The sequence below is a fragment of the Actinoallomurus acanthiterrae genome, assembly GCF_054775715.1.
On the sequence record NZ_BAAHCO010000001.1, the window covers coordinates 7,023,288 to 7,080,958 of the forward strand.

A 57,671-nucleotide genomic window follows, 5' to 3' on the forward strand; every position below is an offset into this window, starting at 1 on the left:
GGAGACGCGCAGGGCCTCGTCACGGCCCATCAGCTCCTCGCCCAGGAAACGGCGCAGGAACTCCTCCAGGCTCCAGCCCTCTGCCTTGGCGGTGGCGACCAGCTCTGCCGCGACCGGTCCGACGTACTTCATCTTCAGCCGGGTGATCGATTCGACCACGTCATCGGCCAGCTGCGCCAGCTGCCGCCCCGCCGCCCTGCCGGCGCCCGGTTCCGGGCGGGGACGCGGGGTGAGCAGGTCGGCCGCGGTCGCCGTGGTGGTCTTGGGCCTGGTCGCTGTCTGAGTTGCCATGAGCAGGACGTCCTTGCGGGAAAGCCCGGAATGACAGAGGTGATGACGGCCGGATCAGCGCCAATTGCTGATCGCAGCGCAGCGTGCAACGGGCAGGCAAGATTTCCGGGATCTGGCCGTACTACTTGCTGGTGGAGACGATTCCGGGGAGCGCGGCCCAGCCGCCGGCGCCGGGCTGGGCGGAGTACTCCTCATCCACCCACATGCCCTGATCGGCTTGCCGGGTGCGGACGACGTGGTCACAGAGGGCGGGCAGATCGCCTTCGGCGAACCGGCCCCAGATCGCGGCCATGCCAAGTGCTTCCTCGACGACATCTCTGCCGACCGCGTCGGCGAGCTCGACCGCCCGCGCCATCTTCGCCTGGATCCGGGTGGCCCCGGACGCGGCGGCTTCGACCAGCCACTGCTTGGCGCCCTCGCCGAGTCCGCAGAACGCCTCCTCGGCGTCGTTCACCCAATGCCATCATTCTCGATCATTCTTCATCCAATGATGGCCACGGCATGCTTTCGATTGGAAGGATCGATTGTGGCGACAGCCGTTCGATTCCATTCAAAGACCCATTCGAAAGGATGTGATTGCTGGGCGAATCTTGCCCGAATGGTTTTGTTGTAGCAAGATCGACAAACGGGCCCGTTGCGCCCGGTCTTCGCTGGTCCGAACGCGCCGCAGACAGCGCATGTCTGCTGCAGCGGGGGCCGGCAGCTCTCGCAGAGCGCTTTCCCTCCGGGAAGCCGGACCGTCGGTGCCCTCGATCGTCCGCAGCCTGAGCACGCAGGTGACACCGTTGGATCAGCCGAACACAGCGCCCACAGCTGCGTGAAGCCTGCCGTGTCTCGGCAGTCGGCCATCATGTTGACCAGGCTGGCCCCGGGGAAGGCCGCGGTGACCAGCCATTGCAGAGAGGGCCGGATGAGGTCGGCGCTGATTGCGACCCGCAGCGTCCGGTAGAACGCGTCATGCTTCCACCGCGGCCCGTGGCCGTGGTCAATCAGCCATCCGACCGCGGTCTTCCGCCACGCCCGACCGTCAACGTCGGATCCGCGACGGGTGCTACCTCGATTTCGGCCCGAAACCGCTCTTCATCCCACCGAAAACTGGCCGACCTCATCAAGCAGCTCACCACTGCCCCGAATCCGAGCCGCGTCGTCCCCAATGACACTCAAGCCACCTGTCCTGCCACGGGGCGTCCAAGCGGGGGACGACCGGCCAGCCGCGCCGGCGCCCAAGCCGCCCACGGCTCATCCACCGCAGCACCTCACGCCACCACTCCCGGCCCGAGACACGCGCCACCTGTGCGGCCCGCCCGGCCAGGAGCACGGCCGCGTTGCGGGCGTCTTCGGTGTCGGTCATGCCCGCCAGTATGCGCGCACAAGAACGGCCGACGGGCTAAAAGGTTCAACAAGCGCCCGTCCACGCCGGGGTCACGGCGCGCGGCTGGCACTGCAGCTCCGCGAAGATCTTCGCAGCCTGTGCGGTGGCGGCCATCTCCCGGGCGCGGGACTCGGTGCCGATGGTGTCGCGCCGTTGATTCCGGCGGTTCAGCTGACTGGTCGCCACGGTGATGCCGGTGCCCGTCAGGGTGGTGAAGATGGGACTTAACGTCTGGACGATCGAAGACATGGCCCGGACGGTATAGGACCGCAGCCGGAGGCGCCAGCGGTTCGTCCGGACCGGACCGCGCGGCGGTCAGCACGGGAGCGCAATCACCTGGAGGACGTGATCAGCTCCTCTGACGCCGTTGACGGGCGCTGTGGTCCGACAGCCGCCGGCCGACGGCGGGCGGCAGATCGCCTACGGTCGCGGCGAGTTCGTCGCCGGCCACGAGAGTCCTGCGGGCAGTCGCACCGCGTCCGGTCCGTTGGACCGCCGACCGGACGACCCAACAGCTCATCCCGCACAGCCCGGCTACGGCTGCTGGACCGGACCCTCGGTAATCGACCAGTCGGACCACGATGAACGGTCAAGCCGGCGAGAACCGGTATCGGGATGACGGCCAGGTCGACACGGCCCGCAGCTACGTGTTGAGCTCGGCGCGAATCCCGCAAGCGGCGGCGTACCACGGCACGGGCCGCGTCACAGCACCGGCCGGCACGGCCACGCGCCGAGTGACGGGTGACGCGGTGACCGATCCATCTGTTAGTGCCCGAACGGTGCCTGACAACGCTCTGTCGGCGGCGCGGTCGGTATCGCGGACGGCTTGCAGACGTTTTCCGCCTGCAGGTATGCGGCTCGCCGAAGGCGAGTCGCTGACGCCGTCCTGTTCGCCGCACTCCTCGATGGTGAGCTGGTCCATGTCCAGCACGGCGTCGGGCGCATTCCCGAGGGTGGTCACTTTCGGAGATCGGCGAGGCGGCGACGCGGCGGATCCGCGCCGCCCTCGCCCGGCTGGACGGTCAGGACGGGGTGTAGTCGGCGTGGGGGATGGCGCGTTCCCACAGCATCTCGAACATGCCGACGATGGGGAGGATCTTGCGGGGGTCGGCGACGTACTCCATTCGGCCGGTGTCGGTGCCGTCGCCGGCGGTGAAGTTGTAGGCGATGAGGCGTTGGTCGTACATGAAGAAGTCGGCGACGGGGTGCGGCAGGTCGTAGGCGAGGTGGCGGGGCAGCCAGCGCAGTTCCTCGCCGGCTTTGAGGTTGCCGTAGCTGATGGCGTGTTCCCAGCGGATGTAGTCGCTGACCGGCTCGGACACGATTCGCAGGCGACGGAACCGGACGCCGCGGGCCACCGCAGCGCCGACCAGGTCGATCCAGCCGTCCCACGTGTAGGCGGTGTCGCCGTCGGTCTGCCATTTCACGAACGCTGGGTCGGTGGCGTCGTAGGTGTCACGGGCCTCCAGGTGCACGACGGACCGTTCGGTTGCGGCCAGCAGATCTTCGAAGGCCGGTTCACCCGGTCCGGTCTGACCTGGTTCGTAAGTGCCGGTGGAAGTCTCCAGCAGGCTTGGCTTCAGGTTCGCCGGGGTCCAGATCGCGACCTCGTCATCGGCGATCGAGGTCTGCCGGGACAGCTCGGTGAGGGTGCCGGGGTCGGTGACCCGCCGGCCTGCGGGCCCTCAGCCCGGGTGGAAAAACCCGGTGCGATCACCTTGAACAGCGCGGTGACGATCTTCGTCGCCAGCTTGGCGGAGCGCTCTCTCGAGCTTCCCATCGTTCCTCCGCATGACCCGGCGGACTCACCGGTTTGACGCACGCCAGGGCATATCAGCGCGGCGTATCAGTGCGCCGCCGGCCACGGCGATGCGATTCTCCCCGACTTGCACAAGGGCTTCGCCGGGGCACTGTCACGCCGAGGTTTTTCGACGGACCGGAACCATCCATGTCCTCACCGAAATCGTGAGTTACCGCTCCAAAACTGTCCTGCGAGCCGAGGCGTCCGGAACGTAACAGCGCTCCAGGCTCACTGACTGTTGAGGTCGGCTAGAAGAGTGGTCAGACGGTCTTCTTCGCTGGCGCGTTCTCGACGGTGACGCATGGCCGTGGCGGCGAGGTCGGGGTCCCATGGCGTTTCGGGTACGTCTTCGGGGGCGAAGCGCTCGCCTTCGGCTGGTGTGTTGAGGTAGTCGGTGGCGGTGATACGCCAGGGGGATCCGGCGGGTCCGGCGTGCCGAAGTGTGGTGATGGCGCCCCGGAGGCCGCCGGGCTCGAAGTCGGAGGACACTGCGATGCGCCATCCGGCCGCTGCGGCTTCGGTGATGATTCGGGTGGCGGCGACGCTTGGTGTGCCGGCTCGGCAGAGTGTTGCTGCCTGGATGCGATGGGAGGCGATCGTGGTGAGAATGCTGATGCCCTCGACCACCCACAGGGTGTTTCGTGGCGGTGCTGCCTTGGCGATGAGTGGTTCGGTGTGGTTGCTGGCGATGATGCCGAGGGTCAGGACAGCGGGTTCGCCGGCGTCTTGGTAGGCGGCGGCCACGGCTGCGGCGGGGTGGTCGGGGTTGAGCGGGAGTCGCCATCCGGCGACTTGGCTGGAGACCGGATCGACCCAGACGCCGACGGCCGCCCAGGCGTCTCGGACGGCGGTGGTGTTCGCGGGTGGTGCGTGTTCGGCGATGGCGGCGGCGAGTCGAGCGCCGAGGCGGCCGAGATTGGTGCCGGGGTCCAGGCCGTGGGTTTTGCGGATGGTCTGCGCAGCGAGGACGGACAGTGGAACGCCGTTGGCGGGTAGAGCGGTGGCCAGGCAGCAGAGTTCGTCGACGAGTGCGGTGCGTGCTGCGATCGTCGGGGCCGTCGCGGCGATCAGGCGTGGCGCGGCTGTGTTGGCCCAGGCCTTGGCGGTCGGCGGGACCGCATCGATGAGCCGGGTGATCGATTGTGTGGTGAGGCGGTCAGCTTGTGTAAGCCAGGTTCGTAGCGCTGCTTGAGCGTCGGGGCGGGGTTCGACGTAGATGAGGCGGCCGAGCCTCGTTCGGGCGTTTGAGAAGTCGAGTTCGTAGAGCAGGCGGAATAGTCCGGACTCTGCTGCCGCGTTGGCGATAGTGCGGGCATGTCGGCCGCGGCGTGGATTTCCGGTTCCGATGAGCCATCGTAGGTCACGCTCGCAGAGCCCGAAGGTGCTGGTGACGGTGACCGGCGGGGGTGCGGGACGTCGCACCCAGGCGTGGTCGTAGCGGAGCCGGCCTCGCTGGTCGATGCGGTCGCGGGTTCCCCCGGTCGGATCGGGCCGTTGGTCGATGGCTGCGTAGGCCGCCAACAGGGGGTTCAGGCCGTCGACGGAGATGGCGTGTGCTTCAGTCCGCATGGTCTTGCGATCGTCGGTGGGCGGCCTGTGCCTCGGCAGCGCGGTTGTAGACAGTGAGCAATGACGACCATCCGGGTCCGCGTCCGTCGGTCAGGACATCGGCGAGCGGGATGAGTGTTTCCTGGCGGCCGCCGTCGATGTCGCCGGCGAACATGTAGGTCGGTTCGTTGAGCAGGTCGGTGGTGGACTGATAGCGCAGGAGGAGGACTTCGGAGCAGCGGGCGAAGGCTTCGTGCTGGATGTCGTCTTGGACGGTGGCCAGGACGGTGATGCCGGTTTCCTCGGCCGCGCGGCGTAGCGCGTCGAGGACACGTTCGCGGTGGGCTTCACCGAGGCCGTCCCCGAGTTCGTCGAGGATCAGCAGCCGGCCGATGGGATCGTCGTTGGCCAGCAGGGCGGCGAGGACCAGTTGGATCGTGGCCAGTTTGTACTGGGCGGTGTTGGCCTGTTCGTGGTAGGGGACGTGTTCGGGTTGGCCGTTGTCCGGTGGCCGGCGTGCCCAGCGGGGTGTGGCCTGCAGGATCCAGCCGCAGTTGGTGGGCTGGTTGTCCTCGGGCACGTCCAGGCTGGGTGGGGTGATCTCGAAGCCGAGTTCGCCACCGCAACCGCCGTCGCGGTATCGGATTTCGTTGAACCGCTGGGAGACCCGGGTGAACAGTCCGCGAACCTGGTGTTCGAGGCTGCGTTGCAGGTTGCGGAGGTGAGCGTCGGTGGCGTGTACCTCGTCGTATGCGGCGTCGTATTCGCGTTGCAGACGCGTGTGCTCGCTTTGGGCGCGTTCGAGTGCCGAGCGCAGTGCTTGTGCCTGGCGTTCGACGGCGCCGCGAAGGGCCGCGATCGCGGCGTCGAGTGCTCCGACTTCACGTTCTTCACTGTCGCGGGCGCGTCGGAGATCGACGTTGGCGGCTTGTTCGTGATAGCGCTTCAGCGCCGTGCGGGTGTGGGTATCGAGACTGGCGTCAGCGCCGTCGACGCGCGCGCGGGTGTGCTCGTTTCGACCGGCAGTGACGGTGACGGTGACGCCGAGGTATGCCTCCAGCCGGGTCATGATGTCGCGGTGGCTGCTCATGCCGCCGATCGCCGCGAGCACCTCGTTTGTGCGGTTCTGAATCGCGGTGGTCACGTCGGCGGGCAGTTCGAGCGGATGTTTGCTGGTGAGCGTGTTGGCCAGCAGCGTGTCTGTCGGTGGGGCGCAGGCGTCGAGGTGCCCGGCCCAGGCTGCCAGCAGGAACCTTTCGGCCGAGCTGAGGATGTCTGCACGCTCTTTCTTCCGCTGGCAAAGCTGGCTTTCGCAGGTGGCGAGGTGATCGGCGACCTCGGCCTGGCGTTCGCGCAGTCCACGTTGCTCGGCGCGGGCTTCGCGGTGGGCCGCGTCGGCACGTTCGACCTCTTCCTCCAACGGAGCCAGCCTGTCGGTGACCGTTGCGATCTGGCTTCGAAGCTCATCTCGGCGCTGGTCGAGGTCGGCCCGTCGTTGCTCGGCGTGGGCGGTGGCGAGTTCGTCTTCGATTCTCAATGAGGTTTGTCAAGTGATGATCGAGCTATGCGGCCTGGGCGGCCGGAGGACTCTGCTCGTAGCAGCGGCGATCTCGGATGAGTGCCCACAGGACGTTGACGCGCCGTCTGGCGAGGGCCAGGACGGCTTGGGTGTGGAGCTTGCCTTCGGTGCGCTTGCGGTCGTAGAAGGTCCGGGATTCGGCGTTGAAGCGGATGCTCACCAGCGCGGATGTGTAGAACACCCGATTGAGGGCGCGGTTGTAGCGGCGGGGTCGGTGAAGGTTGCCGTGGATACGGCCCGAATCGCGGGGCACCGGGGCCAGGCCGGCGTAGGCGGCCAGGTGGTCGGCGGAGGCGTAGGCGGTCAGGTCGCCTCCGGTGGCGGCGAGGAACTCGGCGCCGAGCAACACGCCGATGCCAGGCATGCTGATGATCACCTCGGCCAGTTCGTGGCGGCGAAACCGGTCCTCGATCAGCAGGTCGATGTGCTTGATCTGCTCATTGAGGGCCATCACCCCCTTCGCCAGGTCGGCCACCAGCATGGCGGCCAACTGCTCGCCCGGCAGGGTGGTGGTCTGGGATCTGGCGGCCTGCACCGCACGGGCGGCCAGGTCGGCGGTACCCCGCCGGGCGCCATGGTCGCTCAGCCAGCGCTCCAGCTCCGCGGCACCAGCCGCGCGGATCGCCGCAGGGGTCTGGAAGCCGGTGAGCAGGACCAGCGGGCCCTTGTTCGTCACGTCCAGGGCGCGCTCCAGCGCCGGGCAGAGGGCCAACAGCTGCTCGCGCAGCCGGTTGACCATCCGGGTGCGGTCGGCGACCAGGTCGGCGCGGCGGGCGGTCAGCATCCGCATCTCGACGATGAGTTCGTCATCGACCCGCAGCGGGGCCAGGCCGCGGCGCATGCGGGCCTGGTCGGCGATGATCGCAGCGTCGCGGGCATCGGTCTTGCCTGCCCCGCGGTAGCCGCCGGCGGCAGCGTTGACCATGGTGGAAGAGATGTAGAGGACCTGCTGCCCGTGAGCGATCAGCAGCGCCAGGACCAGGGCCGCGCCGCCGGTGGTCATATCCACGGCCCAAGTCACCTCATCGGCCAGGCCGAGCACTTGCGTGATCAGCTCGCCCAGCGTGGTCTCGTCGTTGGCCACGCGCCGCGACAGCAGCCGCTGCCCGTCTGCGTCGATGACCACCACGTGGTGGTGTCCCTTGCCGATATCGATCCCGGCCCATGCCCGCCTCAACATCGCCTCCCAGCGCGTTTGTCCTGGTCTTCCCGCAGACGACCTCGCCGGCTCATCCCTACACAGCGACGTGTTCGCAGTTCTCAATCAGCGGCCGAGTCGTCGCGGGGTGCCGGGCGGCCAATCGAGGGAAGCCACAGACGGCAGATGCCTGACAGCCACACCCGGCACCCCTGGGTGCTCGAACCCTACGACTGGCCCGAGCGGCCCGAGAAAGAAGGTAGGGAATGCCTGATGTTTTTGTCGCGCGCGGGCGGCCTGGCCGTCGGCTTGCTGCCTGGCTGCGACCGCAGCGTCCCACTCAGCTGACGCGGCGGCTTCCCGCGCGCTGTGGCCGACGGTGGGCTGGTCGAACCCGCCGATGACGGTGACCCGGCCACGGATCGTGGCAGCGTCGTCGGTGAGCTGGCCTTCTGCCGCGATCCAGTCGAGTAGGCCCGCGGCGCCGCCGGGCCGGCGAGCACACCGGCCGGGATTGGCCCTGACCCTGATACCAGCAGGGTGCCAGGCAGGCCGGACACCGCTGCGATCGCGTCCGATTCATGGTCTGGGTCAACACAGATAGCGCCCGCGAAGGGTTCCAGCAAGGGTTCGAACAACGCGCGGGCGTGGTCAGCCAGCTCGACGCCGTCATGAAGAAGCTCCCAGGCGATTCCGGCGTCTGTGAGCCGTTCGCCCGCAAGGCCGGCGGTGCCATGCCGGACGGCGTCAAGGTGTTCGGCTGCGGCGCGTTCCCGCTCCGCGGCGATCCGCGCGTTCATAGCGGCCTGCTCGAGGTCGGTGCGCGCTTGATCGAGTTCGGCGGCGACGAGTGCGGCTGGTCGTCCGGACCAGAGTGTGGCTGCCCGCGCCGCGGTGGCCCGGTCTCTTTCGATGACCTCAAGATCGATATGGAGCTGGTGGGATTTGTCGGCGACCGGCTTCCGCGCCGCTCGCGCGGCCTCCAGCTCGCCTGCTGTGCGGGCCGCGGTGCGAGCGATGACCGTGTCGTCCAAGGCGGCGAGACGGTCGGTGATCTCCGCGACGCGGTTGGCGGCGAGCTTGACCGCGTCGTCGGCGGCCGTGCGTGCGTCCCGGAGCTCGGCGATGCTGCCCAGGATCTGCCGGACGGTGTCGGCGACGTACCGGTCGCGGGCGTGTCCGGCCTTGTCGAGCAACTTGAGTCGAGCGTCGATGGCTTCGACCTCGCGGGTGAAGGTTGCAACGGAGTCGGCGGCCTTGCCAACCTCCAGTTCCTTGGCCTTGAGCAGGCGGGAGAGACGAAAGAAGTCGACGCGCTGGGTGGTTTCGTTGTCCAGGAGCTGACGCATCCCGGCGAGGTCGACTAGGGCGTGTTTCCTGGATCTTGAGCGGCTCGTCCTGTATGTCCTGATGTGTGCTTGATCGACATGACCTTTCCGATGAGGAATGGGAGTGGCTGGAGCCACTGCTGCCATCCAACCCGGGCCGTGGCGGCCGGTGGGCCGACCACCGTCGCACGATCAACGGGGTGTTCTGGCGGACCCGGACCGGCTGCCCCTGGCGGGACCTGCCCACCCAGTACGGCAAGTGGCAGACCGTCTACAAGCGGCATCGCCGCTGGTCACGCGACGGAACGTGGGCGAGGGCGCTGGATCGGCTGCGCGCCGGGTGCGACGAGGCCGAAGGCAAGGACTGGACGGTGTCGGCCGATTCCACCATCGCCCGCGCCCACCAGCACGCCGCCGGAGCACCGCACACTCCGGCCAAGGACGACCCGGCCCGCGACCACCGCGCGGGGGGCGGCATCGAATCACAAGAATCCCGGCAAGAACCGTGAGGGGCTGGGGCGCTCGAGAGGCGGCCTGACCACCAAAATTCACCTGGTCGCCGACCGGCGCTGCCGTCCGATCACCAAGCTGACCACCCCGGGCCAGTACGGCGACTCCCCGCGGTTCATCCCGCTGATGGATGCGATCCGCATCCCGCGCCGAGGCTTGGGCCGGCCACGCAAGCGGCCTGCACGTGCCATGGCCGACAAGGCGTACTCCTCCAAGGCCAACCGCGCCTACCTGCGCGAACACAAGATCCAGGCAGTCATCCCGATCAAGGAGGACCAGAAGGCCAACCGGCTCAAGCGCGGCTCGTCCGGCGGTCGTCCGCCCAACTTCGACGCCGAACGTTACAAGGAGCGCAACACCGTCGAGCGCTGCGTCAACAAGCTGCGGCAGTTCCGCGCCGTGGCCACGCGCTTCGACAAGCGGGAGGTCATCTACCAGGGCACGATCGACGTCGCGTCCATCAAGATCTGGCTCCGCGATCCCGTCCAATGATCCACGAAACACGGCCTAGCTGGCCTGCGATCTGTTCGGGCGTCAGTTGTGAGACGTCCGAGCCCAGCAGTGTGGTCCGCTGCTCGCTGCGTCCACCGCGGGTCGAGACATAGGACAAGCAGCTGACCCCCGGCCCGAACAGTTCGCGCACGTAACGTTGCGGCCCCCACTTGGGTCCCCGCAGCGTGGACCACACCCGCTTGGCGTCGGCGAGCCGCTCGGCCTGGGTGTCGCCGCAGGCCAGCCGTACGCCGGGAGCGACCGCGACCTCGAATGCGGGATCGTCGTGCCGCCGGATCCGCACCCACACCGTTACCGGTTCACCGGTATCGGCGCCGTTGCCGGAGGGTTCGGGGCGCGTGCCGGCGAACACTGCGGCGATGAATCCGACGTCTGCGCGGACGTGAGCTCCGGCTGGTGTGTTGGGTGGGTTGAACAACAGTTCGGCGGCGTGTCCGGAGAATTGGGGCGAGTCCTGCCGCCAGCCGGGGTCGCCGTGGATCAGGCTGAGCGCAGCCTCGAATGTCGTTTTCGACGATTCGTTGGAGTCGATCGGGCCTTGACCGGTGACGGCGATGAACCCGCCTGCGGTCAGGAACACCGGGTCCGAGGTCAGGCGTCCGATGTCGATGGTTTGCAGGCAGGTGATCCGGCGACGGCCCACGACCCCCCGAACCGCAGGAAGCCGCCGGGTCATGACGACGTCTCCGGCTGCTGCCGCCGGTGTTGCAAGGCAACGGCCACCGGGTCTTCGGGGGCGGCGAGCATGAACAGGTCCTCCTCGATGCGATGCCGCTGCGCGGGGGTGAGGCGGTCGAAGACCGGTCCCGGTTTGATCCCGGCAGCGCGACCGTTGATCAACACGTGCGCATCGTGCAAGCGGTTGACGGTCTCGCGTACGACGGTCTTGCCCAGTCGACGGTTGTGATGCAGTTCGGACAGTTTCACTGGCGTTGCCGCCGACCACCGCAGCGGCCGGCGCCCCTTGACGGTCGGCATCGCCACCGACCGCAACAACACCAACGCGACCACGGCGCGACCTGCCGGGTCCAGCACGCCGAGGCCCTCGGCCGCGAGCCGCTCGGCGATGTCATCGGCGTAGCCGCTGCTGTACCCCACGACGGCACCGCCGCCGTCGTGGTGTTCGACCACGGCCCCGCCTACAGCGTCGAGTTGTGCGTCCACCACCAAGCGCAGGTCTGGGTGGGTCAGCACGGGCAGGACCGCCGCCGGAACCAGGCCTGGGCTCTGGTCGAGTACCGCCACCGCATACGTCACGGCGGCGAGTTCGGCCTGGGAGAGATAGCTCAGGCTCATCGCGGCCACCCCCGCTGCTCGGCGGCCCGATCGACCACGGCCATGAGCTCACCCACCCACGGCCCCGACCACAGGGCAGCGGCCGGCCCAGGCGGACCGGCACACCGCGCTCAGCGGATACCGGATCAGCCCCATCCTCGCCGAGCTGAGCCAGCCGCCAGCCGTGCAGCTTGTTCAATGCTCCCTTGACGTGCGCCTCGGTTTGCTTGCCAAGCCGAGGCGCTCCCAGCACGGTGAGGACATCGTCCACGGTCGCAGCGACGCCCGGGTACGGGTGCGTGGGGTTCGACGGTGTCGATCGCGTGGCCACCAGCAGCGCCAGCAGCGTCTTGGCTTGGCCCTCCGACAACCGCGACAGCGCCAAACCGGCCAGGTCCGCGCCGTGCAGTTGCAGGTCCTCGGCGACAGACAGGAGCACCGTGCCCTCCACCTCGACGAGCCGCCACAAACGAGGCTCAAGGACTCCCAGCACGGCGCTCTCGCCGGGAAGCGCCTCTCGGCGTGCGCGAGCACGCGCCGCCGTCAGCCGGACATCGTTGCGGTTCATTCGGCCGTCCATTTCAGCGGATCCGCAGAGTCAGTTTCTGGAGCTGCTGTCGCGGCGGTGGAGAACTCCGACCGGACCGGTGCGACACGACGCAACCGCAGCGGGTGGCGAATAACGACCTCCGCCGCGGGCTCAACAAGCGGTGGATCTCCGACATCGCCGGCGACCGGCATCGACTCGTCTCGCGAAAGCGCGATGACGTCAGCCAAGAGCTTCGCGGCATGCGGCCAACTCGTGCCCTGAGACGTGAGGTCCACCTCGTCAGCGTCTGCGAGTATCCCCGCCGCCCACCCCCGGCGTACTTCCATACGCTGCTCCGCGCGCTGCCGCCGATCAGCGATCACGGCCCGCGGGTCGCAGTCCGGATCAGGCAGGGGCGGTTCCGGGACCGTTCGTGCACGAGGTACCGGATCCAGCACTGTGGCCGCCTGAGCCAGATCGGTCAGGTGCACCAGTGGCACCAGGCACTCCACCGGAACCGTCGCAGCCACCGTCGCCAGCTGGTCGAGATCGGCATGGACCGCAGCGTCTCGATAGCTCTCATAGCCGGCCAAACTCAACACGCCCTCACCGGTGGCCGCCGTCTCCACCAGCCGATCGGTGAGCTGCTCAGTGGCAGCCACGAAACGCTGGCCCGCGGCGAGCAAACGATTCGCGTCATGGAAGAGACGCCCGTACGGACTGCCGTCGCGGTTGATCGCCCGGCACACCCGCTCGATCTGGATCATCTGCCGCCCTGTCGATGATCCCGTCCGGGCACCCACCAGTTCCTCATAGGTGCCCGCGATCACCGCGGCCTCCATCCGCTGAGCGTAAGCATGCAGCAAGGTCGACAACCTCACGATCAGGACCGCGACCTCGTTCACGCTCGGCGCGCGACCACCGGTGCCCTCGCTGAACGCAGACTCCAACCGGTCTGCAGCGGCCACCAGAATGCTGTGCAACTCCTCGGCACCGTTATCTTGGCCCAGCCGCGTAAGTATTTCAGCGGCCAGCAATGCCATCGGATCGGGAAAGTACCGGACTTGATACTTCTTGTCCCGATGCAGTTGTTGCAGGGCACCCGCCTTGGTCAGCATGTTGAAACGGGAATCGAATCGCTCGTCATCGGGGTCGATGCCGGCCCTGCCGGCGATCTCCGAGCGGGTCAGCCCTACGCCGTCGGCCGATTCGGCGGCCATCAGGATGGCCTCGGCCATCTCAAGGTCAGCCGGGTCATCCGTCACGCCGTCCATGCGTTTCAGGACCGGCGCGAGCAGTACCCGATAGGTCTGCAGCAACCCGTCAGCCATCTGCATCTCCCCCACGCATCCGACCCACCCACAGTGAGTTCTCGCCAGCAGGTCTGTACCCACCGCTGCATTTGACCTGCGTGACTAAACGGAGGCTGTAACGGCGGCAGGCGAAGCTTTTCCGAAGTGCCGGGCAGCGGCCCAGCAGCGCAATGCCGCCGAGCATCGCCACAACGTTTCACGACACCGCCCGCTGGCAACGCTGGCGGCGCCCATCGCGGTCAGAGCACTCAGAAATGCAGGCACAGTGAACGTCGCCGCGAATCACCATTTCTGTAGATCCACGGCACGGGCCACCGTTTTCCATGACATTCCCTTGGTATGGGCGAACGGAGCGCTGCATTCCACGGGTACGCGAACGAATCGCTGCTGAATGATTCGGTATCGACGCGGCTACAGAGCCCGGAGGGTCCATCTGCTACGGCAGACCAGAACCGATCAAAAGGAAGGGATAACGTCGGGCAACTGGGCAGCACCCGGCAGTTGATCGAGGATGCCGGTGATACGAGCGATATCGTCGTGCGCACTGGACATCGCGCTGCGGCCGGCTTGGACACCGGTCCGCAGAGCGCACATCGACCATGCGATGCCAAGAGCGTGATCGGCCACCATGAACACCGGGTCCGGTTCGGTGGCCGCAGCGTCGAACCGGGCGGCCGCTTCGTCGAAGAGCGTCATCCGCGTCCGGGCAATACGCCCCTCCAGCGTTGCCAGCACGTCCCGCGTCGTCTCTGGCGCACCGACCAGGCCGCCGGCCCGCAGTTCATACCGGCGTGTCGTGCGAATGACCCGATCGGCTTCAGAATCCCCGGGGTCGGTCTGGTCGAATGCGGCGTCTTCGGCCGCGTACAACAGCCTCTCGGCCACGCCGTACAGGGCGTTGGCCAGCCGTAGCCCGGTGACCTGCTCCTCACCTGGCCGTTCGATCCGTTCGGCCTGTTCGGCCGCCTCGCCAAAACCGAGCGCATGAAGTGCCGCAGCCAGCCGGTCTGTCCTCACCTCAACAGCCATGCCGCGACCGTATGTTCGCCTCATCAGGGCACCGTCAGCTCCGGATAAGGCGCTTTCGGCACACGGCTGCGGTACGCACCACCGCGACGGCGACAAGCATCCCGACACGCGGTAGCGGTCCCGTCCCCGGTATGTGGGCGAGTCCCGCAATCGGCGTGGTCGCGGGTCAGGCGAGCGGGGCGCTCGCCCACCCGGATTCCTAGGGCTTCGCGCAGCGGCGAGGCCGGTATCAACGCGACGCCGCGTTCCGGGACCTCAGCGCCCGGCCCGGGGCCGGCGCTCGACCGTACGGTGACCCGAGTGAGGCGGCTTGGCGTGTCTCGGCCTCCGGGCCGCCCAGGCGGACAAGGAGCGTCCTGGCCGAGAGCTGCCAGCCTCCGTTGCCCGGCCACCCGTTCTCGGGCGGTGAGCCGGCCGCTTCCCGGAGGCGCTCGGCCGTACGAAGGTCAGGGCGGGCTTCGCGGCCACGGGGCCGACGGCGGCCAGGGCCTCGGCGCGCATGCCGACAGTCCAATCCCGCATCGCGGTGGACGGCCGAAGCCGCATCTGAGGCCGGAGCCGAGTCCGCGAGCTGGCCTCACTGTGTCTGGATAAGCCCGTCGTTGAGTCGGCGGCTGAGTGCGGTGTTGCGTCGTGCACCGGTGCGTTCAACAGCCATCTGCAGTGCGTGATGCGGGCCGACGATGACGATGGCGTGTTCGGCGCGCGTGATCGCGGTGTAGAGCAGGCGCCGGCGGAGCATCAGGCCGCCGGCGGCTGTGCTGAGGGGGATGACGACCCAGGGGTATTGGCTGCCTTGGGAGCAGTGGATGGTGATCGCGTAGGCGTGGAGGAGTTCGTCGAGTTCGTCGTGGTCGTAGCTGGTCGTCTCGCCGTCGTCGGTGAGGATCTCGATGCGCTGTTCGTCTTGGATCAGGCGGGTGATGGTGGCGGAGGCGCCGTTGAACACTCCGGCGGTCCCCGGCGTCCTGATCGCTCCCTAACGCTCACCTGATCGATCGGCTCTAGCCTCCTCCAGATTCCGGCTTGAGGTGAGCAAATGCCAGCACAGGTGGAAACGGTCGGACAACGGATCGCGCTGCTACGCCAAACGGACAGGATGACACAGGAGGCCCTGGCCGACCGGGTATGCAGCGCAGCCGATGTGGCTCGGTTCGAGTCCGGGCAGGCGGAGCCGCCTGAGCGTCTGCTGCGCGAGTTCGCTGTCCGGCTCAGCTGTCCTATTTCTTATCTGAGGAACGGGGTCCCGCTAGGCGACGAACGCCGTATCGAGGCGACGTTCACCGTCGCGGAGCAGGTGCTGCGGCGGGTTGACGCATCAGCGGCCCTGCAGCGCTACACCGAGTTGCGAACCAACCCGGCCACGGTGCTGCTGGGCCGCCGGGTCGATGCCGAGATCGGGGTGGCGCTCGCGCGGGAGCAGGACCGCGACTACACGGTGGCGGAGGCGCTGTTCCGTCACGCCGCGGCCCAGCTTTGGGCCGGAGATGGGCGATGGGTGACGTGCCGTGCGGCGATGATCCGTTGCCAGCGTCTAGCCGGTGATCTCGCCGGTGCCGAGAATATGGTGCGGACTTCGATCCTGCCTGCAATGGATCTCGATGATGAGCCGATCGAGCTCGCTAACACACTGTTTTCCGCTGAAAGGCTCACCGTCTACGCTGATCGCGGCAACCCCACCGCCACTCGACGCGAAGCCGCAGTGCTAGCCAGTGGAGTCGGCACGCTCCGGCACGAGGTCCGGTTCGAGGTCTACCGCAACCTCGCCTACGCTGCGACACGGACCGGTGACTCTGACATGGTCCTCCAATGGGTCTCGCAGGCATACAGCACCGGTTCTGCCTATGGCCTGCAGCCTGCAGCGCGCCTCGTCGCCGACTGCATCGACTTGTTGCAGGCCATCCCACAACCAGAAGCATCTGCCGCAGCCCTGGCTGATTTCCGCCGCCAAGTCACAACCAGACAGGTGCCTCCGAACAAATCAGCGCGCCGTCTCGGCCAGCTGATGCGAGCACAGCTGAGAATCGGTGCGCTCGACACCGCGCTGCAACACTGCGATGCGCTCCTCGATGAGGCGATCGGTGCCTCACCGTGGTCCCGCCTCGAGGTTGTGAATGCTTACGGCGAGGTGCTAGCCGCTGTGGGTCTTCGGTCCGAGGAGGCCGCTGTCGCCATGCGTGAAGCATCGGACCTGTTGCAAGGCGTGCCCTTCATCAAGGCCAGCGGCCTCGATTCGCCGAAAGTGCAACGGTCGGAGAGCTTCGTGAGGAAGGCACCTTGGCTGGGCCGGGCGCTTTTCGACGGTTTCCGGAGGCGAGGGTCAGGTAGCCGTGCGGTGGAACGTTCGTCTTACAGACCGCCACGCGAACCGCCGACCGAAGGGGGACGCCGACGTGGCCTGTGACCAGCGGTCCTCATGGCCGTTCGCCCAGCACGACCGCGATCATCGGGTCCTCAACGGCATCGCGCCTTGGCCTCCTTCGCAGATCCGCCGCCGAGGGGCCGCTGTTTCGCTACGGCGTCTCACGGCCGGCCGACTGCTGGCGATCGATCACCTGAGGTCTTTTCTGACCCCGTCTGTCTGAAGGGCTGGTGGTCCACGACGGCGGCGTCCTGGCCGACACCAACGTCGCTGGCATCCGTTTGCAGACCTTTGAGCTGTCGGCGATGTGACTTGTTCCCCCGGGACGTGGTCCCCGGGCGGGTGTCAGCCTCCCGGGGCCGGCGGATCGCCGCATGCGTTTGACAACCTCACCGCCGGTACGACGATCTCCATGAAGCCAGCGGCCACCTGGCCTGACAAGGTCGGGACTGTCCCCCGGTCGCCACCTTCCCCAGGTGGCAACCCCTGGGACCCGCCCCGAGCTACACGTTACGCCGATCGCCGCGGCCTGTGGTCCTGCTGCGAGGGAGCGTGTAGGGCTGTGGATGGCCGTCCCGCAGGGAACGTTGCGCGATTAGCGGCGCAATCTCACGGTTGAAGTAGTCCGGGAATGGCTCGGCCAGTTCCCAGAGCGTTGCGAGCTCCCGTGTCGTCTGCCGGATGATGTCTGGATCGGCGATCCGCCGGGCGCCACAGGCCTTCCAGTCGGCGTCGTATTGAACATGATAGACAGCGTGTTCATCCACAAGAATCTCAGGAAGAGGACGTTGATGCTCGAGGTGGCGCACACGTTCGGCTTCTAGCGTACGAATCTCGATGCCTTCCTGCGCCAAGACAACAAACCACTGCATTTCCCACATCAGATACTCTGAGACGGGTCGTTCAACAATACGTAGGCGCCGGAGCACGCTCCCCTGTTGGCTGTATTGTTCCGCTTCCGCGCGGGCGGCCAGCCGATCGCTCTCGAAGGCGGCGCGAACGCTTTGCCAGTCACGGCGAAGGTAGGCCTGCCAGGCGGGGTCATCGTCGGGTTCACAGAAGTATTGAGATCGTTCCAGCTTCCAGATCGGCTGCGTCAGTCGCTTCGCATCGCCATGTCGCATCGCATGGTAGGAGGCAGCATCGAGTAGGTCGCCCGGCGCATCTCGTATATCTAGAAGTATCCGAAATTGTCCGGCGCTTTGGCCTGCGTCTTCGCCTGCTCTCATCGTCTCCACCCATCGCGTGAATCTATGTGCCAGTGTATTCGCCGATGCACCTCTACGCCGATGCGGCTTCCCTCCAACCGCCCTCTGGGCGCCACCGGCAGCAGCGTGGCGCGTACGGTGATCCAGGCTTCGAAAAATCGAACCACTGGTTCGTTAGCGATCCGTCAGCAGGATGTTCTCTCGCTACGCCCATCATCGCAGAGTTTGCCCATTCTCCTGCGATCGCGAACGCACTCCGCGATTGAGGCGATAGAGCGTGAGTTCATTCGGGTCAGAAACTGATCCGTTGGGATGCAATTTCGGATCCTCACCGATCGCTGAGCCGTTGCTGATCGCCTACCTCTAGCGTGTAGCACAAACAGGAGGCGAACGTGAGTGAACCGCAGACAGTCGGAGAACGAATCAAACTCATACGTGCCGAACGCCGCATGAGCGCAGCCGAACTGGTTAAGGGCACCCGGTGGACGGCTAAGTACGTACTGAGGGTCGAGGGAGGAAAACATAGTCCCTCCGCCCAGGCCCTCCGCCTTTTTGCGACCAGGCTTTCCCTCGATGTGCGTTACCTCGCCGTCGGCCTGTCCACGAGTAAGAGGACAGGGTTGCTTGTTGGCGCGCGCTGTGCAGACATGTCCCTAGGAAGAGGTGAACCCAGGCAAGCCCTCCAGCAGTTCGCCGCACTTCTGGGTGATCCCGCGCTCCTCCTCCTGCCGGCCAAATGGCACGAGGTCGCCTTCGGGTACGCCCGCGCCCTTGAAGAGACAGGGCACCTTCATACGGCACTCGTCAGCCTGGAATCCTTGCGAGGTCGCCTCGAACCAGACGACAAGCTCGGGGCGTACGTGCGAGCGGCGCGGTCTCGCTGCCATCGCATGGAAGGCCATCTCCATCACGCCGCTGCGGTCGCCGACGCCGCGTTGAGCGCTTTGGCTGACCGTCCGGTCAATGAGAACACCAACGAGGCCCATGTGATCATAGGGATCGAGCAGCTCGCCGCCTATGCGGCAATGGGTGAGCATCGGCGTTCGAGACGATTGACCGTCGAGTTGCTTGCGCGGCTGACTCCAGACCTGGATCCCTCCCTGCGGTCTGCCGCCTTCGAGGCCGCCGCGCAGGCGGCAACGATCCGAGGAGATGTCGAGGCGGCCCGCAACTGGACGGGCCGAGCCGAGGAACTGGTCGATGCCGCAAGGCCGCTTCCCCAGGTTCGGCGGCTCAGCCTGTATGGGAGTCTCCAGCAAGCCGGCGACGATGACACGATCGCACACGTCATGGCCGCACATGACGCGATACTGACGCGACGGGGCCTTCCTCCGGGTACGGTCACCACGACGCTCATCCACCGCGTACGGGCACACCTACATTCGGACGACCTCGATGAAGCGCTCGCGACGTCTGCACACCTGATGGACGCCGTATCGGGCACTGCGCCTGCTGCGGTTCAAGGTCAAGCCCTCGCCGCCGTCGGTGAGGTCCTTGCGGCCGATGGGGAACTGAAACGCGCGGCCTCGGTGCTGACCGACGCCGCAAGCCTGCTGCAGGCTGCCGGGCTGAGCGACGAAGCCCGGGAGATCACCCAGCGGCGGTCCTCGTTGCTTACCGATCCAGTCGACGTGGTCAGAACGGCTATGTCCGCAACGTTCACCGCTATCGAGTGGGGCGTTCAACCACGGGAGTCTGCGATCTATGCTCTTCCGCAGCTTGCGGGACTGAATACGCCGCTGTCGATACGACAACAAGAGAGTCGTTAGCGCAGCCGCCGAATCAGGCGGCTTCCTTTACAAAGTATGGTTCAGCAATACACTGTCACGCTCACCCGAATCTCCCTGACACCTCTCTAATCGGGTTCGCATCCGACGGCTGCGACATTTGAGTTAGCACCGGCATCCTGTGGTGGACAGCCTTCTGTCAGATATGCGCTGACCGTCCGCTTTCAATGTGCCGATCGCCGCCTGCTAGCGTCGATTCGGCACCTAAAGGAGGTTGTGATGCTTCGAGAGCCACACACCGTTGGCGAGCGGATTTATACATTGCGGCGGGCGCGTGGGCTTCACTGGTCGACGCTCGGCAGTTCGCTATATATGGCGGCCGTGGAAAGCAACCTCCGCGTTCCATCTCCCGCGACCATACGGGGATTCGCCGCCGTCTTGCGATGCCCTCCGCGGTATCTCACCGATGGCGTCCCCGTGAAAGCGCAGGCGGCTCTGGGTGTTCAGGTCGCCGCAGTGAGCGCGGCTGTCGCCTGGGACAGGCGCGACCCGGCACTGCGGCGCGCGGAGGCGCTCTTGGCCGACCCCGGTTTGATGCTGCTGCCGAATCTGTACGACAGGCTGGTGCTCGTGCACGCGCGCGCGCTCGAAGAGTCCGGGCGCTTCGGCACTGCGATCGCTCAACTTCAAAAGCTCACCGAACGGACCATTCCGAGTGAGAATTTGTGGACCCCGGCTGCCGCTGCGCTTGTCCGCTGTTACCGGCGGGACGGTGCTCCGGCCACGGCCATCGCGGTGGCGCGTGACGCCTTGCGGGCATGCGGGGCCGCGGCCGGCGAGCAGGTGGCCGTCCGGGCCGAACTCCTGTGTGCGCATGCTGCATTGGGCGACCACGCGATGGCTTCGCAGATCCTTGATGACGTCCTGGCCCGCGCGATGACGTCGGCTCCGCCCGAGATCAAGTACGTGACCTTCTCCGCCGCAGCGTACGCGGCGGCACAGGCTGATGACCTCACCGAGACACGACGATGGGCCGGCCGTGCCTACGCTGTCGCGTCGCAACACCATCTGGCCCCGGCGCATCGCCTGGCCACTCAATACGCCAACCTGCTGTTGCAGGCCGAGGACGGCACCGGTCACGCCGACGCCACAGCAGCGCTCGTCCGGCTCGTTCCCCAGGCCGAAGTGGAGCCCGCCTTGTCGACGGCCCGGTGGGTGCTGTCCGTACGTGCCCATCTTGCGAAGGGGGATGTTGCCCGCGCACTGCGCACGTGCGACGCCCTGCTGGCCGCGGCGGCTAATGCTCCATCCTCCGTCACTGGACACGCTCTCGCCGAGGTCGGCAAGGTACTGGTGGCGAACGGCGAGGTCGACGCCGGCATCACCGCATTGCGGGACGGCGCACAGCTTCTTGAGGCATTCGGGCTGCTGCGGCCGGCCGCGCACGCCTGGGCGGAAGCAGCCGTATGGTCTGCTGCTACCAACGACACCGCAACGGCATCTCGGACAGCGGAGCGAGCATGGTCCTTGATCCCCGTTGTGCCGTATACCGCCCCCGCGCCCGCTCGTCCGAACACTTCGGTCTCTCATCGACAGCGCCTCTAGGAACCGCCCGCGACAACGGCCCGTACGCGGCATATTCAATGCGTACAACCGATCAGACGAAACGCTCGGCGTACATCGGTGGTCGACAATAGCTTCGCCTCCCTTCTGGCGCGCTCCGTCTAAGGATCATTACGACAGGTCCAAGATTATTCCTTACCCTCAGCTGAGTCGCTGCTGATCGGCGTCGTCTATTTTCTGGGTGACACGGAGGCACCCGATGATAGACCAAACGTATACGAACGGGAAACGCGTACGCCTTCTTCGCCTGGTTCATGGATATACCCGGGACCACCTTGGCGGTGACACCAGGTCGACGAGCAGCACCTCTTCCGGCAAATCCGACTGGATTGCCCCGTCCGAGGAAGGCATCACGGAACTACTTCTCGCACTGGGCTGCAATCCATCATATCTACAAAAAGGAATTCCACAGACGAGGGTCACGCCGCTGCGTCTGCGGCTAGAATCGGCCGATTCCCTATTGCTCGATGGTCAGATATCGCAGGCACTGGGCATCCTGCGGAACGCGTTGACCGATCCCGCCCTTGTTCTCTTGCCAGTGCTTTACGATCGCACGGCTTTCGGCTTCGCCCGCGGGTTGGAAGCTGACGGCAGATACCGCCAGGCGCTCAGCCACCTCGATCGGCTGGTAACCCGGTTACCATCGTCTGACCCCCTCTGGGCTCATGCCCACGCCGCCAGGTCCCGCTGCCATCGCCTGGACGGGGATGCCCCCGCAGCTCTCGCGATCGCCAATGAGGCACTGCGGCGGATGTTCGCCACCGAAGCGACCGGCGGGGACGCGGTCCTGGCAATCGAACAACTCGCCGCGTACACCGCGCTTGGCGAGCACGAAAGAGCGCTTCGGCTGTCACGGAACCTGCTCCGCCGTCTGGACATCGAAGGCGATCCCACAGTCCGCTCACGGGGCTACCGCGCCGCCGCGTACGCGGCCGCGGCGTTCGGAGATGGAGATTCAGTCCGAACCTTGACCCGGCGGGCGTTGGCGATCGAATCGCCTCACTCACTGGTGCCAGCGACCTTCATCGATGGCCCGACAGCTTCGACGCGGCGAACGCTCGCCGGCGCTGGGAATCGCATTATCGATCCGCCAGGCCAGGAGCCGACACGGCGGCATGCGTCTGGAGACGCTGCCGGGGAGTTGATGCTTCAGGTTCGCGGGCTGATCGACGCAGGGGAGGTGGAGAAAGCACGGGCCAGCGCAAGGAGACTGATGGGAAGCCTCGCCGGAGCTTCGCCCGGAGTCGAAGGTCGAGATCTGGCGCTGGCCGGAGAAGCATTCGCTTCGGCCGGTGATCACGTTCCGGCTTTCACCGCGCTGAAGCGAGCTGCTGGATGCCTGACCCGAGCAGAGCTCTACTCCGAGGCCGCGCTTGCTTGGTGGCGGGTGTCCTGTTCGTTGGTCGCACTCGGCAATCGGGAGGTGGCCCGCAGCACGATGATGGCCGCCTTTGCCATCGCCCACCGTGAGAGGAGATCTCCGGCACCGTACGCCGAGCCGAATCGATCCCCGTCCAGTGCACTACGGTCGCGCTTCCGCGCTCGTTGACTGGTTCCGCCACGCCACGGCCAAATCCCCAAATCGGACGTGCTGGCGCTTCGCGATTGCCAAGGCCGACATCGCCGCCCACCCCGCGGTACGCGCTCTGCCGGTCCTGGGGCGAATCGGGCTTCAACTGCTCCGGAAGCCGAACCCGGCACGGCGGATCCAGGCCCCTGTTTCAGCGCACCGCCTGGCACGATCCGGCATGGCCACTGGCCCGAGACTGGCGGATCCTGGTGACGCCGCACACCGGTCTTCGTGAGTGTTTCGCTGGTCATGCGGGGTATGAGCCGACACCGGCGGTCTTGTGGCATCGCGATGGCTGAGGTTTCCTCCCGCCGCCGTACCGGGAAGCCTCTAGTGATGCGCACGTCGATTCGACTGAAGCTTGAGCAAGGGAATATCGACGGCGCTGTGCATTACCGCCTGTCTGTCGTAGCCAGTTAGGTCGGCCTTGCCGCCGCCTCACAGGTGCGATGTGTGCTGCTGTCAGCTATGGCTCAGCACGCCGGGTAACGAGTAATGCTACATTGATCCGAACCGTTTACTCAGAAACCCTTGGGGGGGACATGGCACAGCAGGTCATCAAACGACTTATCGACGATCTAGACGGCACCGACGCCGAAGAGACTCTTCCGTTCTCTATCGACGGTGTCTCCTACGAGATCGATCTCAGCAGCGACAACGCAAAGAAGTTGCGCGACTCTCTGTCGCCGTTCGTGGAGCACGCGCGGAGGGCCGGCGTGGGACGCCGCCGCCGCAGCCGTGCCGCCTCGAGCCGCGAGCGCAGCGCGGACATCCGTGCGTGGGCGAAGGCGCGTGGCATCAAGGTCAACGAGCGCGGCCGTATCCCGGCGACTGTCGTCGAAGAATACGAACGCGCCAACTGACGGCTCACCGAGCCACTGCAATCTCGAGCGACCAGTCATATGGTCGGGCAAGCCGGATGGCGGTTCAGGGCCGAGGCTCATGGTGCGGTCGACGGCGGACGATCGTCGTCGGCCGCAGCTGGAGAATGGAGCGCCGCGCTGGCGTCGTTGCGGCGGTCGTTCAAGCCGTTTCAGGCCGACAGTCGTACGGTCAACGATCTGACGGTTGCGCCCGAGACGCGTGCCTGCTGATGCCCGCAGGTATCAGAGACGCCGTTGCCGGCCCTGGTCGGAGGGCTCCTCGTCCGGCGAGGTATAGCGGACGGCGTCATCTCCGTTGCGGTGTCTTCTTCCGGCGGCGTCCTGACTCGGCGGAGATGAGATTTGTGTGTTGCTGGCTTCGGCCTGGAGCAGAGGCGGCAGGGCTGTCGGCTCCTGGGCGTAGAACATCTGAAGTGTTTTCGCGGTGACGAACAGTCCATGTATGTCGTGGGCGGTTGCCTGTACTACGTGTGTGTCGGTGATCTTGCGGGCGCCCCGGAGGTCACCATTGTCGTCGTAGATGACCTCGTACATGATCTGAGAGCCGATGATGACGGTCTCCGGCAGGGGCGTGCCCTGTTCTAGGTGGCGAATGCTGCCTGCGTCGAGGATGTGGATTTGTTCGCCGGCCTCTGCTCGCAATCGAATGTAGTAGAGCTCCCATTGCAGGTAGGGCGTGTAAGGCTTGTCCACGATCCGCAGGCGCCGCAGTTCGACGTCGGGATAGCTCAGCACGGGGTCTTGGATGTCGTCTCGGCGTCCGTCGATGAGCCGTATGGCCTCGCGCCAGTCCCCGGCATCGAGTGCGCGCCAGCTTGGGTCTTCCGGTTCACGGAACGCCTGACGTCTTTCGAGTTTGAGAACACTGCCGCCAAAGTCGTTGAAGTGTCTCGAGAAGTCGGCGAGGTAGTCCTCGACGGACAACGCGTCACCGGGAACGTCTCGAAGTCGTTCGATCATGACAGCTCCGATGCGGGCATTGGGGCGATCCTTGACACCAAGCCACGATATTCGCGTGGCGACCGGCTGCCCGATGCGATGAGCGTCCACGGGCAGATACCGCTGAAGCATGCCTGGCCAGGATCAGGGATGCGTGTGGCAACCATGAAACCAGGCCGCGATCGGCCATGACACCATCGCGCCGTGATGCCCTCCGATGCACGATCATGCGGGCACGCCAGCGATGAGCGGGCACGGCGACGCCTATCGGTGAGCATCGCCGAGGTGCGCTTCGGCGCATGACCCAACGCATCGCTTACCCTCCGCTGATCGCTGTTCTTTAGAGTGCGCGTCCTTCGGACGGAGCACCGCCGGGACAGGCAACTGCCGCGGTGTTTGGTCTGCACGATGTCCGTCCAGGTGGCACTACAGGTGCGGGGGTCTGCGTGGGCACGTCGGCATCGAGGGTATGGAGATTGGAGCGGATTGAGCGCTCATCTGATGGTCGTTGCGGGTTATCTTTCTCTGCCCACTCCGGCTCACAAGCTGGCGCTGATGAAGATTTGTGATTCAGCTGACGACAGGAACCGATTGGGCTTCCCGGGCCTGGACGCGGTGCGTATCTGGGCTGACGTCAAGAAATCTCGCGGCTTGCAGATCATCAAGGATCTCCAAGAGTTGGGATTGCTGATGCAGGTCGAAAAAGCGCGCCGGGGAAGGCGGGCAGTTTTCAAGGTGTTCCCCGAGCCTGGCGATGAGGTGTTCTCCGTTGCGGGCAAGGCCGGGCTGCCGTGCCCAGGAGGCGATCGGTTCCGCGGCGTACCCGCGATTCCCCAGTCCGACCAGGAGATCGCCGCTTTGATATGCGCCATCGATGCGAAACGCTGGCCAGGTGCGGCAGACCCTTCCGAGTCCCGGCGCCCGACTGCCGCAGCGGGAACGGATGGGTCCAGCCCACCGGACCCTGACAGCGTGGGTCCACCACAGCGGACCCTGGATTCTGGGTCCGATGGATCGGACCCATCACCGGGCTTTGGGTCCAACGGCGGTGACCGAAAGGGTCCGATCGGACCGGTCAATGGGTCCGGCAGGCCGGACCCCTTCGGTTCCTTCCTTCCGTCAAACACAACTTCGGTACCCCTAGGCCCCGACACTGCCGCCGCGGACTCCGTCTCATCTCGACCCGGCAGGCCGAGCCCGCACGGCACCGACTCCGGTCAACAGCCGCGGACGGCGCACCCGCGCGAGCCCGATGGTCACTCCGAGCGGGGTCGGGGCCAGCGATCTGCGGACGCTCTGGCCCGGCAAGTCGCTGACGACTGGTGGAGCTACCTGACCCGGAAGGGAACACCCCTCTCAACTGCTCCCGGCAGCAGACAATTTTTGGCGTTCGCTGCGCTTATCCGCGAACGCATTGAGTCGGGGTATTCCATCGATGAGCTCAAACGGGCCGTCCACAGCCTGTATGAGCGGTACAGCATGCAGATCCCCTCAGCGCAGTCACTTGACCGGGAGCTGACGGCTGCGCGTCGCGGTGTAGGAACTGGACGGCGAGGAACCGGGATCGCGGCAGAAACAGACCACGGCGCGGCGGGTCGACTGGCTGAGGTGTTCGAGGATGACTCCTGACCCTGATGACCTTTCACCGGAACAGCGGGATCTTCGCGATCGCCTGTGCGCGCAGGCCGGATTTGCCGGCTGGGCCGATCTGCTCGCGCAGATCGAGGCAGCGCAGGCAGCCGGAATGAACGAGCTCACCGAACGCCTGCAACGGCTGAAGGGGTTCGTAGAAATCGATCTTCGCCGGATGGCCGATCGCCCTGAACGCTGGTCGGCCGTACCCGGACGGCAGCAGGACGAGCGTGAAGCGTCCGGACCTCCGCAGCGACCGGGCGCTATCGAGGAGGGAGTCAGGCTCGACGCGCTCATCGCGGGACTCAGTCCCCGCCTCCGTGATCGGATCGACCAAGAGCGCCGCGCGCTCGGGGACCTGTCTGCCGTTGAACGCCAGGCGTTCTGGAAGCAGATCGATGAGGAGGCACAAGCCGCGCAGGCGGCCGAACGCGTCGCGAATCGCCGGCGCCGCTACGTCGAAAGCCGGCCGCCGGACTACGCCGAAGCCTGTTACGAGCGCCTGTTGCCGCAGCAGAACCCGGCCGCCAAGGGATCGCTCTGGCTGCGGTCCGCACACACGATGGCATTGATCATGGGTCCGAGCGGTCACGGAAAGAGCTACCTCGCGTATGCGATCAGCAACCACGCCGCCGAGGAGGGCATGTGGGTCGAAGCCTGGTACGTGCCCGAGCTGATGCAGGTGCTGGCGTCACCCGATGGACATGAGCGCAACGACGAGGTTCGCGCTCAGCGCCGCACACGCGTCTTCTCCGCGGTCCGCGAGTGCGAACTGCTGATCCTGGACGAACTCGGTGCCGAGACCGCGAGCGGCTACCGCGCCGATGAGTGGACCAGACACCTCATGACCATCCTCAAGCATCGCTGCGACGACTCCCGGCTCCGCACGGTCGTCGTAGCGGAGTCCACCAACCGCCGGCAGGCAACCGACCCACTGAAGCAATACGGCGCACGGATCATCACCCGCCTCCACCAAGACTGCGTCGGGATCTGGATCGAAGGTGAATGTCTGCGCACAGGAGCGCGCTGGGCACCGTTTTAGCATCCACCGTATGCTCCCAGGCTTCTGTGAATCCATCACAAAGCACAAACGCCTGCCCGCGAAGCATCCATATTTCTGTACGCCTCTCAGTCCCGCGCACGGCGAGCACCGGCTCCTGACGTTCCGCTAACGCGCCGCTGATGCGGATCCTCTACGTTCTCGCACCGAAGCACACCGCCTTCACTCATCTTTTGTGAAGGCCGAGCCTTCGGAGGTTAAATGAGACTGAGGATCGTTCTCGCGTCCGCGCCGATCACAGCGGCCATCATCATCGGCACCACGACTGCTCACGCCGACCCGATCCCCGTACAGCGCACGGTCATCGCTCCGAATTCGGGCGTGCACGCCACCGTCCGATGCGACGACTTCTGCGCATGGGCCCGCCCGAACTTCCGTGGCCTCTCCTACGACTTCCCTCCGGGGCGGCATACGTGTTGGATCCTGCACCCCAACATCCGCTCCGCGGAAAACCACACAGGGCACACCGTGCACTTCTTCCGGTATCACCGCTGTAGCGGCAGCACGTTCGCGATCCGGAACGGTTACCACACCGCTCGAACGCCGTGGCCAGTCGGAGCGATCGCCGTCTACTAGGAACCTCGCGCCCGGCCGGTGGGCTTCGCCGGCCGGGCGTACCTATGGTCTGACTTCGCGAGATGGCCGTGGAATCCCGACGGAGTTGCCAACGTCGATTAGAGGGTGTCAGGGACGATGACTGATCAGAAGGTCCTTGCTTCTTTGATCACGCGTGTCCGGCTACAGCGAGGGATAATTCTAAGGAAGGATACGATACAAAGCTCCACCGAACACTTGCCCCGAACAACATATCGCGAGGCAGAGAGAGGATGGTGGTATCCGAGCGAGAAAACACTAGATTCCATTCAAGACATCCTCCGTTTCTCGCCAATCGAGCGAATGACGATCCGTGCCGTGTGGGCCGCCGCCCGGGTCATGCCAGAATCGACTGTTCCTCAGATGCCATCACTGGGGTGGCTGGTTCGACAAACGCGACTCGTCAAAGGTATGACTCAAGAAGATCTGGCGGGTAACGACTTCAATCGCAAGTTCATCTCCTCATTGGAACTCGGCCTTTCCGAATTCGATGACAGAAGCTTCAAAATTATCGCGGACCGACTCGGAATCAGCTACGACGAACGAGAGTACTTTAGGAGTATTCTTCATACTTTCCCTCGAACGCAGCTGGCCGCACGGTCCGCAGATTCAATCGTGACGCCAGGTGATCGGATGCGAAGCCTCCGCGTGGGGCGGGGCATGAGACAGCTAGATCTCGCGGCTGCTTCGGGTTTGAGTAAAGGATATCTCGCCCAAGTGGAGACGGGAAGACGAGGAATAGGAAAGGATACCGCCCGGCTGCTTGCGAACGCTCTAGGATGCCACCCAAGCCATCTATCCGACGGCCCGGACAGGAAAGAGCTAGCAAGAATCACTATCACGAAAGAGCGCGCGGATCGATCCTTCTCCCACGGCGAGTTCCAGGCGGCGTTGGCGAACTACCAGATAGTGACCGCCGACTCTAACGTAGAACTGATTCCTCGCATTTACGCCGATGTTACTTACGCCATCGCGCAATGCCTCGAAGCATTCGGCGAGTTCAAAGCTGCGATTTCAGGGCTTTTGAACCTGCGTCGCCGCATCTCTACGCGTGACGAACACTGGTCCGGTACTGAGGCGTTGCTTGCGCGCTGCTACCGTCGACTGGGGAACCTCAGCAAGGCCGAGCTCGTCGTTCAGGCGGCGCAAAAGGTCGCCGCCCGACACAATACGCCACCCATTGATGCCACCCTTTTGCGCATCGAGTCAATCTCGGTCCGTGCTGAGCGCGGCGAGTCGAGCGCCGCCATGCGGATGGCCCGGCAGGTGGTGAATGATCTCGATCAGATGCGATCACCCCAAAGACGTGTGACAGGCCTTTCACGGTTGGCGGAGATAGCTCTCCGGTGCGGCGATGTGACTGGCGCTGTTGCTTTCGCGAGCGAAGCCTACGTCATTGGTAATGCCTATGTGACGGCATCCCCCGCCCATCTCACGCTCGAATTCACCGGCACGCTACGCCGCACAGGCAACAAGGATGCCCTAGAAAGCGCTTTGATCATTCTTGGCTCAGAATCGCTGTTCGGCCACGCCATCCCACCAGAATCGACGATCCGCCGGCTCACCCTCCTTACGGAGATCAACACCGCTCTTGGGCGCCCCGCAGAAGGACTCCGATACCAGGAGTCCTTGATCCTCGAACTCGATGGCGCATCGATAATTCTTCGCGTTAGAGCATTTACCGCGCTCGGCCAAGCTCATCTTGCCAACGGAGAGTCGATTGCTGCGGGGCACTTCCTCAAAGCCGCATCAGCACTTGTGAACCGGAAAGGTCTACGTGCACCGAACCACAGCACACGTGAGAAGATCGAGCCTCAGACAGCGCCGAGACGGGCACCCTCCCCGACGACGTACCTCACCCCCGTCAATGAGAATCACAACCGAGCGGGCAATACGCTCCGTCGACGATGACCGCCGATCCGGACTTATTCCACGACACCACGCCCGGTATCCACTGCGAGATTTTTCCACTTGCCCGACGACCTGCAAGCCAGCGCCGATTCACCTAAGATGTCCCTATGCCCGTAAAACCGCTCAAAAGCGTCGTCGCACTCACCATCTTTGCCCTTCTCGCCGGATGCGGCGGAAACGGACTGGGCCAGCTGATTGGGGTCTGGTCCTCCGAGGACGAGACACTCACCGTCTTCAAAGACGGTAAAATGTCGGTCACCGGCGACTACTCCTCTTGCGCCGGCACGGCCAAGCGAGATAGCCACGGCTACCGAATGGACTTCGACTGCGGCGTTAAGAAGGGTATCGCGACAGCCAAGCTCAAGGATCGCCAGACGCTACAGGTCACTATCGGAGATAAAACCACCATGTTCAGGAAGCGTCAGAGCTGACACGGCCGCACGCGTCGGCGGACCCGCCAGGACTCTCGAACCATGTCAGCGTCTCCTGATCCAGGACCAGGGGCCGGGTGCCATCCCTGGATCCGAGTTCACGCCGCCGTCTCCCCTGTTTCCTGGCGTCCTGGTTATCCGGCAACAGCCCTCGACTCTGTCGCCTGCTCAGCAGCGACGGTCACGGTGCCGTCCCGGCCCGGCAACCACAACCAGAGCCGTCTCCCGCGCGCGGCCGACCCCCGCCCGGACGCTGCCACCAGCGCGCGCCGGCCCCGCAGATGCCCGTGCCCGTCCCCGAGGCCGAACCATTCGTTCTGCTCGACCCACAGTCGCAGCTGCGCGGACTCCCATGGTCCGTTGACCACAAGCGCGCACCCGTTCCGCCGAGCCAGCGTCGGCAGCCGCCGTGCAGTCTGGGGACTCGGCGGCCCCGGCGGTCGCACCAACACCAGCGCACAGGCGTCCGTAAGCGCGGCAACCACATCAGCCCACCGCGACCCGGGTTCGTCGACGAGCAGAACCCGCTCCGGATCCAGGCCGCCGGCTTCGCCGCCCATCGCCGCGGCGGCGTGAACATTGATCTCGGGAATCCCAACGATCGCGCACAAGCGGTCGCCGAGTCCGGCGGTCAACGCCAAAGCCAAGGTGACAGAGCCGACCACGCTCGTCACCGAACCCGGTCTGAGGCCACCACCGGGCACCAGGTCGCGGAGCCCCGGCAGCACGGGGACCAACGCAAGGTCCGCGAACGGAGACACGCCTTGAACAACCTGAGGCACCTCCATACTCGAACAATAATTCGATACCGTCCGCTGCGCGAGCCAGGCCCAGCCCATCAGGGCCGCGATGTACGCACAGCGATAGTCAGCGAATCCCGATCCACGCTGGCTGCCGGGCATCGAAGCCCGTGGGCTCCGGCAGGCCATCGGCGTGGCTCGGCTCAGGCACCCCGGGCGGCTGCGATCGCCTCGCCCACGTCGGTGATCTTGGGGCACTCTGCCAAGGGCCATCACCGTGCGCAGTCGTTCTCTGGGGTGGTGTGGTGGGCCGCGGCTTGGGCGTCAGTGATCCGGACCTGGCATGCCTGCGCTACGTCCGTCCAGGAGGCGCCGCTGGCGAGTAGTTGCCGTACTGCTGCCCGCAGGGCCTCATCGTAGGTGCGGCGCTGCTCGGCGAGCAGGTCCAGTTCCGCCGATTCCGGTTTCAGCTGCACGGCCGGGGGCTGGTCGGTTCCGTGCAGCAGCGCGAGCGCGTCGCGAGCGGTGGTCTGTAGTTCTCGCAGGCTCCGGCCACAGACGATGATGGTGTCCTCACCGGGCCGGGTAATCCACATCCGGTCCTGCCGGATGACCGGCAGGGTCACAGCCACGTCGCCGGTCGTACGGCTGCCGGTGCCCTGGTCGGTCGCGGCCTGGTCGCGGCGGCTGGTCACCGGACGACGTCCTGCAGAAGCGTGATGACCTGATCGGCGACCGCCGCGGGCAGCTCGCCGCGTGGCAGCACGAGTTGACGGCCGCCGGCGTCGTACAGCACGTGCGCGCCGGACTCACGCACCGGGGTGAGCGTGATCCCGTGCTCGGCGGCGGCCGCGTGCACGCGCCCCCAACCGGGCCGGCGCTGCTCGTGCATCCGCGCGGTCACCTGTTGCGCCTGGTACCACTCCTCCAGCGGAACGATCGCCGGATGCGCCTGGGTACGTGACCACACCCATTGGCAGATCGGGGTGGCTCGCTCGTGGTCGGCGCGGCGCCGCCGGCCGAACACCTGGTAGCCGGTGTATTTGGGTTGGTCGATCATTCTGCGCACCTGCCGCCCGCACCACATCGCCTGTCCCTCGGCCAGCGGGTGCCGGTCCAGATCGGCAGCGAGGGTCTGCCCGATACGGCTGTCGCCGAGTTCATGCTCGTTGCGGAGCTCGAACACCAGCTGCACGGTGGCGACGCGGCGTTCATCGGGGTGCAACGCCAGCCGTTGTTTGGGACGGCCGGCGCCGAACCGGTTTGCCGCCGGTGGCGCATCCGGATCAACCACGGCGATGAAGCCGTAGCACGGCTGCCCGTGCCGGTACCCGTCGGCCGCGTGCTGGCGCTGACCGCGCATGGACATCTCCAGCAGTTCGTACCGGAAGATCTCCGCGTTGACCTGTGCCGATCGTCGCGCTTGTAGGAGGCCGCTGCTCGTCCCGCCGCCGCGCGGTTCGTTCGCGCACTCCAGCAACACGCCCCGGGTCTGGAGGTGGTGCTCGACTTGGAGGCTGGGCAGCATGTCGCGCGCGACACGGCTGATGCGCTCGCACACCACACGGTCGAACTCGGCGCCGCGCTCCACCGCCTCCAGCAGTTCGCGCAGCCCGCCGTCGCGCGGGACCGGCACGCCGAGCCGGGCATAGTCCTCGTCGCTGCCTTGGCTCCGCTCGACCAACCCGAGCATCCCCGACTCCACGTCCCAGAAGTAGGCGGCAAACTCCTCGCCCAGTGCCAGCAACCTGGATGCCTCGGCGACCTGCCCGGCGATCGACGCGCGGGGGTCCTGGTTGTCCTTGGTCGAGCAGCGGCCAAGAAACGCGGTGCGGCCCGGACGCTCGGCCGGGGCAGTTTGCTGGAAGCCAGGCAGATCGCTGAGATCGATGGGGGCTTCGAACATCAGGGGTTGTCCTTCGCTCTGGGGTGCTCAAAGGAGCCCTTGTCAAAGGGCTTCACCCCCACATGTGTGGGGAGGGCATCCCCGCGAGCGCGGGGCCAACAGTGCAGGCATTCGCCACGTGTACCCCACGCGGTGCGCGCGGGGCCTGATCAAGCCGAACGCCCGTCACCTTGCCACGCGCGAGCACCGCGCCGCAACAGGTCCGCTAGAACGAGCAGGTGCGGCCGCCGCCAGTGCGAAGCTCGCGTCCGGTGTCCAACGCCACCGCGGTCGCCGCGTTGAACCACCAGGAGCCCCCGGTCCCTCCTCACCGGTGCCGAAGACGGCAGTGACATCCTCGCCGTCGCGGGGTTCCCGCGCATCACCGTCCTCGTCCCGACACCGCGTAGGAGTCGGATTCGGGATTGCTCGGGAGGTGAACATCTCCCGGTCAGTGTCGGTCAGCGCGGTCTCCTGCCGGACCGGGTTGACGCCTGCGGTGGTGATCGCGACCGGGTACCGCGGGCGGTCCGCCCAACGCTGAACCTCCCGCCCGGATGGGGTTCAGCAGGGTGCCGGCCTTGTCGCTGGCATCGGCCTGGTGACGTTCGAGGAGTTCGACTTCGACCACCAGCGCTCCCTCAAACGCGAGGCCATCACCCACCTGGGCACCCTGGACTTCGTCACCGCCAAAGAGAACGTGGTGTTCCTCGGGCCGCCCGGCACCGGCAAGACCCACCTGTCCATCGGCCTGGGCATCCGTGCTTGCCAGGCCAGCCACCAGGTGGCGTTCGCCACCGCCGCCGGATGGGTCAACCGCCTCGCCGAAGCCCACCACGCCGGCCGCCTCCAAGACGAACTGATCAAGCTCGGGCGGATCCCGCTGCTCATCGTCGATGAGGTCGGCTAATCCCCGCCACACAACCCCGGGCTGGGTAATCGTCATTGTACTGACAAACGGCGTTGAGCGGAGCCCCAAAGCGAAAATCTGTCGTCATTAGCTTCAAAGATCGACCACCACCGGTCGTGCATTTTGCGTCGCAGTCGTCTCGCGAACTCGCGGAAATCCCGGGCGCTACCGCGCCCAACCCAAACACTCAGCTAACGCCCCCCTGACCCGCTCAGCATATTCTGCGCCAGCCGAAGGGAGGGCACATGGCAAGACAAGAGACGGTAGGAGCCCGCATAAAGGAATTGAGGCGCCGGCGTTCGATGACCCAATACCAACTCGCCAAACGTCTGCGAGATCCGGTTAGCGACAGCTACATTGCCCTCATCGAACTGGGCCGACGAAATCCCACGCCGGGAGTACTCACACAAATCGCCAAAGCTCTCGGGACGGATGATATCTATCTGAAGGCAGGGGTCAGCATCGAGATCGCCGAACGCCTGAGACGATCGATCACGCAGGCGTCGGAGGCATTGAATCAAGGATGGATAGAGCGCGCATTCGATCATATCAACACCGCTCTGTCGATCCCTTCCATCGCGCAACTACCGAGCATCGACGACTACGCGGCGATCGTCCACGCTCGAGTCTTGGAGGACATGGGTCGCTTCGATCAAGCCGTAGAACGCCTACGCCCGTTGGTGACAGCAACCCGTGTTGGTGAAACCGTCTGGACGGAGGCATATGCAGCACTGGCACGCTGCCATCGCCGCAACGGCGATCCGTATAGAGCCGAGGTGATTGTTCAGGACGCCTTGAGAGCTTTGCCTAAACCCCGTCCCGGTGCGCGGAACAACGCCTATGTGGTTATCGCCACCGAACTGATCGCCACACGCACCGCTCAGTCCAATCACACAGGTGCCGAACGCGTGGCGAACGACCTCATCAGCCGCATCGAGGATGAATCCCCCCCTCGCCTGCAGTATGTCGTGTATTGGCACGCCGCTCAAGCGGCTGCACGTCGAGGCGATGGCAGCAGCGCCGTCAGGTTCGCTGATACAGCCGTAAACATTGCCGCCTCCGCACGATTCGCCACTGATGTGCAACTGGCCAACGACTACGCAAGCCTCGTCTTGAGTGTCGGCGACGAGTCCGCCATCGAGCGGGCGCTTAACCGACTCCTCGACCTCGAGGCCAACGAAAGCGTGCCGTCAAGCATCAAGGGCACGTCCATCGCCCTTCTCGTTCGCTGTCATGTGGCCCTGGGCAACACACAGGCCGTCCACGAAAACGTTGCGTATATAGAGCAGTGGATCAGCCACGCTCCGGACGCAGCCCGCGGCCAAGCACTCGTCGCCTACGGTAAGGCTTTCGCTGATATCGATGAACTCGGAAAAGCAATAGAGTTGATCAAAGATGCGGCCGCCCTGCTCGATAAATGCGGTTATCGAGATGATGCTGCATTGGCCTGGACGGCGTTGGCGGCGGTATATCAGCGCAGCAGCGCCTCAATAGTACGAGGGCATGTCGTTTCTGCTCTTAGAAGAGCCCTGAACAGTGCGGGGATCGGTCCTGTTAACGCGAGCGCCGTTCCGTACGAAGCGCCGGCCTACCACTTCACCGCAGGAGTCGATATAGCAGATCTCATGAATCGTCACACCAGTCGCGGCCACGAGTAGCCAGGAGAGATTCGAGCAAACAAGGACCAGCGTTCCATATGACGCAAGCGGGTCTCACGCGAAATCTGCAGACATGCAATGGCCCTTCAAATTACCTGCGAGCCGAAAAAGAGAACCGAAGATGAAAGAACATGTCGTCGAGGCCACTCGGGAAGATGAGTTGAACTCAACAATCCGGAGTCTACACGCGGGCTCATTGGCGGAGCCCACGCTGGTTGAGGTCGAGGGCCGACCGGCGGCTGTACTGCTCCCCTTGGAGCTCTATCTCGCAGTCGCCGACCGATTGGACGACACGCTGACCGCACGGGATATCGCTGATCGCGTCGCTACAGGCGGTGTCATATACGGGACCATAGCCGATCTCGCGAGCGCCGCCGGCATTGAAAAATTCAAGAGCAATACATCGGAAGATTGATCGCGACCACACTCATCAGGAGAAACCATGGGCGAGGACAATGCGGTCTTCGCTGTCGCTTATTCGACAGAGGTTGCGAAGGACATACGCGAACTCCCGACCAAACGCCTGCAGCTAATAGCACTATACGGAATTGAAGGCCTGATCGCCCGTAGACTTAAAGGGACGATCTTGGGAGAAAATCCATCAAGCCCGGGACTAGGGGGGGCCCGAAGCCTGCGCTTCGATAACCGTCCCGAGCTGGTGCGATACCGCATTGTTTATCGCGAGGTCTTCAATGTCTTCCATATCATCGCCCTCGGCCCTCGCGAGGATCTGGAAGTCTACGTGCGAGCATCCGAACGCCTTGGAGCGACTCCCCGCCGGGATATCGTCGAGTCAATTCAAGGACTGGAAAAGGCTGCACGCGACAGTGTCATTAAAGCAAAAGCCATCGAGTCGCGCGCGCGATCGCTATCCGCGCGCATCGAAAAGAACAAAGGCCCGAGATATCTGGCCGCACTCGAGAAGGGTTCGACGGCACCGGAGCTCCAATTGGCCAGAGCCGCTGATCGCGAGGCTCTCGTGAACCTATACGCAAAGGCTGCGACCTGGAGGAAGTCCGCGTCGCAACTACGAGCCGAGAGACAAACGCTAATTCCGCAACAGCGGCACACATCCGTAATCCAGCCGTCACTTGTCTGCTATGTACACCGAAACAGGGATGACGTACAGGTGACACTGTATCGCGGTCGCCCTTAGACCGGCGCCGCGATGCCATAATTCCCGCCCGACGTCCGGTAGGTCGCCGGCGTCCGCGTCGGTCCGGCTCCCGCGCATGGTGCGCCGGCGCTTCAGCAAATCTTTCCCGCGGCGGTATCCGTGGTACCGGCCCCGGCGCGACGGCCACCGCATCGGACGAGGCTGAGTCCCACTTTATCAATTATTTCGCGATAGATCAGAAAGAAGACTCGCGTACGGCGCGGCACCTCGACTCTGTTGATCCTTCCTTACTGATCGCTGACGGTGGCCTGATGCCCGTCGCCTAAATTTCCCCTGAATCTCAGGGAGTGCGATGAGTACAGATGATGAGCGTATCGGCAGGCGCATCGCCGCTCTGCGGACAATGAGCAACATCAGCCGAAGCTGGCTCGCGGGAAACAACTGCTCTGCGGATGACGTGTACGAGTTCGAGGCCGGGATACGCACCCCGTCCACGGACTTGCTAGCGGCCTTCGCCACAAGGCTTGGCTGCCCGATCGCGTATCTCAGTGACGGTGTTCCTCGGGATGTTCAGATACGGGCGCGTATTTCTGTCGCGCTTGCCGGACAGACGCTTCATCAGTCGGACATCAACGAAGCGTCCCGACGCTACGCACCGTTGGCGCACGACCCCGCTGTCCTGCTGGATGCGAACTTGCGTCGCCGCGTGATGCTCGGGCTCGCCGAGGCGCAAGAACGGCAGGGTCAGTTCGATGCGGCGATCGGGACTCTCCGGCGAATCGAAGCCGACACCCAGGATGAGCCCGGCACCATGGTCTGGGCCGAGACACGGGCGGCCCTAGCGCGATGCCATCGCCTCAACGGGGATCCGCATACCGCTGAACGGATCGCGACCGTGGCGATGACCGCAGGTGCGGCGGACTCCGAAGACTGGAACCGGGGAGGGTATATCGTCCTCGCCTCCGAGCTCGTGTCTGTCCACACAGCCTGCGGTAACCGCGGCGCCGCCAACATCCTCGCCGTGGAACTCGCCAACCGCCTCACGCCGAGCCATCCACCAGAGGTGCAGCTGACCGCCATCTGGGTGCTCGCACGCCTAGGAGCCGATCTGCGCCAGACCGATTCGGCGCTCTTGTGGGTTCTCTATGCCTATGAGGTCGCCTTCTTCAACCACCTCGAACCGCCAGGGCGACTCCTGCAGACGTGCATCGACCTGCTCACGAACGCGGGCGAACCCCGCGCCTCCACCGATGCCATTGCCACGCTTCGCGGCCGGATAGCGGAGCTTAATCCCATATCTGACGAATCCGCGCAAACAACGCTTCGTCATATCCGACAGCTTGCAGGAAATGGGCAAATCGATGACGCACTTCGTAGCTGCAACGTACTTTTGGGGCACCTCCCCGATCTATCAGCTGCCATGCGAATACAGACATTGTTGGTCTATGGGTTCGCACTAACTCCGCACTATGAGGCCCGATTGCCATTGATCGATGCGGGTCGTCTTTGTGACCGCGCCGGCCGCTACGACGTGGCCGCGTCAGTATGGGAAAAGGTCGCTGAGATCGCCGAAGCGGGCGGCGATACAAAGCTCGCCGAGCTGGCCATTATCCGCGCAACCAAGAGCCGACGAAACGCCGCTGACAAAATTCCCCCACAGGGGGACGCCTATCGACGCCCTCCGCCTGAAGCAGACGGCCCAGACGCGAACCTACGCCGAGGTTTGTAAATCCACTCGAGCGGCGTCTACAAACCAACTTGGCACCTCACCCACGGGACGAGCGTAATGACGCTCAAACACGCGCACCACGTTTCATCTGAAACATGCCGTTGGATAGAAGGCAGAATTGAGTACTGACACCGAAATAGGACAGCGCATCGAGCGAGCACGGATCGCGCGCGGCCTAACCCGCGCACAGCTCGCTGGAGACGATACCACCCAATTCGAAATCGTAGCGATTGAAACGGGCACGCTAAGTGCGCCAGCCGAGCTTATCCGCTCACTTGCCATGAAGTTTAAGTGCCCACCGTCTTATCTTACGGACGGCGTACCCGCACATGTTCGGAACGACTTGCAGACGGCCCTCGCCAAAGCAGGAGTATTGGCCTATTCGGGATCTTTCCCCGCCGCATTGAAGGGCTATCAAACTCTTCTAGACAACACCGCTGTACACCTGCTCTCAGAAGTCCATCGTGACGTGATGATCGGCGCATCACTTTGTTATGAGGGCACGGGCGATTTCACCTCGGCGATCAACGTACTGAAGGAATTGATCGCCACGGCAACGCCGAGTGACTGGCATTGGGCCGATGCGCATGCTGGCTTGTCACGCTGTCATCGACGAAGCGGCGATCCAGCCGAAGCCGAAGCTGTCGCCCAACGCGCCATGGATGAACTCGAGAACACGATAGAGCATCTGCGTCTCCGAAACCGCATCGTCATCGGTGTTCAACTTCTCGCCGCAAAAACGGCCCGGTCGGATCGCAAAGGATCCATCAGCCTAGCCCGCGAGCTGATCGATCATTTCTCCGTAGATTCTCCCACACCACTTCGATTTATGACTTACGACCGCGCGGCCAGAAGCGCCGCAACTTTCGGTGATGTTGAGAACGTCGTCCAGTGGGCTGACATAGCATACAAGCTTGCCTCCATCAATAAGCTCATCGACGATAAGGACGTGATCGCCCGCTATACCGGCCTGCTGCTGGAAACCAGGAATCCACGCGTCCCGCTTCGTACTCTTCCCGCCGTACGCAAGAGCCTGCTCACTCCCGCTCGATCACCGGATGTCTCGATCGCAAGACTGATCCTGCTGGTACGCACGGAAATCAACTCTGGGGCGGCGACTCACGCGCTGCCACGTTGCGACAAGCTCATGAAGCTTGTTGCAGGCGCGCCGCCGGCTCTTTGTGGTCACGCTTTGGCCGCACATGGCGACGCACTGGCCGCCAAGGGGCGTTATGAACCCGCCCTGCATAAGTTCAAGACTGCCGCCCGGCTCTTGGAAGAGTCAGGGCTCATTTCCACAGCCGCCGATATCTGGACATCAAAAATCGGGAAAATCTACGGCAAGATGGGCAACAAGGATAAGAGAGTCGCAGCAAATCGCAGGGCCGCGAACATTAAAAACAGGCAGAAATCAACGGTCTACCTCATCCGGCCGGATCTGAACGTCGCTCCGCACGCCTCGGCCGATGCAAAGCAGACCAGAGCCACATAGCCCACCCCTTCTCAACGGAACTATTTTCCTGTCAACCTCGCCGCCAGATCTGCCGCTGATGCTCGCCTAACGACGGCTGCTTACGGTGGCCGGATGACCAGCGAGCCACAAAACGACGGCGGAATCGGACCGCGGATCAGGCGCCTCCGCGTTGCACGGGATTTGGCGATCGATGACCTTGGAGCTCGTGACGCCACAGCGGCCGGCCTCATCCAGTCCATCGAGGCCGGCCTGCACACTCCGGACGCTGAGATGCTTCAGCGGCTCGCCTGCGTTTTGAGCTGTCGCACCGAGTATCTCCAAAACGGTATCCCCGGCGGACAGCGACGGGACTTGCGCCTCCAGCTCGCCCAGGCCGAGCAGCTCCTGGATCACGGAGCGACGGCGGCGGCACTGGAGCGTTACGGCCTGCTCGCCGAGAACCCGGCGGTCATCATCACGACAGCGCTGCACCAGGCCGCCGTTCTGGGAACCGCCCGCGCGTACGAGGCCGCCGGTCACATAGACGCAGCGTTGGACCGTCTGCGGCGGCTGCGCGAAGACGTCGCCGTCACCGATCCGCCCTGGGCGTCGATGCAGGCTCTTCTCGCCCGATGTCACCGCCGGAGAAACGACGCCGGCGGCGCCGCCGCGGTCGCTGCCACCGCCCTCGACAGGATCGGCGACGTCCCCGCCCAGCATCGCCCCGGCAGTTACATCGTCCTGGCCGCCGAACTGCTGGCCGCCTACAACGCACTCGGGGAGCGAACGGAGGCGGACCAACTCGCGCTGACCCTGCGGGGAGTGGCTGACAGCCGGCACATCCCTCACCGACTGCAGGAGCCGGCGCTGTGGGAGATCGCGCGAACCGCGATCGGCCGAGGCGATCTCAGGGAAGCCCATAAGCATGCACGCAAGGCGTATGAGGCAGCACGCATCGACGGCAGCGCGCCATCGTTTGCTCCGGCGCATCGGTGGGCCACGTTGCTGCTGAGCACTGGTGATCGAGCGACCGGAGCGCAGGCCGTCGCGATCTTGCACCATCACCGACCGTCGGCGGCAGCGTCCCCGGAGATCTCGGTCGCCTGCACGGTGTTGCTGGTGAGGTGCCGGATTCTTGCTGGAGACGTGAAAGGTGCGCTGCGGGACTGCCAGGAGCTCATGCTCGACGCCGCCGATGCCCCGCGAAGCCTTCAGGCACTGGCACGAACCACCCTGGGCGAAACCTTGGCGGCGAATGGCGACGTTGAGGGCGCTATGGCCGAGCTGACCGCCGTGTGGGAAATGTTCGAGTCTAGATCCATCAGTAACCCCGCTGGTGAGCTTGCCCGGTACCTCGCCGACGCGATGACCGCTGTCGCAAAGATGGAGGAGGGCGCTTCGGCAGCGGAACAGGCCGCCGGCCACGTTGCCCGCGCGGCGCGCCGGAGCCAGCAGGCCAGTTACAGCCTTCCTGCGAGCGGTACCGTCACCGGCGCCCGCATACGGTATCTGTAGTCTGCGGATCAAAAATTTCGGCATCCGCCGGAGATCGCGCTGCAGCGCAGAGAGCAAGACTCGGCTAACCGAATTGCTCCTCCATGACAGCCAGGTCAGTCGCGGTCGCGTTCCACAACGCCACCTGATTGGCGGCCCCGAAACCCCGGGCCCCGCCTTCTCGCTGAACGATCTGATAGTTGAGCGTTGTACGGCGCGGATGCGGCGATCGGGCATACGCCTGATAAAAAGTTCCGTTACCATCCTTGGCCACCAGGACGCCAGTCCCTCGAAGATCCCTCATCCGGATCATCACTTCGGTCCGATCGGCCATACTGTAGACCAGCTGATCATAATATGTAGACGGCGTAGTCTGGAAAGCCACACCTCTGGTCTTGAATGCGCGAACCGCGTTGGCGATAGATGATGTCGAAAACGCCAAGTAACGCACGCCCGGCCCGTGATTACTCTGCAGGAACTCCGCTGCAGGACTTCGGTTGTCCTGTTCTGCCGGCTCGGTGAACAGACACGTCGCGGCACCAGCGCGATCGTGGATGGCGCACATGTTGACGCGGTTCTGCCCGACACGGATCTGCTCGCGCGGCCCCTCTCGGAAACCGAGCACCTGGCGATAAATATCGACGGTGGGCTGCAAAGTGTCAGGCTGCGTACAGAATTCGATGTGGTCGATGGCGCGTAGATATCGTGAGATCCGGCCGCCAACCGCGTTCCAGCGCCAGGGGCGGCCCGGCGGAGCAACGGGCGCCGTGGCGTCGACCGGATCGATGAGGGTATGGCAGACCGATCCAAGTCCCGCCATCACCACTGTGTAGCAGCCAGTTCCGGTGGGCTGGGTGGGCGTAAGGACCGGCAGCCCTATCCGCAACGCGGACGCTGCGGCCAACGCGATCTCCCGGTGATAGAACGCGACATCGGCGACCCCTTCGCCGTGCTCGGCGAGCCATTCGGTGACCGGGCTGGCGTCCCCGCGCGGCACGGTGATGATCAATTGCAGTCCGTTGCCGCGCAGCAACGTCGAATGACGGTCGCTCATGTCGGCCTCAGCAGCCACGATGAGATCGAAGCCGCGGGTGAAGTAAGCGATCATCGCAACACGGTCACTGACGTAGAGTTCAACGAAAGCGAATCCCTGCATCGGGGCTCCCTGTGCGCCGTCGCGCGACGTCGGTCTTAGTCCAGGTGCCCGGCTGCGGCCTCAGCCGCGCGCCGGGCACCTGACGGCCCGAGGTGATGGTCGTTGGGCGGACCCCAGGCGTGGCCGGACGCTACGAGATGGCGATCAGCGGGCCGTCAGGGCAGCGTAAGCTCACGACTGCTTTCACAAATTCGCGTGTCCGATCGCCGCAGCGGCTGCAGATCCGCTTTCCTGTCGGAACATGCTGGTGCCGCAGACATTCGTTCTGAGTCGAAGATACGCATCGTCGGCTTCGAAATAACTCGCGTTGTTGCTAACGATGCCAGCACTGTTCGCTGACCATCGCCTTATCCATTGCTGATACAGCATTCTTATTGTCCCCTGTATGCGAATACTCAGGGCGGTGGCGGTGACCACCGCAGCGCTGATCTTTCTCGCCGGGTGCGGGATCATCCATGAACAAGAGCGCCCGGCACGCCGTTCGCCCGGCGGCTCGCCTGCAGCGATCACGTCCGCGTGGACCGTAAGGATCACTCCGGCGAGTGCCGTCAGATCGGTGCCTGGCGGCTTTGTCGCTTACGCACTCGACGACGCGGGTCACTTCGCGGCGATCGGCCTCGACGCCGACACGGGACGGATCAGGTGGCGGCACGCAGCCACCCCGTCCTACCTCGCCGGTGGTGAAGGCCTGGACCTGATCGCGCGGGATGACGTCGTCGTCTTCATCGCGTCGTCCGGCGTCTATGAACTCGGTGGCGCCCAGGTGCTGGCGGTCGATCCCGGCTCAGGTCGGCGTTTGTGGTCGTACGGGAGGCCCGGGCAGCGCATCATCGCTCAGCTGCAGTGGTGCGCCGAAGGCCAGCGGGTCTGCTTCGTGACGACGCACGCCGATTTCTCCCGATCCGAGCTCGTGGTGGTTGACGCGGCCGACGGGCGGGTCGTGGCGCGTCGCGAGGTCGGTGATGGCCGCCGGATCTCAGATGAGTTGTATGCCGCGGACTCGGGCAGACTGATGCGCGTCGACGCGGCTGGCCATCGCGTGTGGCTGCGCTCAACAGCGGAGGTCTTCGGCCGAGACGGCTTGTCCGTGGACGCTGGCTGGGACATCCGACGCCAGGGCGACCGCTATATCGGCTGGCTCGGGCACCGTGAGGATCCGCCGACGCCCCGTCATGTCCAACAGCTCGGAGCCGGCGCCGTCGCCGCGTTCGACGCGGCCACGGGACGTCGTTTGTGGTCCCGCACCGGTGTGGAGACCATCTGCGGAGGGATCGACTTCGATCCGCGTCACCCGATGTGGTGCCGCACCTCAGGATCTGTCGAATGGGGTCCCAACCTGCGACCGCGCGTGTCCGGGGTGGACGTCACGTTCGAAGGATTCGATGCCACGGGGCGCATCCGCTGGTCATGGCACGCCAGCGCTATACCCGGCCTGTTCTCCACGGCAAATGCCACCCTCCGGATCGACGACACGACGTACCTCGTGCACTCCCCCAAGGGCTTGATGCGGCTGGATCTGGACAACGGTGTCCGGGCCGTGACCGGCGCGCTGGCCTCTGGATGGTGCAGCGATCAGCACGGCGTCCGCCCCTCCCAGACCATCAAGGCGACGGGGTGGTCCAGCTACGTCACCCGCCGGTTCTGGCCGTGCGACACCTCAGGTGAGGCCATTCCTGTTCCACCGACCACGCCGACGTTCGCAGGCACACGGGTCGGAGAGCGTTACGTGTGGCCTGATCGCAACGCAATCCGTGCAGTGACCATTGGGCAACGTTCCTGACCACTCGACGCCCCCGGCACGCCGCGGCCTCCTTCAGCTCTCCGAGTCCGGCACGGCTGGAATGCGGACTTCGGCCTTCGGCGCATGACAGTTGAAACAGCAACGTGCGTTCAGGTCGGCCAGCCGTTGACGCAGCACGTTGGACTCCGCACACGCCGACGCCAGCGGCATCGGCTAGGTGAACGCGACCGAAACGATCGGTGTGTTGTCAGTCGTCTCGGTCGACGATCGGCTGGCGCTTGATGACGGCATAGACGGGCGTCGTGGGCCCAACGTAGGCGCCCGTGAGGTTGAAACTGATCCATTCTCCCCATGGTCGGCGGATGTCTCAGCGCCGTCCTTCCGCCCGCGCCAGTGCCTGGCCGAGCTTAGGAGAGCTGGTGCCCGACCGCGCGGTCGGCTTCGCCGGTCACGATCAGGGCTCACTCGCTGGCTTGGGTGGCTCAGTCGGCGGAGCTGGTCGATCCTGACGTGATGGGGCGTCGGCGCCGGGTGGCGTGGTGGGTTTTCCTCGTGGTGGCGAGCGGCGCGCTGGCAGCTGCGGGTGCTTGGATTCCCGAGAGTTGGCCGCCGTGGGTTCGGGAACCACTAGCCGTGGTGGTCGCGATCGCGGCGGGGGCAGCCGGATCGTTTGTCAGCGAGTTGCTCGTGGCCTGGCGGGACGGCACGCGCAGGCGTGCGCTGGCCGGCGGCGCGGGGTTCTGGGGCGAGCCTCCGCGCTTGGAACCGCGGTATGTGGACCGCCCGGAGCTGCTGGCGACGGTGGGCTCGGCGCTTAGCTTGTTCTTTAACCTGCCTGGCCGAAGCGGGCGGTGAGGGTTTTCTCGCGTTTGATCGTTTTGCCGACGTCGTGGACGGGTGCTGGGCGGTGGTTCTTTGAGCCTGGTGGCCTGCCCGGGCCGGGTTTTGAGGGTTTCGGTGCGCTGGCCGGACAGCCGATGGTCGCGCGGATGTTCCGGAAGCCTCGCCGGACGCGGGCCGGGGTGAGCCGGCCTGGTGCGGCGGGTCGTTCCCAGGGGCGCCGGAGGTCTTCGGTGAGGTGTCGAGCGAGCCGGAGTTGGGTGTGGGCGGTGATGACGAGCCAGGTCCACCGGTCGGCGGCCTCGGGCGTGCGGATCTTCGGGGTGGTCCAGCCGAGGGTCTGTTTGAACAGGCGGAAGGTGTGCTCCAGGTCGAATCTGCGCAGGAACGCCTGCCAGAGCCGGTCCAGGTGAGCAGAGCTCGTGCTGGTGGCTGAGGACCATAGCCAGACCGGCTTGGGGTCCCGGTCGCCGGGCAGGTGCTCGACCTGCAGGCGGATTAGCGTTCCTTCGACGATGGGCAGCGGGCCGCCATGCTTCAGCCAGGCGGCGCGGTGGGTCAAACGTGGGTGGAGCCGGTCCCATGACATCGCGGTCGCGGTGCCGTACCGGGTGGTCTGGGTGGTCGTGGTGTGGTGCGGGGCGGGCCAGGTGGCGGTGTCGCCGAGCGCGAACTCCCCGCCGTGCTTGGGCGGACGGCCGATGAAGTGAGGGTCGCGGGGCGGCGCGGGCAGCCGCAGCACTCGATCCGAACGAATCCGGCCCAGCAACTCCACGGGCAGGTCGGCCAGCAGGAAAGCCAGCCGGGTGACGTCGTATCCGGCATCGGCCACGATCACGATGTCTGGATCTCCCGCCTTCCATTGGCCGGCGTCCAGGAGCCGTTCGATGACCTGGCGGAGCTGGGCGGCGGTGACGGCGGTGGCGTCATCAACCGGGCCGAGCCGGACCACATCCAGCACCGCCGTCCAGGAGGTGCGGCCAGTCTCCAACGCGGCCACGAACGAGTACGGCCAGCCCGGAACGAACTGCGACTGGGTCTTGGCCCGCCCATAGACGTGGCAGAACAGCCGGTCCGCGCTGGTCGCCGCGTCCGGCCGCAGCCACGGGGACACATCCACCGCCAGCACGATCCGGCCATCGGCGGCTCGCGGCAGTGGCAGCGCCGATAGCGCCCACCGCAGCCTGGCCACGTCCACGCGGCCGGAGTTCAACCCGTCATACAACGCGCCGTGTCCACGGCGATGCTCTGGCGTCAGCGTCAGGTCGACCAGCGACCTGACCGCTCCATCGGCGCACAGCAGCGCATCGGTGAGCTCGAACAGCGCGTCCGCTCGGGCGGTCAGGCAGTTATAGAAATCGCCCCGGAATCGGGACAACACGGGCAAGGACTCGACGCGAGCAGCGTCATCCAGCAGACTCATCCTCACGGCCTTGGCTTGATCATCAGCGTCTCGACAGCGCACATGATCAACCCAAGGCCGCTCTGCTGTCCGCCGAACACCAAAACCCCCGGCCGGCTCAACGAGCCGACCGAGGGTGCAGGTTAAAGAACAAGCTTAGGGGCGGGGCGCGAACGGTGGCACTCGTCGGCCTGGGCGGAACGGGCAAGTCCACACTCGCGGCCGCCGCGGCGCATTCTCCGTTGGTCAGGGGGCGGTTTCGTGGTCGCTTCAGGCAGGTGACCTGGCTGGCCGCCGGACCGTCGGTGGATCCGTTGTCCCTGCTCATCCAGCTGGGCCACCGGCTCGGCGATGAGAATGCCGTGTATCCGAGCGTAAGTGAGGCGCGAGACGCGGTGACGACACTGCTGGATCGCTCGCGGCTGCTGATCGTCTTGGACGACGTATGGAATGACGCTTTGTTGCGTGCTTTCACCGGCCTCGGGGCAACGTCCTTGCTGTTCACCACCCGCAATCGCGACCTGGCCCGGGCGGTGAACGCCCGGCAGATCGCCGTGGACGAACTGACCCGGGAGCAGGCGCTGGCGCTTTTGGAGCGCTGGACCTCTGGCCAGCCGGTGTCGGAATCGGACGCGCGAGCGTTGTGCGCGCGGCTGGGAGATCTCGCGCTCGGAATTGCCATGGCAGGGGCCATGATCGCTCGAGGCCGGTTAGCGCAGGAAGTAATCGCGCTGGTGGACCGCGACCTGGAGCGGATCTCGGGTCAGTTCGTTCCGGCCTACCGATACGGAACCCTGCGAGCCGCGATCGACGCTGGAATCGACGATCTGCCCCTCCAGGTGCCCGGTGAGGCGAGAATCGGTGGGCGTTTGCGAGACCGCTACCTGGAACTCGCCGTATTCGCCGGTCGAGGAGCCTTCCCGCGCTCGGCTACCGAGGCGCTATGGGCCGATTCCCTGCCCGATCCCTATGCGCTGTCTGAGGCCTTGGAGGAGTTCTGCGGCCGTTCACTGCTCTCCGGCAGCGACGACTGGTTCATCGCGCACGACCTTCAGTACGACGCGATGAGTCAGCATCCCGACGCCCCCGACTTCCAGAACGCCCATCGGCGCCTGATCACGGGCTGGCGGACCCGGCACCCAGCAGGCTGGGTCGACGCGGCCAGGGAAGACCGCTACATCTCGGAGAACCTCGCCTGGCACCTCCACCAAGCCGGTGAAACGGACCCGCTTGCGGACCTCCTTGCCGATCCGCGCTGGATGCTCCACCGGATTTCCACGGCGAGCCTCCCCGAACTCCTCGTCGATTACGCCGAGGCCCCTACTTCCCTGACCCGGGCCATTCGTCGCGCGCTCGCCATTTCCACCACGGCGCTCGCGCTCAGTCCCGGCTTTCTCACGAGCCAGCTCGCGGGGCGGCTCCTTGGCCACCCCGACTCCACCATCGACGCATGGGCCGCCAACCTCACCCCACCGCACAGCGGGCGATGGATCGCACCCCTCACCTCAGACTCCCTCACCCCCGTCACCAGCCCTCTCGAACACATTTTGGCCGCTCACGCCGGACGCGTATCGTCGGTGGCTTTCAGTCCCGACAGCGCACACCTCGCCACCGGAAGCCACGACGGGACCGTGTGGGTGTGGGACCTGGCCACCGGCGAGGGCGTCAGCGCACAGTGCGAGCAGGTGCGATCGGTCGCCTACAGCCCGGACGGAACCCAGCTCACCGTCGTGGAGAAAGACCTGACGGTACGACTGTGGGACCTGGCCACCGGGCAGGAGACCACCCTCACCGGCCACGAGGACCCTGTGACCGCGGTGGCCCACAGCCCCAATGGGAGCCATGTCGCCACTGGAGACGACAGCGGAGCGGTACGAGTACGGGACCTGTCCGGTGGCCGGTACCTCACCCTCGCCCAGCCGTCCGTCTCGACAGCCGCAGGGGCTGACCGGGACCCCCGTCTTCGGTCAGCGGTCCCATTGGATCTGCTCACTGGCCTACAGCCCAGACGGAAGACACCTCGCTGTTGCAAGCAGCGACGGAAGGGTACGGATCTGGAGTCTGCACGACCGCCGGAACTTCACGCTTACCCAGCGATCCGGCTGGATTCCCTCAATGGCCTACAGCCCGGACGGAACCCACCTCACCTTCAGCCACTTCGACCACACCGTCTCCGTATACAACCTGACCACCGGCCAGGACACCACTCTTACCGGACACAACGGCATCGTGACCGCAGTGGCATACAGCCCCGACGGCACCCGGCTGGCCACCGGAAGCGAGGACCGGACTGTCCGTATCTGGGACCTGGCCTCCGGTCTGTACCGCACGCTCATCGGGCACCTCGGACCGATATCGTCGATTGCCTTCAGTCCTGACGGATCTCGACTCGCCACCGGAAGCGAGGACTCGGTGATCCGAGTGTGGGCGACGGACACGGTGGACCACGTCGCGCCCGAGCAAGCTCGCGCGACCGCACTCGCGCTACATCCGGACAGCGGCCGCATCGCTATCGGCAATGACGACTCGACGATTCAGATACGTGATCCAGATGGCCGGCACACCACTCTCCCCGCAAGCAACCAGGCGGTGACCGTCATCGCCTTCAGCCCCGACGGAAGCCGGCTAGCGACGAGCGGCCGGACCCTCACGGGCCCTCTGACGATCAATTTGACCGCAGGACAGGCTTCCGTCCTTCCCGGTCACGTCGACTCGCCGATCGCGGTGACCTACAGCGTTGACGACGTGGACCTCAGCACCCCCAGCCACGACCGGACGGTTCAGGTGTGGGATCTGGCGACCGGCCGACCAACCGTCCTCACTGGACACGACGGCCAGGTGCTCTCGGCGGCTTACAGCCCCGACGGCAACCACCTCGCCACCGGCAGCACCGATAGGACGGTGCGGATCTGGAATCCGACGACCGGCCAGCACACCATCCTCAAGGGGTCCGACGACTGGATCAAGGCACTGGCCTACAGCCCCGACAGCAGCCAGCTGGCTTGCGCTGCCTACGGCAAGATCGATCTCTGGGACCTGACCTCTGGCCAGCGCACCACGCTCGAGGGTCACACGGGCCCCGTCAACGCGGTCGCCTACAGCCCTGACGGCACTCTCCTCGCCACCGGCGGCCAGGACACGACCGTGCGGATTTGGGATCTCGTCTCCGGCCAGCACGCCACGCTCGAGGGTCACACGGGCCCCGTCAACGCCGTCGCCTACAGCCCTGACGGCACTCTCCTCGCCACCGGCGGCCAGGACACGACCGTGCGGATCTGGGAAGCCGTGTCCACGGCGGCAGTCACGCAGTGGAAGGACGATCAGACCATCCGAGCGCTGACCATGCCCTCCAACGATCAGATCTGGATACTCGCAGGGACATCGGTGGCCCGTTTGGAGATCCGACGGGTCGACCACGAAGCCTGACCCGGGATCGAACGAGTCGATGAGTTCCCGCGCGGTGGTCATCGCTCGCCCAGAACCAGCTCGGCATGATCACAGGAGCCAGAACCGTCGACTGTCTCATGAGAGCGAGATCGCCCACAAAGGCAACAAGGCCCCGATCCAAGCCAGCCAGCGCTGGCATGTAGAACGCACCAACGCCGACGAACGGTTCCTCACCGAGAAGGTGAACCGCTGGCTGCGCCTGGCCGGGGGCCGTCTCCTGGAGGCCGGAGCCCCGGACGCCTGACCGGCTTGCGGCCCGGGGGAACCACCGGCAGGATTTCCGAGTCGAAAAGGGCTATCGAGGAGGTGGCCCATTCCGGGATCACGGGTGCTGCGGTCGGGTGTCATGGCCGTGCTCGGGCTGCTGCTGGCCCTGCTCGGCCGCGCCAGCGTACGGCGCCGCCGAGCAGGAGCGCGTGGACTCCTACGGTGTGCGCCTGCAGGTCCGGCAGAACGGCGACCTGCACGTCACCGAGACGATCGCCTACCGCTTCGGGAAGGACACGGCGCGGCACGGGATCGTACGGACGATCCCGCTGCGCCGCCAGGTCGACTCCCGGCACGACCGGGTGATCCAGATCCGCGACGTACGGGTCCAGGGCGCCGCCCCGGGCGATCTCGCGGTCACGACCTCCGGCGACCGCACGGTCCTGAGGGTCGGGAACCCGAACGTGACAGTGTCCGGGTCGCGAACCTACGTGATCGACTACGACGTCCCGCGCGCGCTCATCCCCCGCGGCACCGCGAACGAGCTGAGCTGGAACGCCGTCGGCACAGAGTGGACGGTCCCGGTAGGAGCGGTGACCGTGAACGTGTCGGCTCCCGTGCGCATCGCCTCCGCGACCTGCCGGTACGGGGCGACGGGTTCGACCACCGCCTGCGCAGGCGGGCCGCCGGACGGTTCGAACGTGACGTTCACCCGGCCGGGACTGGCCGCAGGCGAGGGCGTCACCGTCAAGGTCGACCTGCCCAAGGCCGGGATGAGCGTCGCGCCGCCGCCGTACGAGCCGCGGCGGGCGCCATTCGCGCTCTCGGCGCTGGGCGGCGTCCTCGCGTTGGTGGCGGCCGGCGTCGCGGCGCTGCTCGCTTGGTTGTTCCTGCCACGCCGGGTCCCGCGGCTTCCCGCCGGTGACGCGGACGAGGACGGTGACCGGGTCTCACAGCATGTCGTCCGCGGCGACCGGCCGTCCAGCGGCCTGGCGCCGTACGAGGCCAAGACGATCGCGGGCCTGCTCGGCACGAGGGACTCGGTCGGAGTGTCCGTGACCGGGCACCGCTGGGCGGCACAGGACGCGGTCTATGACCTGCTCGGCGCGGAGGCCCGCGAGCGGGGCTGGTTCCGCCGCCGGCGGGGCGCCCAGCGCTTTGGTACGGCGTGTCTCGTCGTGACCGCGATCGCCTTGTTCCTCACGGCCACGGTGACGGCATCGGTCGCGGGCGTACCGACGAGGGGTCTCGGCTGGGCAGCGCTCATGTTCCTCGCCGTTGCCGGCTTCGCCTGGTTCGCCGGCCGACGGTCCGTGCGTACGGCCGCCGGTGCGCGGGCGAGGGCCGAGGTGAACGCGTACGCCGAGGCACTGCGCACCTGGCGCGAGCCGTCGTATGCCGGGCTCGCCTCGCGCGTGTTTCCGTACTCGGTCGCGTTCCAGAATACCCGCGGCTGGGGAGAGGTCTTCGAGGAGTTCGCGGGTGACCTGTCCTGGTACGTCCCTGTGGAGGGTTCAGACGAACGCGAGACGGCGAACAGGATCAAGCGCCTGGCCGGCATGGTCGCGCCCCGGCCTCGGGAGGCGTCTGGCGCGCGGCGGTTCGGTTTCATCGGCTCGTCATCGTCCTCCGAGACGGCCTATGTGGCGGCTGCGTTGGGCACCTCGGGCGGCGGCTGGTCGAGCGGGGATTCGGGCGGCGGCTGGTCGAGCGGCGGCGACGGTGGCGGGGGTGGCGGCGGCTGGTGATCCGGACAGAGCCGGGCTCTCACCCCATGCCGCCGACCCTTTCGGGCTCGGCCCGTCTACTGGTAGGAGTCTGTGATCGGGTGGTCTGAATTCTTCAGCTACGGCAGCCCGATGGTGATCCTGCGTAATCATCGGCAGTGCGGCGGGCAAGCGGAGTTGCTCTGCTCGGTACTCCGTGCAACCCATCGAGCTGGAGTGCTGGTTCTCGCATAGGCGGCAGCTGCTCGTGATGCGGCATGATGGCGGCCATGAACGGACACACCTCTGACTGGGCGACCCTCTTCTATTTCGAGAACGTCGCCGGCTGCCCGCGGCCCGGCCAGTTGGTGTCGGTTTGACTGCGTGACCGGGGAATCGACTGGTACCCCTTCGCCGAACACGATGTCCGGATCGACCATATGTGCGGTGTGCGTTCCGACGGGCACTGGCACGGCACGATCGTCGTCCGCGTTCGCGCGGACGTCTTGCGACGACTCGGACTCCATCCCGATCAGCCGACATCGGGTCCAGCCGACCCGCTGCCACCCAAGTGGTGGGGCCCGCAGGCGCGCTGAGCTGTGCTCTGCTCCTGCGGTTGATCAGGGCTACTGGTTGGAGTTTGCGATCGGGTGATCTGAGTTCCTGAGCCTGACGGTCTGTGGTCACCGATCGTGGTCTCCAGGGGCGTATTTCTTCCAGGTGCTGCCGGTCTCGGCGGCGAGGGCTTCGGCGTGGACGGTGTGGTAGCCGAGCATTCCGGCGACCGTCACCGGATGAGGCGGTGTGGGCACGGGAGCGGACCGACATCGGTGAGCATCTGCTGGCGTTGACGTAAGTGCTCCGGACGGGCAACTACTGGGTTCCTGCGGGCGGTGAGACTGTCCGCCGGGGGCGATCAGGGAGTGAGGGACACGTGAAGCGGGCGGCGACAGGGGCTTTGCTGGGCCTGGCGATCGGGGATGCCATGGGCTTTCCGACGGAGTTCAACGACATCGCGCAGATCGCCGCCAAATGCGGCCCCTGGCGCACGATGCCGTTGCCCTTGTCCTCGGGGCGGGCGTACGTCACCGATGACACGCAGATGACCCTGGCACTGGGCGAGGGGCTGATCGAAGCGCTGGCGGCCAGCCCGCTGACAGCAGGCAGGATGGAGCCACCGGTCCGTGAACGCTTCATTCAGTGGGGGTCCCGGTAGTCCTGGCCGGAAAATCAACGGATATCGCTGACCTGCGCTAACGCGGGGGTGGTGTCGGGGCGTTGTGATCACGACCGCTACGGTTCGTACCGTTTGTCCGGTACGTCGTGGAGGTGGTCGGTGGCGACGCGGTTGTTCTCTGGTGATCAGTTGGAGCAGCTGCGGTCGTTTCCCGACATCGGCCGGGATGATCTGATCCGGTTCTTCACGCTGACGCCGGCTGATGTCGCGTTCATCGATCCGGGCCGCGGGCGGGGCCCGGCGGATCGCCTGGGGCTTGCTGTTCAGCTGTGTACGTTGCCGTGGCTTGGGTTCGTGCCGGATGAGGTGGGCGCGGCGCCGCCGGTGGCGGTGGCCCGGCTCGCGGAACGGCTGGGCGTGGACCCGAAGGTGCTGAAGGAGTACGGCAGGCGGGAGCAGACCCGGACCGATCACCTGCGGTCGGTGGCGGGATATCTGGGGTGGAAGCATGCCTCGCCGGGCAGCGCGGCGTTCAAGGAGCTGGAGCAGTTCCTGCTGGACCGGGCGATGGAGCACGACTCGCCGACGTTGTTGTTCAATCTGGCGCGGGAGTACCTGATCGCGGCGAAGGTGATCCGGCCAGGTGTGGTCACCCTGATGGAGATGGTCGGCACCGCTCGCAATGGGGCCACCGACCTCACCCATGAGACGGTGGCCGAGTTGTTGACCGAGCAGGTCTGCAGCGATCTGGACCGGATGCTGGTGGTCGACGTCGGGCGGGGCATGACGCCGCTGACGTGGCTGACCACGCCAGCGGTGGAGGCGACGGCCAAGTCGGTGAAGGCCGCCATCGAAAAGCTGGAGTGGCTGCGCGGGATGGACGCCCACCTGCTGGATCTGTCGGCGCTGCCGACCGAGCGGCGCCGGTTCCTGGCGACGGTGGGCCGCCGGTCCACCAATCAGGCGCTGGAGCGCCGCGATCCCGAGCGGCGGTATCCGATCTTGTTGGCGGTGGCGGCGCAGTCGGCGGTGGACCTCCTGGATGAGGTCGTCTCGTTGTTCGACCAGGCGGTCTCGGCGCGGGAGTCGCGGGCCAAGACCAAGACCGATGAGGCGCTGGTCGAGCGGGCGAAGAAGGGCGAGACCCGTCAGCTTTTGATGGATGTGATCCTGCCGGTGCTGGCCGACCCGTCGATCCCGGATGAGCAGGTCGGTGGCTTGTTGCGGGAGCGGATCGGGATGAGCAGGCTACGGGATGCGGTCGCGGGCGAGTGGCGACCGCTTCCCAAGGACCATGGCCGGTTGTCGGCGATGCACGCCTCGTATTCCTACCTGCGGCAGTTCACCCCGAACGTGCTGGCGGCGATCGACTTTCAGGGCGGCCCGGGCACGGCCGATCTGATGGCCGCGGTGGCCATCTTGAAGAACCTGAACGTCGGCGGCGGCCGGAAGGTGCCTGAGGATGCGCCGGTCTCGTTCGTTCCGGCCCGGTATGCCAGCTATCTGGAGGCTGCGCGTAAGGCCGGGGATGACACCTCCTTCCGGCACTACTGGGAGCTGTGTGTGATCTTGGGTCTGCGGGACGGGCTCCGGTCCGGGGACATCTTCGTGCCGGGGTCGCGGCGGTACGCCGACCCCTCGACGTACCTGTACACGCCTGAGCAGTGGCGGCCCAGGCAGGCCGCGTTCTGCACGCTGGTCGGCAAGCCGGCCAAACCCGAAGATGCCATCGCCCAAGGCAAGGAGGAGCTGCACACCGCGCTGGCCGAGCTGGAGATAACCCTGGCCAGCGCGGCGCCGGACGACACCGGCGCGGTCCGGCTGGACGGCGATGACAAGCTGGTGATCCCCAAACTCACGGCCGAGGACATCCCCGCCGAGGCCAGGGAGCTGAAAGACGAACTGGCCGGGATGCTGCCGTTCGCGCCGATCGCCTCGCTGTTGATCGAGCTGGACGTACGCACCGGGTTCCTGGACTGCTTCACCCACGCCGGAGGGCGTAAACAGGCCAAGTCTGCCGAGCTGAAACGCAACATCCTGGCCGTGCTGATCGCGATGGCCACCAACCTCGGCCTCGCCAGGATGAGCGAGGCGTGCGGCCTCCCCTACGATGTATTGGCCTGGACCGCCGAGTGGTACGTGCGCGAGGACACGCTGCGCGAGGCCAACACCTGCATCATCAACCACCACCACGGCCTGGAGCTGGCAGGAGTGTTCGGCGGCGGCACCATGTCCTCCTCCGACGGGCAACGTTTCCCGGTGCGCGGTAAGTCGACCACCGCCCGACAGATGCCTATCCACGGCGGGAAGGTGCTGTCCACCTACACCCACGTGTCCGACCAGCACTCCACCTACGGCACCAAGATCCTCATCCCGACCCAGCGGGAGGCCCAGTTCGTACTCGATGAGCTGCTGGGCAACGCCACCGACCTTCCCATCGACGAGCACGCGACCGACACCCACGGAGTCACGCTCATCAACTTCGCGTTGTTCGATCTGGTGGGGAAGCTGCTGTCGCCGCGGATCCGGGATCTGGGGAAGATCACCCTGGTACGGGACGACACACCGACCGAGATCACCAAGAAGTACCCGCACGCCGGTCCACTGCTGGGCGCCCGCTGGAACGAAGCGCTGGTCGCCGAGTGCTGGCCCGACCTGCTGCGCATGGCCGGATCCTTGAAATACGGGCAGGCCACCGCGTCGCTGGTGGTCGGCCGCCTCCCGGCAGAACACCCTGGCGGCGGGGCTGAAGGAATGGGGCACCTTGCGCCGTACGATCCACGCCGCGAAGTACCTGTCTGATCCCTCCTACCGCCGGCGAATCGGACGGCAGCTGAACAAGGGCGAGAGCCTGCACGCGCTGCGCCGGGACCTGCACTACGCCCAGCAAGGCACCGTCACCGCGCCGCATCTGACCGACCAGACCGAACAAGCGTGGTGCCTGACCGTGCTGACCAACGCGGTCATCACCTGGACGACCGAGTACTACCAGCTGGCCGTCAAAGACCTGCGCGCCGGCGGCCGCGACGTGCCTGATGAGATCCTGGCCCACATCTCCCCGGCCCACAGCGAAAACGTCAACTTCTTCGGCGTCATCACTGTGGACGTCGAAGCCGAGCTCGCCAAACTCGACACCGGCGGGTGGCGACCGCTACGCCCAGCAGCACCAGACCTGAGCCGGTGGCGGTGACCGGGGGATCGGGGGGATAGGTTGCTGGTCCGGCTGAACGGGCATCGAGATGTTCGGTGAAACCAGTACCGGTACCCGTACGAGGTAGTACTGATGCTTCGTAATGGACGTCGGGAGACTTCCGCGACAAGCATGTGCCTGATCGAGCGTCAGCCCCCAGGACCTCCGCCTGTTTTCAACGAGGGACAGTGAGATCGCCTGGAAAGGCTTCCAGATCCGAGGGCGGATTAGGGGGACCGGGCGGAGCGCCAGGAGGCGGCTTGCTGGGCCCTGCCACGATGTCCTCCGAAACAAGGAAGAACTTTCCGGATTTGAACGGTTCCTTCAATGCCGTCAGCTGCTTGATCACTCGATCCGCGCTTGCGGGGTCGGTGTAGGTCTCGATCCCGAAGGAATGTTCGACGGACCGCTCACACTTGAAGGACCAGTGATTTTTTTCTCCGGTTGGTTCGTCCTCGAAGTCAGGGCAGTGCGCCTGATCTGCGATTGTTCTGGCGAGCGCCCGAGCGGTCTGCAGGTCCCTCGGCTGAGTCTGCAGTGACACATGAGAAGGCGCACACCCCGTTGCCAGCAAAGCAACGGCAACGGCAGGCCCTCCGATGAACGAACCTGGAAGCGAACTGCATCGTCCACGCCCTGCCCGCGCCATAGTGAGCACAGCGCGCCATCCCTTGGTGACGTACCGTTCCTTGAAAGAGCTCTCCGGTGTGGTGGAGCGTATCGCCCCAGCATGCACCATGCGCAGCACCGCCATGATCAAGCATTCTGCAGGATCATGGTCGCTGATACATGTCATTCAACATGACGCAGGCGGTGCACGGCGGAACTTCCTGGCTGCTATATGGGGTGTCCGTTAGAGGATCCTTCAACGAGACAGTTGAAGCCGCCGTCTCGCGAGCACGCGACCTGCGGGAACGCTGTCTCATATAGATGGTCCGCGAAAGTGTCCGGTGATGGGAGGCCAAACGGTACGCTCCCCGGGTGGGAGAACTGATCGGCTACGCCCGATGCTCCACCGTCCTGCAAGACCTCACCGCCCAACACGAGATGCTCATCTCGCTCGGCGTCCCGGACGGCCGGATCTACCTCGACAAGGGACTCACCGGCACCAACCGCACCCGGCCCGGACTCGACCAAGCCCTGGCCGCCGTGCGCGCCGGCGACACGCTGGTCGTCCCCAAACTCGACCGGCTCGCCAGATCGGTCCCCGACGCCCGCGACATCGGCGACACCCTGGTCGCCCGTGGCGTCCGCCTCTCCCTCGGCGGGAGCATCTACGACCCTGCCGACCCGATGTCGAAGATGTTCTTCAACATGCTGGCCGTGTTCGCAGAGTTCGAAGCCGATCTGCTGAAGATGCGCACCCGCGAAGGCATGGCCATCGCCCGCTCCCGCGGCAAGCTCAAAGGCCGCCAGCCCAAGCTCACCGCCCGTCAGCAAGCCGAACTGGTGCGTATGCACGCCACCGGCGACTACACCATCGCCGAACTCATGGAGGTCTTCTCCATCGGCCGTGCGACCGTCTACCGCGTGCTGGACCGCACCAAGACGACAGGGGCGACGGATGCTGAGCCTCCGCGTTAGCGCAGGTCAGCGATATCCGTTGGTTTTTCGGCCAGGACTACCGGGACCCCAGTGGTGGGGCTCGCCGG

49 protein-coding genes and 2 pseudogenes (2 of these 51 cut by a window edge) are annotated in these 57,671 nt (G+C 65.6%); 29 read left to right on the plus strand and 22 right to left on the minus strand.

Annotated elements, in window-relative coordinates:
• From ACYVF7_RS33130 to ACYVF7_RS33170, 9 genes are all read right to left on the minus strand, one after another.
• Positions 1-291 carry the beginning of an ATP-binding protein gene (locus tag ACYVF7_RS33130; protein ID WP_460348452.1) on the minus strand. Its footprint begins 399 nt before the window's first position, so only the first 291 of its 690 coding nucleotides appear in the window; it begins with the start codon at positions 289-291; the stop codon falls past the left edge of the window.
• A 121-nt stretch (positions 292-412) separates the two neighbouring features.
• Positions 413-745: a hypothetical protein gene (locus tag ACYVF7_RS33135; RefSeq protein ID WP_460348455.1), complete on the minus strand. Its 333-nt coding sequence runs from the start codon at positions 743-745 to the stop codon at positions 413-415.
• A 663-nt stretch (positions 746-1,408) separates the two neighbouring features.
• The gene (locus tag ACYVF7_RS33140) at positions 1,409-1,642 is read right to left on the minus strand and encodes a hypothetical protein (RefSeq protein WP_460348457.1); all 234 of its coding nucleotides are present in this window, start codon (positions 1,640-1,642) and stop codon (positions 1,409-1,411) included.
• A 45-nt stretch (positions 1,643-1,687) separates the two neighbouring features.
• On the minus strand, positions 1,688-1,912 hold the full coding sequence (locus ACYVF7_RS33145) for a hypothetical protein (RefSeq protein WP_460348459.1): 225 nt from the start codon (positions 1,910-1,912) through the stop codon (positions 1,688-1,690).
• A 394-nt stretch (positions 1,913-2,306) separates the two neighbouring features.
• On the minus strand, positions 2,307-2,624 hold the full coding sequence (locus ACYVF7_RS33150; RefSeq protein ID WP_460348462.1) for a hypothetical protein: 318 nt from the start codon (positions 2,622-2,624) through the stop codon (positions 2,307-2,309).
• Between the two features lie 61 nt (positions 2,625-2,685).
• On the minus strand, positions 2,686-3,303 hold the full coding sequence (locus tag ACYVF7_RS33155; protein ID WP_460358250.1) for a DUF6879 family protein: 618 nt from the start codon (positions 3,301-3,303) through the stop codon (positions 2,686-2,688).
• A 389-nt stretch (positions 3,304-3,692) separates the two neighbouring features.
• Positions 3,693-5,033 carry a DUF2399 domain-containing protein gene (locus ACYVF7_RS33160; protein ID WP_460348464.1) on the minus strand — a complete coding sequence of 447 codons (1,341 nt, stop codon included), beginning with the start codon at positions 5,031-5,033 and terminating at the stop codon, positions 3,693-3,695.
• Positions 5,023-6,549 carry an ATP-binding cassette domain-containing protein gene (locus ACYVF7_RS33165; RefSeq protein WP_460348466.1) on the minus strand — a complete coding sequence of 509 codons (1,527 nt, stop codon included), beginning with the start codon at positions 6,547-6,549 and terminating at the stop codon, positions 5,023-5,025. Before ACYVF7_RS33165 ends, ACYVF7_RS33160 begins: the two co-directional genes overlap by 11 nt.
• 25 nt (positions 6,550-6,574) lie before the next feature.
• Positions 6,575-7,771, minus strand: a complete 1,197-nt coding sequence (locus ACYVF7_RS33170) for an IS110 family RNA-guided transposase (RefSeq protein ID WP_460345227.1) — start codon at positions 7,769-7,771, stop codon at positions 6,575-6,577.
• Between the two features lie 539 nt (positions 7,772-8,310).
• Between ACYVF7_RS33170 and ACYVF7_RS33175 the strand changes: the two genes are divergently transcribed.
• Positions 8,311-9,096: a hypothetical protein gene (locus tag ACYVF7_RS33175; protein ID WP_460348468.1), complete on the plus strand. Its 786-nt coding sequence runs from the start codon at positions 8,311-8,313 to the stop codon at positions 9,094-9,096.
• A gap of 47 nt (positions 9,097-9,143) precedes the next feature.
• Positions 9,144-10,059, plus strand: a protein-coding gene (locus tag ACYVF7_RS33180) for an IS5 family transposase (RefSeq protein ID WP_460347951.1) whose coding sequence is annotated in 2 segments (ribosomal slippage) — positions 9,144-9,479 and positions 9,481-10,059 — 915 coding nt in all. Because the reading frame shifts where the segments join, the coding sequence is not laid out codon by codon here.
• Here the strand turns inward: ACYVF7_RS33180 and ACYVF7_RS33185 are convergent.
• The 5 genes from ACYVF7_RS33185 to ACYVF7_RS33205 all read right to left on the minus strand — a co-directional run bounded on the left by ACYVF7_RS33185 (position 10,028) and on the right by ACYVF7_RS33205 (position 15,175).
• Complete coding sequence (locus ACYVF7_RS33185; protein ID WP_460348470.1) at positions 10,028-10,756, minus strand: hypothetical protein; 729 nt, start codon at positions 10,754-10,756, stop codon at positions 10,028-10,030. The two genes, ACYVF7_RS33180 and ACYVF7_RS33185, sit on opposite strands and share 32 nt — an antisense overlap.
• Positions 10,753-11,385 carry a hypothetical protein gene (locus ACYVF7_RS33190; protein WP_460348472.1) on the minus strand — a complete coding sequence of 211 codons (633 nt, stop codon included), beginning with the start codon at positions 11,383-11,385 and terminating at the stop codon, positions 10,753-10,755. The genes ACYVF7_RS33185 and ACYVF7_RS33190 overlap by 4 nt, the downstream gene beginning before the upstream one ends.
• 534 nt (positions 11,386-11,919) lie before the next feature.
• Complete coding sequence (locus ACYVF7_RS33195) at positions 11,920-13,215, minus strand: hypothetical protein (RefSeq protein WP_460348474.1); 1,296 nt, start codon at positions 13,213-13,215, stop codon at positions 11,920-11,922.
• A gap of 438 nt (positions 13,216-13,653) precedes the next feature.
• Positions 13,654-14,226, minus strand: coding sequence for a hypothetical protein (locus ACYVF7_RS33200; RefSeq protein ID WP_460348476.1), 573 nt, complete (start codon positions 14,224-14,226; stop codon positions 13,654-13,656).
• Positions 14,227-14,803: 577 nt separating this feature from the next.
• A complete protein-coding gene (locus tag ACYVF7_RS33205; protein WP_460348478.1) occupies positions 14,804-15,175 on the minus strand; it encodes an ATP-binding domain-containing protein in 372 nt (123 codons plus the stop codon).
• 90 nt (positions 15,176-15,265) lie between these two features.
• Between ACYVF7_RS33205 and ACYVF7_RS33210 the strand changes: the two genes are divergently transcribed.
• A complete protein-coding gene (locus ACYVF7_RS33210; RefSeq protein WP_460348480.1) occupies positions 15,266-16,630 on the plus strand; it encodes a helix-turn-helix domain-containing protein in 1,365 nt (454 codons plus the stop codon).
• Between the two features lie 461 nt (positions 16,631-17,091).
• Here the strand turns inward: ACYVF7_RS33210 and ACYVF7_RS33215 are convergent, their stop codons facing one another.
• A complete protein-coding gene (locus ACYVF7_RS33215; protein WP_460348482.1) occupies positions 17,092-17,712 on the minus strand; it encodes a DUF6879 family protein in 621 nt (206 codons plus the stop codon).
• Positions 17,713-18,188: 476 nt separating this feature from the next.
• On the opposite strand from ACYVF7_RS33215, the gene ACYVF7_RS33220 reads away from it, so the two are divergent.
• The 4 genes from ACYVF7_RS33220 to ACYVF7_RS33235 all read left to right on the plus strand — a co-directional run bounded on the left by ACYVF7_RS33220 (position 18,189) and on the right by ACYVF7_RS33235 (position 23,579).
• Positions 18,189-19,565: a helix-turn-helix domain-containing protein gene (locus tag ACYVF7_RS33220; protein ID WP_460348484.1), complete on the plus strand. Its 1,377-nt coding sequence runs from the start codon at positions 18,189-18,191 to the stop codon at positions 19,563-19,565.
• Between the two features lie 435 nt (positions 19,566-20,000).
• Entirely contained in the window at positions 20,001-21,128 is a 1,128-nt protein-coding gene (locus tag ACYVF7_RS33225) for a hypothetical protein (RefSeq protein WP_460348486.1), read from the plus strand.
• A 217-nt stretch (positions 21,129-21,345) separates the two neighbouring features.
• Positions 21,346-22,695, plus strand: coding sequence for a hypothetical protein (locus ACYVF7_RS33230; protein WP_460348488.1), 1,350 nt, complete (start codon positions 21,346-21,348; stop codon positions 22,693-22,695).
• 563 nt (positions 22,696-23,258) lie between these two features.
• Positions 23,259-23,579 (plus strand): histone-like nucleoid-structuring protein Lsr2, encoded by a 321-nt coding sequence (locus ACYVF7_RS33235; RefSeq protein ID WP_460348490.1) that lies wholly within the window; start codon positions 23,259-23,261, stop codon positions 23,577-23,579.
• Between the two features lie 243 nt (positions 23,580-23,822).
• Here the strand turns inward: ACYVF7_RS33235 and ACYVF7_RS33240 are convergent, their stop codons facing one another.
• The gene (locus ACYVF7_RS33240) at positions 23,823-24,560 is read right to left on the minus strand and encodes a DUF6879 family protein (protein ID WP_460348492.1); all 738 of its coding nucleotides are present in this window, start codon (positions 24,558-24,560) and stop codon (positions 23,823-23,825) included.
• A gap of 1,597 nt (positions 24,561-26,157) precedes the next feature.
• Here ACYVF7_RS33240 and ACYVF7_RS33245 point away from each other — a divergent pair.
• From ACYVF7_RS33245 to ACYVF7_RS33260, 4 genes are all read left to right on the plus strand, one after another.
• A complete protein-coding gene (locus tag ACYVF7_RS33245) occupies positions 26,158-27,213 on the plus strand; it encodes an ATP-binding protein (RefSeq protein ID WP_460348494.1) in 1,056 nt (351 codons plus the stop codon).
• Positions 27,214-27,432: 219 nt separating this feature from the next.
• On the plus strand, positions 27,433-27,807 hold the full coding sequence (locus ACYVF7_RS33250) for a peptidase inhibitor family I36 protein (RefSeq protein WP_460348496.1): 375 nt from the start codon (positions 27,433-27,435) through the stop codon (positions 27,805-27,807).
• A 117-nt stretch (positions 27,808-27,924) separates the two neighbouring features.
• Positions 27,925-29,736: a helix-turn-helix domain-containing protein gene (locus ACYVF7_RS33255; RefSeq protein ID WP_460348498.1), complete on the plus strand. Its 1,812-nt coding sequence runs from the start codon at positions 27,925-27,927 to the stop codon at positions 29,734-29,736.
• A 107-nt stretch (positions 29,737-29,843) separates the two neighbouring features.
• The gene (locus ACYVF7_RS33260; RefSeq protein WP_460348500.1) at positions 29,844-30,167 is read left to right on the plus strand and encodes a hypothetical protein; all 324 of its coding nucleotides are present in this window, start codon (positions 29,844-29,846) and stop codon (positions 30,165-30,167) included.
• Between the two features lie 134 nt (positions 30,168-30,301).
• Here ACYVF7_RS33260 and ACYVF7_RS33265 read toward each other — a convergent pair whose 3' ends face one another.
• From ACYVF7_RS33265 to ACYVF7_RS33275, 3 genes are all read right to left on the minus strand, one after another.
• Positions 30,302-30,955, minus strand: a complete 654-nt coding sequence (locus ACYVF7_RS33265) for a hypothetical protein (protein ID WP_460348502.1) — start codon at positions 30,953-30,955, stop codon at positions 30,302-30,304.
• 224 nt (positions 30,956-31,179) lie between these two features.
• Positions 31,180-31,602: a hypothetical protein gene (locus ACYVF7_RS33270; protein WP_460348504.1), complete on the minus strand. Its 423-nt coding sequence runs from the start codon at positions 31,600-31,602 to the stop codon at positions 31,180-31,182.
• Entirely contained in the window at positions 31,599-32,813 is a 1,215-nt protein-coding gene (locus ACYVF7_RS33275) for a recombinase family protein (protein ID WP_460348507.1), read from the minus strand. The genes ACYVF7_RS33270 and ACYVF7_RS33275 overlap by 4 nt, the downstream gene beginning before the upstream one ends.
• 580 nt (positions 32,814-33,393) lie before the next feature.
• Between ACYVF7_RS33275 and ACYVF7_RS33280 the strand changes: the two genes are divergently transcribed.
• From ACYVF7_RS33280 to ACYVF7_RS33310, 7 genes are all read left to right on the plus strand, one after another.
• Positions 33,394-33,702: an ATP-binding protein gene (locus ACYVF7_RS33280; RefSeq protein WP_460348509.1), complete on the plus strand. Its 309-nt coding sequence runs from the start codon at positions 33,394-33,396 to the stop codon at positions 33,700-33,702.
• A 245-nt stretch (positions 33,703-33,947) separates the two neighbouring features.
• A complete protein-coding gene (locus ACYVF7_RS33285; protein ID WP_460348511.1) occupies positions 33,948-35,360 on the plus strand; it encodes a helix-turn-helix domain-containing protein in 1,413 nt (470 codons plus the stop codon).
• A gap of 121 nt (positions 35,361-35,481) precedes the next feature.
• A complete protein-coding gene (locus ACYVF7_RS33290; protein ID WP_460348513.1) occupies positions 35,482-35,775 on the plus strand; it encodes a hypothetical protein in 294 nt (97 codons plus the stop codon).
• 27 nt (positions 35,776-35,802) lie between these two features.
• Positions 35,803-36,516 carry a hypothetical protein gene (locus ACYVF7_RS33295; RefSeq protein WP_460348515.1) on the plus strand — a complete coding sequence of 238 codons (714 nt, stop codon included), beginning with the start codon at positions 35,803-35,805 and terminating at the stop codon, positions 36,514-36,516.
• Positions 36,517-36,829: 313 nt separating this feature from the next.
• The gene (locus ACYVF7_RS33300; RefSeq protein ID WP_460348517.1) at positions 36,830-38,206 is read left to right on the plus strand and encodes a helix-turn-helix domain-containing protein; all 1,377 of its coding nucleotides are present in this window, start codon (positions 36,830-36,832) and stop codon (positions 38,204-38,206) included.
• 118 nt (positions 38,207-38,324) lie between these two features.
• Positions 38,325-39,698 carry a tetratricopeptide repeat protein gene (locus ACYVF7_RS33305; RefSeq protein ID WP_460348519.1) on the plus strand — a complete coding sequence of 458 codons (1,374 nt, stop codon included), beginning with the start codon at positions 38,325-38,327 and terminating at the stop codon, positions 39,696-39,698.
• Between the two features lie 93 nt (positions 39,699-39,791).
• On the plus strand, positions 39,792-41,174 hold the full coding sequence (locus tag ACYVF7_RS33310) for a hypothetical protein (protein ID WP_460348521.1): 1,383 nt from the start codon (positions 39,792-39,794) through the stop codon (positions 41,172-41,174).
• 64 nt (positions 41,175-41,238) lie between these two features.
• On the opposite strand, the gene ACYVF7_RS33315 is transcribed toward ACYVF7_RS33310, so the two are convergent.
• A complete protein-coding gene (locus ACYVF7_RS33315) occupies positions 41,239-42,309 on the minus strand; it encodes a VOC family protein (RefSeq protein WP_460348523.1) in 1,071 nt (356 codons plus the stop codon).
• Between the two features lie 403 nt (positions 42,310-42,712).
• Between ACYVF7_RS33315 and ACYVF7_RS33320 the strand changes: the two genes are divergently transcribed.
• A complete protein-coding gene (locus ACYVF7_RS33320; RefSeq protein ID WP_460348525.1) occupies positions 42,713-44,089 on the plus strand; it encodes an outer membrane protein assembly factor BamB family protein in 1,377 nt (458 codons plus the stop codon).
• 787 nt (positions 44,090-44,876) lie between these two features.
• On the opposite strand, the gene ACYVF7_RS33325 is transcribed toward ACYVF7_RS33320, so the two are convergent.
• Positions 44,877-46,313 (minus strand): NF041680 family putative transposase, encoded by a 1,437-nt coding sequence (locus ACYVF7_RS33325; RefSeq protein ID WP_460339899.1) that lies wholly within the window; start codon positions 46,311-46,313, stop codon positions 44,877-44,879.
• Positions 46,314-46,378: 65 nt separating this feature from the next.
• Here ACYVF7_RS33325 and ACYVF7_RS33330 point away from each other — a divergent pair.
• The 8 genes and pseudogenes from ACYVF7_RS33330 to ACYVF7_RS33365 all read left to right on the plus strand — a co-directional run.
• Positions 46,379-48,163: pseudogene (locus tag ACYVF7_RS33330) on the plus strand (WD40 repeat domain-containing protein); the annotation flags it as partial.
• Positions 48,135-48,671, plus strand: a pseudogene (locus tag ACYVF7_RS33335) (WD40 repeat domain-containing protein); the annotation flags it as partial. The pseudogenes ACYVF7_RS33330 and ACYVF7_RS33335, both read left to right, overlap by 29 nt.
• Positions 48,672-48,731: 60 nt before the next feature.
• Positions 48,732-49,718: a WD40 repeat domain-containing protein gene (locus tag ACYVF7_RS33340; protein ID WP_460358252.1), complete on the plus strand. Its 987-nt coding sequence runs from the start codon at positions 48,732-48,734 to the stop codon at positions 49,716-49,718.
• A gap of 19 nt (positions 49,719-49,737) precedes the next feature.
• Entirely contained in the window at positions 49,738-49,983 is a 246-nt protein-coding gene (locus tag ACYVF7_RS33345; RefSeq protein WP_460348527.1) for a hypothetical protein, read from the plus strand.
• Between the two features lie 172 nt (positions 49,984-50,155).
• Positions 50,156-51,694, plus strand: a complete 1,539-nt coding sequence (locus tag ACYVF7_RS33350; protein ID WP_460348529.1) for a DUF2207 domain-containing protein — start codon at positions 50,156-50,158, stop codon at positions 51,692-51,694.
• An 892-nt stretch (positions 51,695-52,586) separates the two neighbouring features.
• A complete protein-coding gene (locus ACYVF7_RS33355; protein ID WP_460348531.1) occupies positions 52,587-52,868 on the plus strand; it encodes an ADP-ribosylglycohydrolase family protein in 282 nt (93 codons plus the stop codon).
• A gap of 120 nt (positions 52,869-52,988) precedes the next feature.
• Entirely contained in the window at positions 52,989-55,631 is a 2,643-nt protein-coding gene (locus tag ACYVF7_RS33360; protein WP_460348533.1) for a Tn3 family transposase, read from the plus strand.
• The gene (locus ACYVF7_RS33365; protein ID WP_460348535.1) at positions 55,594-56,019 is read left to right on the plus strand and encodes a Tn3 family transposase; all 426 of its coding nucleotides are present in this window, start codon (positions 55,594-55,596) and stop codon (positions 56,017-56,019) included. The genes ACYVF7_RS33360 and ACYVF7_RS33365 overlap by 38 nt, the downstream gene beginning before the upstream one ends.
• A 175-nt stretch (positions 56,020-56,194) precedes the next feature.
• On the opposite strand, the gene ACYVF7_RS33370 is transcribed toward ACYVF7_RS33365, so the two are convergent.
• On the minus strand, positions 56,195-56,773 hold the full coding sequence (locus tag ACYVF7_RS33370) for a hypothetical protein (protein ID WP_460348537.1): 579 nt from the start codon (positions 56,771-56,773) through the stop codon (positions 56,195-56,197).
• A gap of 227 nt (positions 56,774-57,000) precedes the next feature.
• Between ACYVF7_RS33370 and ACYVF7_RS33375 the strand changes: the two genes are divergently transcribed.
• Positions 57,001-57,603 (plus strand): recombinase family protein, encoded by a 603-nt coding sequence (locus ACYVF7_RS33375; RefSeq protein WP_460348540.1) that lies wholly within the window; start codon positions 57,001-57,003, stop codon positions 57,601-57,603.
• On the plus strand, positions 57,584-57,671 hold the 5' portion of the coding sequence (locus tag ACYVF7_RS33380; protein ID WP_460348542.1) for an ADP-ribosylglycohydrolase family protein. It continues 728 nt past the right edge of the window; the window shows 88 of its 816 coding nt (coding positions 1-88); the start codon lies at positions 57,584-57,586; its stop codon lies off the right edge, out of view. The genes ACYVF7_RS33375 and ACYVF7_RS33380 overlap by 20 nt, the downstream gene beginning before the upstream one ends.

Excerpts from the sequence above, each read along its gene's own strand:
- ACYVF7_RS33140 (WP_460348457.1), bottom strand. The coding sequence starts at position 1,642 with ATGACCGACACCGAAGACGCCCGCAACGCGGCCGTGCTCCTGGCCGGG.
- ACYVF7_RS33145 (WP_460348459.1), bottom strand. The coding sequence starts at position 1,912 with ATGTCTTCGATCGTCCAGACGTTAAGTCCCATCTTCACCACCCTGACG.
- ACYVF7_RS33160 (WP_460348464.1), bottom strand. The coding sequence starts at position 5,033 with ATGCGGACTGAAGCACACGCCATCTCCGTCGACGGCCTGAACCCCCTG.
- ACYVF7_RS33170 (WP_460345227.1), bottom strand. The coding sequence starts at position 7,771 with ATGTTGAGGCGGGCATGGGCCGGGATCGATATCGGCAAGGGACACCAC.
- ACYVF7_RS33175 (WP_460348468.1), top strand. The coding sequence starts at position 8,311 with ATGGTCTGGGTCAACACAGATAGCGCCCGCGAAGGGTTCCAGCAAGGG.
- ACYVF7_RS33185 (WP_460348470.1), bottom strand. The coding sequence starts at position 10,756 with ATGACCCGGCGGCTTCCTGCGGTTCGGGGGGTCGTGGGCCGTCGCCGG.
- ACYVF7_RS33195 (WP_460348474.1), bottom strand. The coding sequence starts at position 13,215 with ATGGCTGACGGGTTGCTGCAGACCTATCGGGTACTGCTCGCGCCGGTC.
- ACYVF7_RS33200 (WP_460348476.1), bottom strand. The coding sequence starts at position 14,226 with ATGGCTGTTGAGGTGAGGACAGACCGGCTGGCTGCGGCACTTCATGCG.
- ACYVF7_RS33210 (WP_460348480.1), top strand. The coding sequence starts at position 15,266 with ATGCCAGCACAGGTGGAAACGGTCGGACAACGGATCGCGCTGCTACGC.
- ACYVF7_RS33215 (WP_460348482.1), bottom strand. The coding sequence starts at position 17,712 with ATGCGACATGGCGATGCGAAGCGACTGACGCAGCCGATCTGGAAGCTG.
- ACYVF7_RS33230 (WP_460348488.1), top strand. The coding sequence starts at position 21,346 with ATGATAGACCAAACGTATACGAACGGGAAACGCGTACGCCTTCTTCGC.
- ACYVF7_RS33235 (WP_460348490.1), top strand. The coding sequence starts at position 23,259 with ATGGCACAGCAGGTCATCAAACGACTTATCGACGATCTAGACGGCACC.
- ACYVF7_RS33240 (WP_460348492.1), bottom strand. The coding sequence starts at position 24,560 with ATGATCGAACGACTTCGAGACGTTCCCGGTGACGCGTTGTCCGTCGAG.
- ACYVF7_RS33245 (WP_460348494.1), top strand. The coding sequence starts at position 26,158 with ATGACTCCTGACCCTGATGACCTTTCACCGGAACAGCGGGATCTTCGC.
- ACYVF7_RS33250 (WP_460348496.1), top strand. The coding sequence starts at position 27,433 with ATGAGACTGAGGATCGTTCTCGCGTCCGCGCCGATCACAGCGGCCATC.
- ACYVF7_RS33255 (WP_460348498.1), top strand. The coding sequence starts at position 27,925 with ATGACTGATCAGAAGGTCCTTGCTTCTTTGATCACGCGTGTCCGGCTA.
- ACYVF7_RS33260 (WP_460348500.1), top strand. The coding sequence starts at position 29,844 with ATGCCCGTAAAACCGCTCAAAAGCGTCGTCGCACTCACCATCTTTGCC.
- ACYVF7_RS33265 (WP_460348502.1), bottom strand. The coding sequence starts at position 30,955 with ATGGAGGTGCCTCAGGTTGTTCAAGGCGTGTCTCCGTTCGCGGACCTT.
- ACYVF7_RS33275 (WP_460348507.1), bottom strand. The coding sequence starts at position 32,813 with ATGTTCGAAGCCCCCATCGATCTCAGCGATCTGCCTGGCTTCCAGCAA.
- ACYVF7_RS33285 (WP_460348511.1), top strand. The coding sequence starts at position 33,948 with ATGGCAAGACAAGAGACGGTAGGAGCCCGCATAAAGGAATTGAGGCGC.
- ACYVF7_RS33290 (WP_460348513.1), top strand. The coding sequence starts at position 35,482 with ATGAAAGAACATGTCGTCGAGGCCACTCGGGAAGATGAGTTGAACTCA.
- ACYVF7_RS33295 (WP_460348515.1), top strand. The coding sequence starts at position 35,803 with ATGGGCGAGGACAATGCGGTCTTCGCTGTCGCTTATTCGACAGAGGTT.
- ACYVF7_RS33300 (WP_460348517.1), top strand. The coding sequence starts at position 36,830 with ATGAGTACAGATGATGAGCGTATCGGCAGGCGCATCGCCGCTCTGCGG.
- ACYVF7_RS33310 (WP_460348521.1), top strand. The coding sequence starts at position 39,792 with ATGACCAGCGAGCCACAAAACGACGGCGGAATCGGACCGCGGATCAGG.
- ACYVF7_RS33315 (WP_460348523.1), bottom strand. The coding sequence starts at position 42,309 with ATGCAGGGATTCGCTTTCGTTGAACTCTACGTCAGTGACCGTGTTGCG.
- ACYVF7_RS33325 (WP_460339899.1), bottom strand. The coding sequence starts at position 46,313 with ATGAGTCTGCTGGATGACGCTGCTCGCGTCGAGTCCTTGCCCGTGTTG.
- ACYVF7_RS33345 (WP_460348527.1), top strand. The coding sequence starts at position 49,738 with ATGAGTTCCCGCGCGGTGGTCATCGCTCGCCCAGAACCAGCTCGGCAT.
- ACYVF7_RS33370 (WP_460348537.1), bottom strand. The coding sequence starts at position 56,773 with ATGGCGGTGCTGCGCATGGTGCATGCTGGGGCGATACGCTCCACCACA.